The 56180-nt window shown below is 60.4% G+C and carries 54 protein-coding genes and 2 pseudogenes (2 of these 56 cut by a window edge); 25 read left to right on the top strand and 31 right to left on the bottom strand.

The genetic code is table 11. The features are described 5' to 3' along the window. Window positions 1-75: the 5' portion of a glycine zipper 2TM domain-containing protein gene (locus ACYQ1A_RS10575; protein ID WP_062224233.1), read on the bottom strand. It extends 132 nt beyond the left edge of the window; only the first 75 of its 207 coding nucleotides appear in the window; it begins with the start codon at window positions 73-75; its stop codon lies off the left edge, out of view. Window positions 76-304: 229 nt separating this feature from the next. Here ACYQ1A_RS10575 and ACYQ1A_RS10570 point away from each other — a divergent pair, with 229 nt between their 5' ends. Continuing rightward, complete coding sequence (locus ACYQ1A_RS10570) at window positions 305-976, top strand: peptidoglycan DD-metalloendopeptidase family protein (RefSeq protein ID WP_499361993.1); 672 nt, start codon at window positions 305-307, stop codon at window positions 974-976. Window positions 977-1012: 36 nt separating this feature from the next. Here ACYQ1A_RS10570 and ACYQ1A_RS10565 read toward each other — a convergent pair whose 3' ends face one another. From ACYQ1A_RS10565 to moaA, 3 genes are all read right to left on the bottom strand, one after another. After that, entirely contained in the window at window positions 1013-2329 is a 1317-nt protein-coding gene (locus tag ACYQ1A_RS10565; protein WP_499361992.1) for an NCS2 family permease, read from the bottom strand. Between the two features lie 100 nt (window positions 2330-2429). Continuing rightward, window positions 2430-2936: a molybdopterin-guanine dinucleotide biosynthesis protein B gene (mobB, locus tag ACYQ1A_RS10560; protein ID WP_499361991.1), complete on the bottom strand. Its 507-nt coding sequence runs from the start codon at window positions 2934-2936 to the stop codon at window positions 2430-2432. After that, on the bottom strand, window positions 2937-3944 hold the full coding sequence (gene moaA, locus ACYQ1A_RS10555) for a GTP 3',8-cyclase MoaA (RefSeq protein WP_062225220.1): 1008 nt from the start codon (window positions 3942-3944) through the stop codon (window positions 2937-2939). Window positions 3945-4109: 165 nt separating this feature from the next. On the opposite strand from moaA, the gene ACYQ1A_RS10550 reads away from it, so the two are divergent. The 6 genes from ACYQ1A_RS10550 to ACYQ1A_RS10525 all read left to right on the top strand — a co-directional run bounded on the left by ACYQ1A_RS10550 (window position 4110) and on the right by ACYQ1A_RS10525 (window position 8298). After that, entirely contained in the window at window positions 4110-4727 is a 618-nt protein-coding gene (locus ACYQ1A_RS10550; protein ID WP_062225221.1) for a putative pterin-binding protein, read from the top strand. Between the two features lie 97 nt (window positions 4728-4824). Then, window positions 4825-5070 (top strand): hypothetical protein, encoded by a 246-nt coding sequence (locus tag ACYQ1A_RS10545; protein ID WP_499361990.1) that lies wholly within the window; start codon window positions 4825-4827, stop codon window positions 5068-5070. After that, window positions 5067-5783: a metal ABC transporter ATP-binding protein gene (locus tag ACYQ1A_RS10540; protein WP_499361989.1), complete on the top strand. Its 717-nt coding sequence runs from the start codon at window positions 5067-5069 to the stop codon at window positions 5781-5783. The genes ACYQ1A_RS10545 and ACYQ1A_RS10540 overlap by 4 nt, the downstream gene beginning before the upstream one ends. After that, complete coding sequence (locus tag ACYQ1A_RS10535; RefSeq protein WP_499361988.1) at window positions 5780-6649, top strand: metal ABC transporter permease; 870 nt, start codon at window positions 5780-5782, stop codon at window positions 6647-6649. The genes ACYQ1A_RS10540 and ACYQ1A_RS10535 overlap by 4 nt, the downstream gene beginning before the upstream one ends. A gap of 43 nt (window positions 6650-6692) precedes the next feature. Next, entirely contained in the window at window positions 6693-7574 is an 882-nt protein-coding gene (locus tag ACYQ1A_RS10530; protein WP_499361987.1) for a metal ABC transporter solute-binding protein, Zn/Mn family, read from the top strand. A 280-nt stretch (window positions 7575-7854) separates the two neighbouring features. Next, window positions 7855-8298 carry a DUF2846 domain-containing protein gene (locus ACYQ1A_RS10525; RefSeq protein WP_499361986.1) on the top strand — a complete coding sequence of 148 codons (444 nt, stop codon included), beginning with the start codon at window positions 7855-7857 and terminating at the stop codon, window positions 8296-8298. A gap of 76 nt (window positions 8299-8374) precedes the next feature. On the opposite strand, the gene ACYQ1A_RS10520 is transcribed toward ACYQ1A_RS10525, so the two are convergent. Then, the gene (locus ACYQ1A_RS10520) at window positions 8375-9409 is read right to left on the bottom strand and encodes a CDP-6-deoxy-delta-3,4-glucoseen reductase (protein ID WP_499361985.1); all 1035 of its coding nucleotides are present in this window, start codon (window positions 9407-9409) and stop codon (window positions 8375-8377) included. A gap of 102 nt (window positions 9410-9511) precedes the next feature. Here ACYQ1A_RS10520 and ACYQ1A_RS10515 point away from each other — a divergent pair, with 102 nt between their 5' ends. Further along, window positions 9512-10414 (top strand): NAD-dependent epimerase/dehydratase family protein, encoded by a 903-nt coding sequence (locus ACYQ1A_RS10515; RefSeq protein WP_499361984.1) that lies wholly within the window; start codon window positions 9512-9514, stop codon window positions 10412-10414. A gap of 79 nt (window positions 10415-10493) precedes the next feature. Further along, entirely contained in the window at window positions 10494-11519 is a 1026-nt protein-coding gene (adhP, locus tag ACYQ1A_RS10510) for an alcohol dehydrogenase AdhP (protein ID WP_499361983.1), read from the top strand. Window positions 11520-11624: 105 nt separating this feature from the next. Here the strand turns inward: adhP and ACYQ1A_RS10505 are convergent, their stop codons facing one another. From ACYQ1A_RS10505 to queA, 10 genes are all read right to left on the bottom strand, one after another. Next, window positions 11625-12386, bottom strand: coding sequence for a flagellar brake protein (locus ACYQ1A_RS10505; protein ID WP_499361982.1), 762 nt, complete (start codon window positions 12384-12386; stop codon window positions 11625-11627). 6 nt (window positions 12387-12392) lie between these two features. Beyond that, the gene (locus ACYQ1A_RS10500; RefSeq protein ID WP_499361981.1) at window positions 12393-12986 is read right to left on the bottom strand and encodes an SCO family protein; all 594 of its coding nucleotides are present in this window, start codon (window positions 12984-12986) and stop codon (window positions 12393-12395) included. A gap of 57 nt (window positions 12987-13043) precedes the next feature. Then, the gene (bioD, locus tag ACYQ1A_RS10495; protein ID WP_499361980.1) at window positions 13044-13739 is read right to left on the bottom strand and encodes a dethiobiotin synthase; all 696 of its coding nucleotides are present in this window, start codon (window positions 13737-13739) and stop codon (window positions 13044-13046) included. Further along, window positions 13736-14623: a malonyl-ACP O-methyltransferase BioC gene (gene bioC, locus ACYQ1A_RS10490; protein WP_062222797.1), complete on the bottom strand. Its 888-nt coding sequence runs from the start codon at window positions 14621-14623 to the stop codon at window positions 13736-13738. The genes bioD and bioC overlap by 4 nt, the downstream gene beginning before the upstream one ends. Continuing rightward, window positions 14620-15255: a DedA family protein gene (locus ACYQ1A_RS10485; protein ID WP_499361979.1), complete on the bottom strand. Its 636-nt coding sequence runs from the start codon at window positions 15253-15255 to the stop codon at window positions 14620-14622. The genes bioC and ACYQ1A_RS10485 overlap by 4 nt, the downstream gene beginning before the upstream one ends. 117 nt (window positions 15256-15372) lie before the next feature. Next, window positions 15373-16308, bottom strand: coding sequence for a protein translocase subunit SecF (gene secF / locus ACYQ1A_RS10480; RefSeq protein WP_499362028.1), 936 nt, complete (start codon window positions 16306-16308; stop codon window positions 15373-15375). Between the two features lie 19 nt (window positions 16309-16327). Next, window positions 16328-18151 (bottom strand): protein translocase subunit SecD, encoded by a 1824-nt coding sequence (secD, locus tag ACYQ1A_RS10475; RefSeq protein WP_499361978.1) that lies wholly within the window; start codon window positions 18149-18151, stop codon window positions 16328-16330. Window positions 18152-18203: 52 nt separating this feature from the next. Further along, window positions 18204-18548 (bottom strand): preprotein translocase subunit YajC, encoded by a 345-nt coding sequence (gene yajC / locus ACYQ1A_RS10470; protein WP_499361977.1) that lies wholly within the window; start codon window positions 18546-18548, stop codon window positions 18204-18206. 185 nt (window positions 18549-18733) lie between these two features. Then, the gene (gene tgt, locus ACYQ1A_RS10465; RefSeq protein WP_499361976.1) at window positions 18734-19867 is read right to left on the bottom strand and encodes a tRNA guanosine(34) transglycosylase Tgt; all 1134 of its coding nucleotides are present in this window, start codon (window positions 19865-19867) and stop codon (window positions 18734-18736) included. Between the two features lie 91 nt (window positions 19868-19958). Further along, the gene (gene queA, locus ACYQ1A_RS10460) at window positions 19959-20984 is read right to left on the bottom strand and encodes a tRNA preQ1(34) S-adenosylmethionine ribosyltransferase-isomerase QueA (RefSeq protein WP_499361975.1); all 1026 of its coding nucleotides are present in this window, start codon (window positions 20982-20984) and stop codon (window positions 19959-19961) included. Window positions 20985-21190: 206 nt separating this feature from the next. On the opposite strand from queA, the gene aroQ reads away from it, so the two are divergent. From aroQ to prmA, 4 genes are all read left to right on the top strand, one after another. Beyond that, the gene (gene aroQ, locus ACYQ1A_RS10455) at window positions 21191-21646 is read left to right on the top strand and encodes a type II 3-dehydroquinate dehydratase (protein WP_499361974.1); all 456 of its coding nucleotides are present in this window, start codon (window positions 21191-21193) and stop codon (window positions 21644-21646) included. Between the two features lie 54 nt (window positions 21647-21700). Continuing rightward, window positions 21701-22156 (top strand): acetyl-CoA carboxylase biotin carboxyl carrier protein, encoded by a 456-nt coding sequence (accB, locus tag ACYQ1A_RS10450; RefSeq protein ID WP_053937343.1) that lies wholly within the window; start codon window positions 21701-21703, stop codon window positions 22154-22156. 79 nt (window positions 22157-22235) lie between these two features. Further along, complete coding sequence (accC, locus tag ACYQ1A_RS10445; RefSeq protein ID WP_499361973.1) at window positions 22236-23615, top strand: acetyl-CoA carboxylase biotin carboxylase subunit; 1380 nt, start codon at window positions 22236-22238, stop codon at window positions 23613-23615. Between the two features lie 152 nt (window positions 23616-23767). Next, window positions 23768-24664, top strand: coding sequence for a 50S ribosomal protein L11 methyltransferase (prmA, locus tag ACYQ1A_RS10440; protein ID WP_499361972.1), 897 nt, complete (start codon window positions 23768-23770; stop codon window positions 24662-24664). Window positions 24665-25283: 619 nt separating this feature from the next. Here the strand turns inward: prmA and ACYQ1A_RS10435 are convergent. Further along, window positions 25284-26552: an MATE family efflux transporter gene (locus ACYQ1A_RS10435; protein WP_499361971.1), complete on the bottom strand. Its 1269-nt coding sequence runs from the start codon at window positions 26550-26552 to the stop codon at window positions 25284-25286. A 186-nt stretch (window positions 26553-26738) separates the two neighbouring features. Between ACYQ1A_RS10435 and ACYQ1A_RS10430 the strand changes: the two genes are divergently transcribed. The 5 genes from ACYQ1A_RS10430 to eptB all read left to right on the top strand — a co-directional run bounded on the left by ACYQ1A_RS10430 (window position 26739) and on the right by eptB (window position 32353). Further along, complete coding sequence (locus ACYQ1A_RS10430; RefSeq protein WP_499361970.1) at window positions 26739-28106, top strand: DUF3426 domain-containing protein; 1368 nt, start codon at window positions 26739-26741, stop codon at window positions 28104-28106. A 77-nt stretch (window positions 28107-28183) separates the two neighbouring features. Further along, the gene (tpx, locus tag ACYQ1A_RS10425) at window positions 28184-28717 is read left to right on the top strand and encodes a thiol peroxidase (protein WP_062225144.1); all 534 of its coding nucleotides are present in this window, start codon (window positions 28184-28186) and stop codon (window positions 28715-28717) included. A 245-nt stretch (window positions 28718-28962) separates the two neighbouring features. After that, complete coding sequence (tpx, locus tag ACYQ1A_RS10420; RefSeq protein ID WP_062225143.1) at window positions 28963-29463, top strand: thiol peroxidase; 501 nt, start codon at window positions 28963-28965, stop codon at window positions 29461-29463. A 199-nt stretch (window positions 29464-29662) separates the two neighbouring features. Next, window positions 29663-30592 carry a HupA family protein gene (locus ACYQ1A_RS10415; protein ID WP_062225142.1) on the top strand — a complete coding sequence of 310 codons (930 nt, stop codon included), beginning with the start codon at window positions 29663-29665 and terminating at the stop codon, window positions 30590-30592. Between the two features lie 93 nt (window positions 30593-30685). Continuing rightward, window positions 30686-32353, top strand: coding sequence for a kdo(2)-lipid A phosphoethanolamine 7''-transferase (eptB, locus tag ACYQ1A_RS10410; RefSeq protein WP_499361969.1), 1668 nt, complete (start codon window positions 30686-30688; stop codon window positions 32351-32353). Here eptB and kdpE read toward each other — a convergent pair. Genes kdpE through ACYQ1A_RS10380 form a run of 6 tightly spaced genes read right to left on the bottom strand, consistent with a single transcriptional unit; the run spans window position 32350 to window position 40261 of the window. After that, the gene (gene kdpE, locus ACYQ1A_RS10405; RefSeq protein ID WP_499361968.1) at window positions 32350-33048 is read right to left on the bottom strand and encodes a two-component system response regulator KdpE; all 699 of its coding nucleotides are present in this window, start codon (window positions 33046-33048) and stop codon (window positions 32350-32352) included. The two genes, eptB and kdpE, sit on opposite strands and share 4 nt — an antisense overlap. Beyond that, window positions 33045-35660 carry a DUF4118 domain-containing protein gene (locus tag ACYQ1A_RS10400; RefSeq protein WP_499361967.1) on the bottom strand — a complete coding sequence of 872 codons (2616 nt, stop codon included), beginning with the start codon at window positions 35658-35660 and terminating at the stop codon, window positions 33045-33047. Before ACYQ1A_RS10400 ends, kdpE begins: the two co-directional genes overlap by 4 nt. 17 nt (window positions 35661-35677) lie before the next feature. Beyond that, a complete protein-coding gene (kdpC, locus tag ACYQ1A_RS10395) occupies window positions 35678-36247 on the bottom strand; it encodes a potassium-transporting ATPase subunit KdpC (RefSeq protein ID WP_499361966.1) in 570 nt (189 codons plus the stop codon). A 2-nt stretch (window positions 36248-36249) separates the two neighbouring features. Continuing rightward, window positions 36250-38379: a potassium-transporting ATPase subunit KdpB gene (gene kdpB, locus ACYQ1A_RS10390; protein ID WP_499361965.1), complete on the bottom strand. Its 2130-nt coding sequence runs from the start codon at window positions 38377-38379 to the stop codon at window positions 36250-36252. After that, on the bottom strand, window positions 38376-40172 hold the full coding sequence (gene kdpA, locus ACYQ1A_RS10385; RefSeq protein ID WP_499361964.1) for a potassium-transporting ATPase subunit KdpA: 1797 nt from the start codon (window positions 40170-40172) through the stop codon (window positions 38376-38378). The genes kdpB and kdpA overlap by 4 nt, the downstream gene beginning before the upstream one ends. Beyond that, window positions 40169-40261: a potassium-transporting ATPase subunit F gene (locus tag ACYQ1A_RS10380; protein ID WP_083458869.1), complete on the bottom strand. Its 93-nt coding sequence runs from the start codon at window positions 40259-40261 to the stop codon at window positions 40169-40171. Before ACYQ1A_RS10380 ends, kdpA begins: the two co-directional genes overlap by 4 nt. A gap of 297 nt (window positions 40262-40558) precedes the next feature. On the opposite strand from ACYQ1A_RS10380, the gene ACYQ1A_RS10375 reads away from it, so the two are divergent. Both ACYQ1A_RS10375 and ACYQ1A_RS10370 read left to right on the top strand, forming a co-directional pair. Beyond that, window positions 40559-41053: a PTS sugar transporter subunit IIA gene (locus ACYQ1A_RS10375; RefSeq protein WP_499361963.1), complete on the top strand. Its 495-nt coding sequence runs from the start codon at window positions 40559-40561 to the stop codon at window positions 41051-41053. Next, window positions 41050-41256, top strand: coding sequence for a hypothetical protein (locus ACYQ1A_RS10370; protein ID WP_499361962.1), 207 nt, complete (start codon window positions 41050-41052; stop codon window positions 41254-41256). Before ACYQ1A_RS10375 ends, ACYQ1A_RS10370 begins: the two co-directional genes overlap by 4 nt. A gap of 60 nt (window positions 41257-41316) precedes the next feature. On the opposite strand, the pseudogene ACYQ1A_RS10365 reads toward ACYQ1A_RS10370, so the two are convergent. From ACYQ1A_RS10365 to ACYQ1A_RS10355, 3 genes and pseudogenes are all read right to left on the bottom strand, one after another. Further along, window positions 41317-41421, bottom strand: a pseudogene (locus ACYQ1A_RS10365) (PEP-CTERM sorting domain-containing protein); the annotation flags it as partial. A gap of 75 nt (window positions 41422-41496) precedes the next feature. Further along, window positions 41497-42717: pseudogene (locus ACYQ1A_RS10360) on the bottom strand (esterase-like activity of phytase family protein); the annotation flags it as partial. Window positions 42718-43603: 886 nt separating this feature from the next. After that, window positions 43604-44134, bottom strand: a complete 531-nt coding sequence (locus ACYQ1A_RS10355) for a gamma carbonic anhydrase family protein (protein WP_062225435.1) — start codon at window positions 44132-44134, stop codon at window positions 43604-43606. Between the two features lie 98 nt (window positions 44135-44232). On the opposite strand from ACYQ1A_RS10355, the gene ACYQ1A_RS10350 reads away from it, so the two are divergent. Next, window positions 44233-46260, top strand: a complete 2028-nt coding sequence (locus tag ACYQ1A_RS10350) for a M3 family metallopeptidase (protein ID WP_499361961.1) — start codon at window positions 44233-44235, stop codon at window positions 46258-46260. A 225-nt stretch (window positions 46261-46485) separates the two neighbouring features. Next, window positions 46486-48261, top strand: a complete 1776-nt coding sequence (locus tag ACYQ1A_RS10345) for a M30 family zinc metallopeptidase (RefSeq protein WP_499361960.1) — start codon at window positions 46486-46488, stop codon at window positions 48259-48261. Between the two features lie 92 nt (window positions 48262-48353). On the opposite strand, the gene ACYQ1A_RS10340 is transcribed toward ACYQ1A_RS10345, so the two are convergent. From ACYQ1A_RS10340 to fur, 3 genes are read right to left on the bottom strand one after another with little or no spacing between them, the layout of a single operon-like run. Next, window positions 48354-49082 carry an arginyltransferase gene (locus tag ACYQ1A_RS10340; protein WP_499361959.1) on the bottom strand — a complete coding sequence of 243 codons (729 nt, stop codon included), beginning with the start codon at window positions 49080-49082 and terminating at the stop codon, window positions 48354-48356. After that, window positions 49079-49783, bottom strand: a complete 705-nt coding sequence (aat, locus tag ACYQ1A_RS10335) for a leucyl/phenylalanyl-tRNA--protein transferase (RefSeq protein ID WP_499361958.1) — start codon at window positions 49781-49783, stop codon at window positions 49079-49081. Before aat ends, ACYQ1A_RS10340 begins: the two co-directional genes overlap by 4 nt. A gap of 12 nt (window positions 49784-49795) precedes the next feature. Then, complete coding sequence (gene fur / locus ACYQ1A_RS10330; protein WP_499361957.1) at window positions 49796-50221, bottom strand: ferric iron uptake transcriptional regulator; 426 nt, start codon at window positions 50219-50221, stop codon at window positions 49796-49798. 184 nt (window positions 50222-50405) lie between these two features. On the opposite strand from fur, the gene ACYQ1A_RS10325 reads away from it, so the two are divergent. Together ACYQ1A_RS10325 and dapB are read left to right on the top strand one after the other, a co-directional pair. Further along, window positions 50406-50870 (top strand): outer membrane protein assembly factor BamE, encoded by a 465-nt coding sequence (locus ACYQ1A_RS10325; RefSeq protein ID WP_499361956.1) that lies wholly within the window; start codon window positions 50406-50408, stop codon window positions 50868-50870. Window positions 50871-50941: 71 nt separating this feature from the next. Continuing rightward, window positions 50942-51742: a 4-hydroxy-tetrahydrodipicolinate reductase gene (dapB, locus tag ACYQ1A_RS10320; protein ID WP_062225313.1), complete on the top strand. Its 801-nt coding sequence runs from the start codon at window positions 50942-50944 to the stop codon at window positions 51740-51742. A 99-nt stretch (window positions 51743-51841) separates the two neighbouring features. Here the strand turns inward: dapB and ACYQ1A_RS10315 are convergent, their stop codons facing one another. The 3 genes from ACYQ1A_RS10315 to trpS form a co-directional block, all read right to left on the bottom strand. After that, complete coding sequence (locus tag ACYQ1A_RS10315) at window positions 51842-53344, bottom strand: ATP-binding protein (RefSeq protein ID WP_499361955.1); 1503 nt, start codon at window positions 53342-53344, stop codon at window positions 51842-51844. A gap of 206 nt (window positions 53345-53550) precedes the next feature. Further along, a complete protein-coding gene (locus ACYQ1A_RS10310; protein ID WP_499361954.1) occupies window positions 53551-54726 on the bottom strand; it encodes a BaiN/RdsA family NAD(P)/FAD-dependent oxidoreductase in 1176 nt (391 codons plus the stop codon). Between the two features lie 93 nt (window positions 54727-54819). Next, window positions 54820-55842, bottom strand: coding sequence for a tryptophan--tRNA ligase (gene trpS / locus ACYQ1A_RS10305; protein WP_499361953.1), 1023 nt, complete (start codon window positions 55840-55842; stop codon window positions 54820-54822). Window positions 55843-55977: 135 nt separating this feature from the next. On the opposite strand from trpS, the gene ACYQ1A_RS10300 reads away from it, so the two are divergent. Then, window positions 55978-56180 carry the start of a DUF924 family protein gene (locus tag ACYQ1A_RS10300; protein ID WP_499361952.1) on the top strand. The gene runs 451 nt beyond the window's last position, so only the first 203 of its 654 coding nucleotides appear in the window; the start codon lies at window positions 55978-55980; its stop codon lies beyond the right edge, outside the window.

Raw genomic sequence — 56180 nt, 5'->3', positions numbered from 1 at the left:
GTCCATGTCGGCGCAGCCGGTCAATGCGGCAGCGAGTGTGGCGATAAGGGCAGCGGTACGTAGCATGGTGGTCATGATGTTCTCCGGGATGTGATTAGAGGTGTATTGCCATACCAGTAAGACGACGCGGCCAGCGGCCGGTTGCGGCGCAAAGTCCGCATTGCACGTGGGGCCAGTGCGCGAAAAAATGTCAGCGTTGACCTGCGTCAGCCGAAGTCCTCGCCAACAAAAACCACCTTGCTGACTGCCACCGCGGCCCAGCGCGTTTTACAATGGCCGCCACCGCCATAAGAGCCCGAACCCCGTGACGCGCCGCCTGCTTACTACCCTCAGCCTGATCACGCTACTTGCCGCGTGCTCCAGCAATCCCGCCACAGACACCCCACCTGCCGGTTATTACCGGGTGCAGAAGGGCGACACGCTGTACCGCATTGCGGTCAACAACGGCCAGAGTGTCAACAATCTGGTGCGCTGGAACAATCTGAAAGATGCGACCAGTCTGGAGGTGGGCCAGGTATTGCGCGTCACGCCAAAGAACGGCGACCGCCCTGCCCCCACCAGCACGCGGCGTCCGGCTAGCCCAGCTGCCAGCGAGACCACGGCGCCGGCCGAAGTCGCGCCCAAAATCAGCCTGATCTGGCCCGCCAAAGGTCAGGTGCTGAAATCGGGCGACCGGAATAACGGCATCGATATCACGGGCAATCGCGGAGACGCGGTGTTGGCCGCCGCGTCGGGCAAAGTGGTGTACGCCGGGGAAGGCATCCGCGGTTACGGCAAATTGCTGGTGATCAAGCACAGCGAGGTTTATCTGACCGCCTACGCGCACAACGATGCACTGGCGGTAAAGGAAGGCGACGACGTTAAACAGGGCCAGCGCATCGCCAGCATGGGCGACAGCGGCGCTGACCGCGTCGCGCTGCATTTTGAATTGCGCTACAAGGGCAAAGCCATTGATCCGACCAGCGCCCTGCCTTGAGCGCTGGACCGGCGGGGGCAGGATTAACGCCCGCGCTTAGTGCGCATCCAACCCGAACTTGATCACAAACAACAGCGCCACCACCACCACGCACCACGGCAATTCGCGATAGCGGCCCGTGCCCAGCTTCATCACCGCATAGGCGATAAATCCGGCGGCGATGCCTTCGGTGATGGAGAAGCAGAACGGCATCATCACCGCCGTGGCAAAGGCCGGCACCGCCTCTGTCAAATCATCCCACCGCACTTTGGTCAGTTCGGACGTCATCAGCACGCCCACGTAGATCAGCGCGCCTGCTGCCGCATAGGCAGGCACCATCGCCGCCAGCGGGGCAAAGAATACCGCCAGAACAAACAGCAAACCCACGGTCAGCGCCGTCAATCCGGTACGGCCCCCGACCGCCACGCCAGCCGAGCTTTCGATATAGGTGGAAATGGCCGACGTCCCCATAAACGCACCCAGCACCGACACGCTGCTATCCACCAGCAAAGCCTGCTTCATCCGCGGAAAACGCCCGCTGGCATCGCTGAGTCCGGCACGGCCGGTAACGCCGATCAAGGTGCCGGATGAATCAAACAAGCTGACCAGCAAGAAGGCAAAAATCACACTCGCCAGCGGCCATTGCAAGGCGCCGCGCAAATCAAGCTGACCCAGGATGGGGGCCAGGCTGGGCGGACTGGCCACCAGTCCAACGTAATGCACATTGCCCAAAGCCCAGCCCAGACCGGTGGTGACCGCCATCGCAATCAAGACCGAGGCATGGATGCCGCGCGCGGCCAGAATGGCGATCAGAAAGAAACCGGTGGCGCCCAGCAGGCAAGGCAGCGAGGTCAGATTGCCCACCGTCACCATGGTGACCGGGTTGGCCACCACGATGCCCGCGTTATGCAAGCCCATCAGCGCAATCATCAAGCCGATGCCCGCACCGATGCCGACACGCAAACCATGGGGAATGCTGGCAATCAGCCAGTACCGCACCCGTAGCACGGTCAGGATAAAAAAGCCGACCGCGCCCCAGAAGATGGTCGCCATGCCGGTCTGCCACGTCAGATGCATGCCCCCGACCACCACAAAGGCAAAGAAGGCATTCAGGCCCATGGCGGGTGCCAGCGCAATCGGCAGATTGGCCACCAGACCCATCGCGATACTCCCCACCGCCGCGATCAGGCAGGTGGCCACGAATACCGCCTGCTGGTCCATGCCGGCATTGGCGAGAATCTGCGGATTAACAAAAATGATGTAGACCATGGTCAGAAAAGTAGTCAGACCGGCCAGCAATTCGGTACGCACGGTGGTGCCGTGGGCACGCAACTGGAACACGCGTTCCAGCACAGATGGAGGAGTTGGGGACATGAATCACCAGAATCAAAACAAGGGGAAGGCCAGAGCGCGGCAAGCATAACAAAGCCCGGGCCGCGCGTGGTCCTTGCACAATTACCGCTGCGGCGCGGCTTTACTGAGGATAGTCGATGGCGTGCTGCAGAATGAAATCAGCGATGGCGCTGATCTGCTCCAGCCCGAATTGTGGAATAGACGGCGGCACCGGCGGGGTGTCTTCGGTGGCCAGCACGATGATGTCGTCAAACTGCAAAAAACGCGGCGGCTTGCCATTGGCCTCACGCCAGACTTCCAGCTTGGGGAAGGGGCTGCTGCGAAAACCTTCCAGCAGCGTTAGATCAGCGGGTGCCAGCCGCGCCAGTTGCGCGGCCAGATCGGGCTCGGCTTCGTCGCGTAGCTCATGCACGATGGCATAGCGATACGGCGACACCACCATCACCTCGCCCGCGCCGGCGGCGCGAAAGCGCGCGCTGTCCTTGTCCGGCGGTTCCAGCTCGATATCGTGATGCGAATGCTTGATGGCGTTAACGCGCAAGCCACGGCCGGCAATTTCGGCGATCAGTTTTTCCAGTAGCGTGGTCTTGCCACTGCCCGAGGTGCCCACCAGCCCGAATACACGCATCTAACCGCCTGTTTGCGACATAAAACGAATGATCTTGCCCGGTTCTTCGCGGAACTCATGCCGCTCGGGCTTTAACTCGATGGCGACGCGGATGGCGGCTTCGAGTTCGGCATCGCTGGCGCCATCACGTAACAGCGGGCGGAATTCAAAGCGCTCTTCCTGCCCCAGACACATATATAGCGTGCCATCGACCGCCAGCCGCACCCGGTTACAGGTGGCGCAGAAATGCTGCGAAATCGGCGTAATAAATCCGATGCGGCCGCGGCCGTCGCCGGTGGTCCAGTAGCGCGCCGGGCCTCCGCCCAGTTCCAGCGTTTCCGGGCGCATATCAAAGCGCTGCACCAGTTGCTCGCGCACCGGGCCCAGATCGAGATACTGCGCGTTGCGACCGGTCGAGCCCATCGGCATCGCCTCAATCAGGCGCAGGATAAATCCGTGTTCCATGGCAAATTCGGCCATACGTTCGATCTCATGATCGTTGACGCCCTTCATTGCCACCATATTCAACTTGATCGGCGCAAAGCCCTCGGCCCGCGCGGCATGGATGCCCGCCATCACCGCGCCAAACGTATCGCGCCCGGTAATGTGTGCGTTACAGGCGCCGTCCAGGGTATCCAGACTGATGTTCAAACGATCAACCCCGGCCTGGCGCAAGGCCCGCGCATGCTTGACCAGTTGCGTTGCATTGGTGGAAAGCGATAGATCATGCAGCCCCGGCAGCGCCTTTAACTGGCGCGCTAGCTCCGGCAGACCACGGCGCAACAGAGGCTCGCCCCCGGTCAGCCGGATGCGCCCAACGCCCAGGCGGGCAAACGCGCCGATCAAGCGTTCGATTTCGGCAAAGGTCAGCCAGTCGGCCGGTTCTTCAAAGCCGTTAAAGCCTTTGGGCATGCAATAAGAACAGCGCAGATCACAGCGATCAGTGACCGAAAGGCGCACGTAGTCCACCCGTCGACCAAAGCGATCAACGAGAGCAGGACGAAGCGGATGCGGTGCGGGTGCGTTCATGGTGAGCGATATTGTAGGCCGTAACTCTTACTTCGGCATCAGCCGCTATTTTTACAGGGCCAGCAGTCGGCGACCAGGGGCGGAACGCCTGGATCGCTGTCAGATCATGGGCAACCGGCAGCCGCTCTGGCACACTGTTGCACCCCGCAACTCACGGTTGAAACAATGAATAAACGTACGTTTCTGCTGCGTGGCGCCGCGTTGCTGAGCACGGTGCCGTTGACCGCGCTGGCGCAAAGCAAAGCCCACAGCAAACCGCGTAAACCCGCGCCAGCGCCAGTCGGTGGCCCGGCCGTACTGACCGTGAGCGGTGCCATCAGCCGCAGCAACCGCGGCGCCGTCGACCCGGCGCTCGATCCGCTTTTCAATAAACTGGCCATTCATTTCGACAAAGCCTGGACGCTGTCCTGGCCCGAACTGGCCGCCATGCCCGCCAACGACATCCACACCACGCTGGCGTGGGACGGCAAAGTGCATAGCCTGCGCGGCCCGTATCTGGCGCAATTGCTGGCGACGGCCGGTGCCGCCACCCGCGATGGCACCAAGGTCTTGTTGCGCGGGCTGGATGGCACCAGCGCCAGCATCAGCCTGGGCGACTTGCGCAAATATCGCTATATCGTGGCGACGCATATGGACGGCCAGCCGCTGGCGCTGGGTGGATTCGGCCCGCTGTGGGCAATCTTTGCCGCCGACCAGTTTCCCGAAGTCATGGCCAGGCCGCTGGCCGAACGCTATCTGAATTGCCCCTACGCCTTGTTTCATATCGAAGTGCAAACCGGCTAGGCCTGCGGGAGCGGGTGCCCGAGGCCCTCAAAAGCATCTTGTCGACCCTCGGCATGTTCGCCATAATGCAACACTGTTGCAAATAATGAATCTGCCGATGTCCGCTCCCGCTCCACAGGCGCCCGCCGCGCCCCATGCTCATGATGCTGCCCCCCATGCCGGGCACAGCCACGCGCATGGTCCCGACCATAACCACGCAAGCCACACCCATGGCCCACGCCAGAAGGCGGCGCGCCCTCCTCTGGCGGCGCGGCTGTTTGCCGCCGGGGCTGCGCAACGCTTGCTGATCGCCATCGTGCCATTGGCCCTGGTCTGGGCGCTAACCTGGTGGGCGCTGCAATGATCCGGCTGGACGATGTCACCGTTTGCTATCGCAAACACCCGGCCGTGCACCATCTGACCGGCTCCTTTACTGCGGGTGGGCTGACTGCGGTGGTGGGCCCCAATGGCGCCGGCAAAACCACCTTGCTGAAAGCGGTGACGCGGCAGCAGCCGTTAACCACGGGCACCATTACGGTCGATGGCGATATCGCTTATCTGCCGCAACTGGCTGAGCTGGATAGGCAGTTTCCGCTGACCGTCAGCGAGCTGGTACTGGCTGGCGCGTGGAAACGCCGGGGCGGCCTGCGCGCCCTGGCCGGAGAAGAGACCGCACGCGCCGACGAGGCGCTGCAACGGGTCGGCCTGAGCGGGTTTGGTCAACGCACCATCGCCACGCTGTCCGGCGGCCAGTTACAACGTGCGCGCTTTGCCCGGCTGCTGGTGCAGGACACGCCCATCATCCTGCTGGACGAGCCCTTTAATAACGTCGACACCCGTACCCGCGACACCTTGCTGACCATCCTCGCGCACTGGCGGGCACAGCAACGTACCGTCGCGGTGGTGGTGCACGATATGGGCCTGGCTCACGAACATTTTCCTGAGACGCTTTTGCTGGCGCATGAAGTCATCGCCTGGGGCGACACCGCCAGCACGCTGTCTGAAGACAATCTACAACGCGCTCAACAAATGACCGAATACTGGCAAAACGACGCCCCCTGGTGTGCCCGCCCATGACCTTGCATGAAATGTTTCTGGCGCCGGTCACTGACTACGCCTTTATGCGCCGTGCCCTTGCCGGTTGCATCGCTCTGGCCACCGGCTGCGCGCCGATGGGTGTGATGCTGGTGTTGCGCCGCATGAGTTTGATGGGCGACGCCTTGTCGCATGCCGTGCTGCCTGGCGCCGCCATCGGCTTTATCTTTGGCGGCTTTGCGCTGCCATGGCTGGCGGGCGGCGGCATTGTCGCGGGCTTGCTGGTGGCCCTGCTGGCGGGCCTGGCCAGCCGCTTTACCAGCCTGAATGAAGACGCCAGCTTTGCCGGCTTCTATCTGGTTTCACTCGCCATCGGTGTGGTGCTGGTCTCGCGTTACGGCAGCAATGTCGATCTGATCCATTTGCTGTTTGGTTCCGTGCTGGCGATTGATAACGCTGCCCTGTACATGCTGGCAAGCATCGCCACGCTGACCTTGCTGTGGCTGGCCATCAACTATCGCGGCGTGATTCTGGAATGCGTCGATCCGGGTTATCTGGCCGTCACCGGTGGGCGCGGCAGTCGTTATCACCTCGGTTTGCTGGTGCTGACCGTGCTTAACCTGGTGGCCGGGTTTCAGGCCATGGGCACCTTGATGGCCGTCGGCATGATGATGTTGCCCGCCACCATCGCCCGTTTGTGGGCGGATACGCTGGCCGGATTGTTATGGTCGGCCTGGCTGGCCGGGCTGGCCGCCAGCGTGGTCGGGCTGCTGCTGTCGTATCACCTGAATTTGCCATCCGGCCCTGCGATCGTGCTGGTGGCTGGCGTGTTGTATCTGCTGTCATTGTGGCTGGCGCCGCACGGCTGGCTGGGCCGCCGCGCCAGCAAGACCCACTTGCAGCATTAAATGCGCGACTACTGCTTACTTGTCACCCTCAGGAAGTCTTGCCATGCGTCGCTTTGTTGTCGCCTTCAGTGTATTGCTGGGCGCGCTCGCCCTGCCCGCACATGCCGCTTTGCCGGTTGCGGCCAGTTTTAGTGTGTTGGGCGATCTGGTTAAACAGGTCGGTGGGGATCGGGTCGACGTCGTCACCCTGGTTGGCCCGGACGAAGATGCCCACGTGTTCCAGCCCACGCCCGGCAATATCGCCAGCGTGGCACGGACGCGCCTGTTCTTTGTGAATGGTCTGGGCCTGGAGGGCTGGCTGACGCGCCTGCAGCAAGCCGCTAGCTACAAAGGCACGGTGGTCACGGTCAGCACCGGCGTGGTGCCGCTGACCATGAGCGAAGAAGGCAAAACCATCACTGATCCGCATATCTGGCAAGACCCGGCGCAGGTCAAACTGATGGTCAACAACATCGCCGCCGCCCTGGTCAAAGCCGATCCGGCCGGTGCCAGTGCTTATCAGCAACGGGCCGATGCGTATCAAAAACAACTGGATGAACTGGCTGCGTGGGCGACCACGCAGTTCAATACCGTACCGCAAGCAAAGCGCGTGATCCTGACCTCGCATGATGCGTTCGGCTATCTGGGTAAGCGTTTCGGTATCAAGATCCTGTCGCCGCAAGGCGTTTCCACCGACGCGGAACCGAGCGCCAAAGACGTGGGCAAGCTGATCGATGAGATCAAGAAAAGCGGCATCCATGCCGTGTTTATGGAAAACATCAGCAATCCGAAGATGGTGCAGCAAATTGGCAGCGAAACCGGCAGCCCGCTGGGCGAGCAGTTGTACTCGGACGCCCTGTCCAAAGACCCGCGCGCCAATCATTACCTGACGATGTATCGCCACAATGTGACGTCGCTGGTGGCTGGGATGAAGTTGAATCGATAGCACGGCCCGACCCGCGCCCCCCAAACCGGTGCCTGCTGCAGACACCGGTTTTTTTATTGCCGCAAGGGCAAGATTTCTAAATACAACACTATTGCTGCAGCAAAGTTATGGGGCAGCTTTCAGCGTTGCCAGCTGTTATTGGTAGTGTAAAAATCCCGCCGCTTACTCCGGACCAAAGATACAAAAAGACATATCAAGAAAAAATGCCACGACCGCATCGGAGTCCGGGGGGCATATCCAGATACAAATAACGAGTCAAGATCGTTCAAGGGGAACAGGGATGTACGCAAAAAAATTGTTGGTGCTTGCAAGCACGGTATCGCTGCTGGCGGGTTGTGCCGCTGTACCGATGGGTGACCCGGCGCAAGATGCGTCGTTGAAGAAATTTAACGCGCCGCAGGACAAAGCAGCGCTTTACGTGTATCGCAACGAGACCTTTGGTGCCGCGGTGAAGATGGGCGTCGTGCTCGACGGCAAGATGATCGGTGATACCGCAGCCCACACCTATCTTTATAAAGAGGTCGATCCAGGCCACCACACCGTAGTTTCCAAATCGGAAGAAGATTCGGAAGTCAACTTTGATGCCGTCGCGGGCCACGTTTATTACGTCTGGCAAGAAATCAAAATGGGACTGTGGCAACCCAATAGCAAATTGCATCTGGTCGAAGCCAAAGAAGGCCAGGCCGGCGTGACGGAATCAAAACTGGTGGTCGGCGCGCATTAATCTACTGCACGGCTGATGCCGAAAAAAATGCCCGCGCATTGCACGGGCATTTTTTATTCAGCGTGTGGTCACCGCATCAAACCTTGGGCTTGCCCAGATCCTTCGAGCTGAAAAACGCGTCTGAATAAAACTCGTCTTCCGGCAAACCGCGCGATACAAAATGCGTATAAGCCGCCTCCACCATCACTGGCGCGCCGCAGGCATATACCTGCCAGCCCGACAGATTGGTAAAGTCCTCCATCACCGCCTCGTGCACCAGGCCAGTCCGGCCTTGCCATTGGTCTTCGGGCTGCGGATCGCTCAGCACCGGGATAAACGTAAAATGCGCCAATTGCTGCTGCCATTCGCTCGGCAAATGCGGCATATACAAATCCTGCAGACTGCGGCAGCCCCAATACAGAATCATTTCGCGCTGGATGCCTTTGTTAATGGCGTGCTCGATAATGCCTTTGATCGGGGCAAAGCCGGTGCCGGTAGCGATAAAGATGATGGGTTTATCGCTGTCTTCCCGCAGAAAGAAAGAACCGAGCGGGCCGGTAAAGCGCATGATTTCGCGCTCTTTCATTTCATTCCAGACGTAATCAGAAAATTCGCCGCCGGGCATACAACGAATATGCAATTGCAGATATTCGCTTTCATGCGGTGCATTAGCGATCGAAAAACTGCGCTTCTTGCCGCCTTTGGTATGCAGGTCAATATATTGGCCCGCCAGAAACTGCATGCGTTCGGTGGTGGGCAATTTGAGCGATAGCACCGCAACATCGTGCGAGATCTTGTCAATCTGCTGCACGCGGCAAGGCAAGGTCTTGATCTGGATGTCCTTGGTGGCGGCCACTTCGCGGCATTCGACCGTAATGTCGCCCTTGGGCACCGCGCAGCAATACAACGCCAGACCGCGCTCGCGCTCCATATGCGGTAACGCCGATTCGGCGTAGCCATCGGGATAATCGACATCGCCGCTGATGATCTGGCCTTTGCAGGCGCCACAGGCACCGTTCTTGCAGCCATAGGGCATGTTGAAACCGGCGGCCATGGCGGCGTCGAGGATGGTCTGATCATCCTGCAGGGTAATTTGCTGGCCGGAAGGCTGAATGGTAAGTTGCTTGGACATCTTTTCCGTCTTCGATAAATAACCGTGTCAGGCCGTCACTTGCAGCGATCCCCTCGTCTCACTCTCCGCCCCCGCCTGTTGATCATAGGCTGCGGCGACGTCGTGCAACGCGCACTACCCTGGTTACTGGCGCGGTTTGAGGTGTATGCGCTGGTGCGGCGTCCGGAACAAGCGGCGTTGTTACGTGCTGCGGGCGTCCACGTGGTGGCGGGCGACCTGGATCAACCCGCCACCTTGCGGCGGCTGGCGGGATTGGCCAGTTGGCTGATCCACAGCGCGCCACCGGCAGGCGATGCCAGTCTGGACCTGCGCACCCGCCATCTGGTTCAGGCATTGACGCGGCCACCCCGACGTCAGGCGCAAAAAGCCGCGACGGGGCCACAAAAGCGGGCAATTTTAACACAGCCCCCCGCGCGCGCCGTCTACATCAGCACGACCGGAGTTTATGGTGATGCGGGCGGTCGATGGCTCAGCGAATCCAGCCCGGTGCAGGCGGGCTCGGCACGCGCACAACGGCGCGTGGACGCCGAAACAGTGCTGCGCGCGTGGGCGCGGCGACGCCAGATCAGGCTGGGTATTTTGCGCGCGCCGGGCATTTATGCGGCGGGCCGGCTGCCGCTGGCCCGCGTGCAGCGCAGCGAGCCCGCCTTGCGTGCCGAAGAAGACAGCTGGTCCAACCACATTCACGCCGATGATCTGGCCCGTGCGCTGGGGCTGGCTTTGTTCCGCGCGCGGCCGCTACGCAGCTACAACGTGGTGGACGATCAGCCGCTGCGCATGGCCGACTGGTTTGATCGGGTGGCCGACCATGCCGGCCTGCCACGCCCGCCCCGCATCAGCCGGGCGCAGGCGCAACAGGTGCTGTCGCCCGCGCTGCTGTCTTACCTGAATGAATCGCGTCGCTTGCGCAATACGCGGCTCAAGCGCGAGTTGCGGATCGGCTTGCGCTGGCCGGATGTCGATCAGTTTTTACGGAACATTCCTGAATCTGCGCTGGATCAATAAGCCGCATCTGATACCGCGCTAACGTTCTTGCTGTTTTGTCGCCCGTCCCCGGGTGCATACGCAATACAGGAGAACCGTCATGACTACTGCATCACGTGCTGCTGTTGTTCGCGCCTTTGGCCAACCGCTTGAAATTACCACTGTTCAGATTCCCGACCCCGGTCCCGGCCAGATCTTGATCCGTCTGGTTGCGTGCGGGGTGTGCCATACCGATTTGCACGCCGCGCATGGCGACTGGCCGGTCAAGCCTAATCCCCCGTTTATTCCCGGTCATGAAGGGCTGGGTGTGGTGGTCAAAGTCGGCGCTGGCGTGAACCGCGTCAAAGAAGGCGACCTGGTGGGCTCGCCATGGCTGCATGAGGCGTGTGGCTGCTGCGAATATTGCGTCACAGGTTGGGAAACACTGTGCGCCGAGCAAACCAACACCGGCTACTCGGTTAACGGCGGGTTCTCCGAATACATGCTGGCGCCGGCCGATTATGTGGCGCATATCCCCGCTGGCCTCGATCCGCTGGCTGTAGCGCCTATCCTGTGCGCCGGTGTTACCACTTATAAAGGCCTGAAAGAAACCGATACCAAACCTGGTGACTGGGTGGCCATTTCCGGTATCGGCGGTCTGGGCCACGTGGCAGTGCAGTACGCCAGAGCAATGGGTTTGCGCGTCGTGGCGATTGATGGCGATGAAGAAAAACTACAACTCGCACGCGACCTGGGCGCCGAACTGGCCTTCAATTACAAATCCGCCGATATGGTGGCGCAGGTTCAGGCGCAAACCGGTGGCGGCGTGCATGGTGCGTTGGTCACGGCGGTATCGCCGGCTGCCTTCAAGCAAGGCATCGATCTGCTGCGTCGTGGCGGAACGATTGCCCTGGTCGGCTTGCCCCCGGGCACGTTTGAAACGCCGATCTTCGATGTCGTGCTGAAACGCATTACCGTGCGCGGTTCGATCGTCGGAACGCGCGAAGACCTGCGTGAAGCGCTCGAATTTGCCGCAGCCGGCAAGATCAAGACGCACTACAGCAAGGCCAGACTGGAAGACATCAACCAGATCTTCCAGGACATGGAAGCAGGCAAATTGCTCGGCCGCGTGGTGCTGGAGTTTTAACTCAGGCCGGCCGCCAGGCACGCGATAAAAAGACCGGGCGGGCATACCAACGATGGCATGCCCGCCCGGCTTTTTAAATGCAGCAACACAATCCCTAAAAGCTGATCAGCCCGTCAGCGCTTTGCGCTCACGCTCCAGTTGCGCCATCAAGCGTTGCAAGGTGGCCTCGCCCGCCCGGCTGGTATTCACAAACTTGAAGCCGACCAGATAAATCTCCTGGCCCGAGCCTCGCACCGTCACCCGTTTGGAGCGCATTTCCAGATCAACTTGCAGCATGCCATTCGGGCCCAGTTCCAGTTGCGCCCGCTCCAGCACCATCCCGGGCACCAGCGGCAGCGCCACTTGCGGCAAAGCCCAGGCACCGATGCCGCCCAAAGACAGATCATGCAGTTCAAGCCCTACCCGCTTGCCCTCTGGCAAGGTGACTTCGCAAATATAGGGTCGGGTCAGCGGCGTCTCGATCCGGAAAAACTCGCGTCGCTGCAGCTTGATCAAATCCGTCGGAAACGCCGCGGCAAACGCCGGGGAGCCATCAAATCGGGTCGGGCGAATCTTGCTCAGCACAAACTGGATTTTTACGCCGTCGGGCGTGCCCACAATGATATTGCGATCGGAGTTGAGGAGCGCTTTGTTGGTTTCTTCGTGACCACCCACGTCGAGCACGAGCTCGCGCTTGGGGACATCCACCGCCAGCAGGCGCGAGAGCATCAGTTGGCGGCCGTGCGCAAAATAAATCGTGACGTTATCGCCGCGCAGCACCAGTTGGCGCAATACAGCGCCAATCTCCAGCGGATTGGTCAGCTGGTAGGGGCCGATATCTTCGCCTTCAGCAACCGGCGTTTGGGGGTGTTCTAGCGGCTCGCTCATGCAAGCTCATTCCTCGATCAATAGCTTCAGGTCGGCGACCAATGTAGCCACAGGCGCGCCGTAGTTTTCCAGCACGCGCAGATGTCCTTGTTTGTCCAGCAGATAGCTGCCGGCACTGTGGTCCAGCGTATAGCCTGGCCCCTCACCCTGTTTCTGATAGACCACCTTGTACTGCTTTGCGACCTCGGCAATCTGCGCATCGCTGCCGGTCAAGCCGATAAAGGCCGGATTGAAGGCGGGCACATATTGCGCCAACAGCGCCGGAGTATCGCGTGCCGGGTCCAGGGTCACAAACAACACCTGGACGTCTTTGGCCTGGTCGCCGAGTTTTTTCATGACAGCCGCATATTCTGCCATGGTGGTGGGGCAGACATCCGGACAATGCGTATAGCCAAAAAACAGCGCCACTACTTTGCCTCTGTCGTCAGCCAACCGATGCGCTTTGGCGCGATGGTCTTGCAGCACAAAGTCGCCGCCAAAACTGGCCCCGGTCAGATCCGTGCCCTGGAACACCGGTTTGCTGCATGCCGTCAGCAGCAGCAAGGCCAGCAGCAGCAAGGGCCGCAAGGCCGTGCGCAAAGGTCTAAAGCAGGTATTCATGTGTATCCTGGCAAGATGGGCGACAGTGTGCGCCGCCTAAAATTCTTACGCAAGCATTCAGACTAGCGAGCGCACGGTTTCGTCCGACAGCCGCTGCGTCAATGCCTGCGGACTGTGGCGTATTTCACCCAGTAAGGGTGCGGCGATGCGTTGTTGCAAGGTAGCCAGATTCTCCGGGTAACGTGACATGGCCGGATCCACCTGGTTGGCAATCCATCCCGCCAGCGGCACCCCTTGCGCCGCAATCGCTTGCACCGTCAGCAAAGCATGGTTGATACAACCCAGGCGCATCCCGACCACCAGAATCACCGGAAAACCCAAGGCGCTGGCCAGATCCGCCATGCTGGCCGTTTCGTTAAGAGGCGCCAACCAACCGCCTGCGCCTTCCACCAACATCACGTCCGACTGCGCCGCGATCTGCTGCGCACAATCGAGCAAATGCGACAACGAGACCTCGATCCCGGCATCGCGTGCCGCGAGATGTGGCGAGATGGGCGGCAAAAAGCGGTACGGATTGGTCAGCGTCGCGGGCAAGTTCAAATTACTGGCCTCGGCATGGGCCGCGACGTCCGCGTTCCACCAGTATTCATTCCCCTGAGCGTCTAGCCGCACTTCGCAACCGGACGCCACCGGCTTCATCGCCGCCGTGGCATAGCCATTGGCCACAAAGGCGCGCAGCAATTGCGCCGTCGCCACGGTTTTGCCTACTTCGGTATCGGTGCCGGTAATAAACCAGCCGCGCGCGGCGCTCACGCCTGGCCTCGCGGACGGAATTCAATCACCTGGCTGCCATCAGCGCGTTTTTGCGGCGGCGCAATTTCGGGCTTCCATGCATGACCATAGACCACCTCATAGGTGGCTGGCAGCTCGCCATCGCGGCGGAAGCGTTCGTACGACGCCACCATGCGTTGCCATGTCGACTTGCCCATCAGGCCACTGCGGCGGCCCAGCGTCGCGTTCTGCGCACCAATCCCCTTGAGATCAGCCAACAGCGGCTTGAGTTCAGGATAGGTCAAGGTGATGTATTCCATATCCATGACCGGCGTGGCAAAGCCGCTGTTGACCAGCGCATCGCCCAGATCGTGCATATCGATAAAGTGATTGACGTGGGTGGCGCCGTCGACATCGGCAAAGGCGGCACGCAACTCTTTGAGCGTATCCGGGCCCAGCGTGGAAAACATCAGCAAGCCGCCTGGCTTGAGTACACGCAGGAATTCCTTGAATGCCGCGTCAGGGGTGTTGCACCACTGCAGCGCCAGATTGGACCAGATCAGGTCCACCGATGCCGTGGCCAGTGGCAGTGCTTCGATATCGCCACACAGCTGCAGCGGCTTGCGCCGGTCAAACAGCGCTTTCAGGCCACTGCGCTGGTCACGCGCCACGCGCAACATGCCGGGCGCCAGGTCCAGTTCAAGCAGTCGGCTTTGCGGATAACGCTCACGCAGCATGGCGCTGGCGTAGCCGGTGCCACAGCCTGCATCGAGCACGCGCTCGGGTTGCACCCGGATGTATTGCAAACGTTCGCCCATGCGCTGGGCGATTTCGCGCTGCAGAAAAGCCGCCGCATCGTAAGTGGTGGCGGCTTTATCGAATGCAGCACGGACTGCAGTCTTGTCGGTGTAAAACGCTTCGGTCATGCCTTACCTAATTTATGACGTGCTACTTGCAGCATCATCGGCACGAACGAGAGTGCCACGATGCTGATGATCATGATGGACAGATTCTGTTTGATAAACGTGATGTTGCCAAAGAAATAACCCAGCGCCACCAGTCCACCCACCCATGCCACGGTGCCCGCCACGCTAAAGGCCAGGAAACGCAGATAGTTCATATGGCCCACGCCCGCCACAAACGGTGCGAACGTCCGCACGATGGGCACAAAGCGCGCCAGCGTAACGGTCTTGCCGCCATGGCGTTCATAAAATTCATGGGTGCGGTTCAGATAATCGCGGCGGAAGATTTTTGAGTTGGGGTTGCTGAACAGTTTTTCACCCAGCAGGCGGCCGATCAGGTAGTTGGTACTGTCGCCAAGAATAGCCGCGGCCATCAGCGTGGTGGCCAGCACAAACGGGTCCATGCCGCCCAGTGCGGCCACGGCACCGCCCACAAACAGCAGCGAGTCGCCCGGCAAGAACGGTAGAACCACCAGACCGGTTTCGCAGAAGATGACGCCAAACAACAAAGCGTAAACACCGGTACCGTATTGCTGCACCAGTTGGGCCAGGTAAACGTCGAGGTGCAGAAAGATGTCGATGGGACTGAATTCCATGATTTGACTCCGTAATGACGTAAAAAACGCCGGCGATGGCCGCCGGCGTCGGTAACATCTATTTGCCCCACGATCCTTAGTGCAGACCTGGCGGGAGCAAATAATGCAGAGCAAAAATCAGACCACGGCTTCTTGTTTCACTTTGACCGGTTTGATCATGTTTTCGCGCGTTACCCCAAACATCAGTAGAAGCGGCGACGCAACGAGCACTGACGAATAGATACCGAACAGAATACCAATTGTAAGCGCCGTGGCAAACCCATGTAATGCAGGACCACCAAAAATAAGCATGGAAAGCACCATCACTTCGGTCGAACCGTGGGTAATGATGGTCCGGCTCATGGTGGCGGTAATGGCGTTGTCGATGATGGCGGGCACTTCACGACCGCGCATTTGCGGCTTGCGGAAGTTCTCGCGAATCCGGTCAAACACCACCACCGATTCGTTGACGGAGTAGCCCAGCACAGCCAGCACCGCAGCCAGCACCGTCAGCGTGAACTCCCATTGAAAGAACGCAAAGAAGCCCAGGATGATGACCACGTCATGCATGTTGGCGAGGATGGCCGATACCGCAAAGCGCCATTCAAAGCGCACTGCCAGATAGGCAACAATACCCACGCAAACCAGCACCAACGCGGTAATCCCGTGCGACACCAGTTCATCGCCCACCGACGGGCCGATAAACTCGACGCGGCGCATTTGCACATCGGGGCGATCTTTCTTCAGCGTGGCCAGTACGGCATCGGAAATCTGCGCCGCGGTGTGCAGCCGGGTGGCAGGCAGACGCACCATCACGTCCCGCGTGGTGCCCAGCGCTTGTACTTGCGGGTCGCCGTATTTCATGGCGCTGACCGAATCACGAATCTGGTTCAGATCCGCGCTTTGGCCGTATTGCAGCTCCATCACCGTACCACCGGTGAATTCCACACCGAAGTTCAGACCCTTGTAACCCAGGAAGAACACCGCCACCAGAAAGGTGACCAGCGAAATCGCCGTGGTGAGCTTGCCATAGCTCATAAACGGGATATCGCGTTTTACATGAAAGAACTCGATCATTTTCAGCTCCCCTCGCTTACACGGCCAGCGAGGACAAACGGCGGCGATAGCCGTAAATCAGATTGATCAGGCCGCGCGAAACAAATACGGCGCTGTACATGGAGGTCACGATGCCGATGCAATGCACCCAGGCAAAACCGCGCACGGCACCTGAGCCAAAGATCAGCAGGGCCAGACCGGCAATCAGGGTGGTGACGTTCGAATCCAGAATGGTGGCAAACGCATGGGCGTAGCCGTTCTGGATGGACATATGCGGCGTCATGCCATTGCGCATTTCTTCACGCACCCGCTCGTTGATCAGCACGTTGGAGTCGATGGCCATACCCAGCGTCAGCGCGATTGCCGCGATGCCCGGCAGCGTCAGGCTTACGCCCAGCATCGACAGCAAGGCCAGCAAGAACAACAGGTTGCACGCCAGCGAGATGGCAGACACCACGCCGAACACGCGGTAGTAAATCATCATGAATACGGCGACGGCGAGGAAACCATACAGCGTGGAGTGGAAGCCTTTTTCGATATTGTCTTTACCCAGGCTCGGGCCGATGGTGCGTTCTTCCACAATATTCATCGGCGCAGCCAGCGAACCAGCGCGCAACAGCAGCGCGGTGTCATTGGCTTCTTGCGAAGTCATCGCGCCAGAAATCTGCACACGGCCGCCAGTAATCTCGCTGTTGATGGTCGGCGCGGTAACGACTTCGCCCTTACCCTTCTCCACCAGGATCATGGCCATGCGCTTGCCGACGTTTTCACGGGTCAGCGTGCCAAAGATTGAAGAGCCGGCCGAATCCAGATTCAAATGCACAGCGGGTTGGCTGTGGTCATCAAAGCCTGCTTGCGCATCGTTGATGTTATCGCCCGTCAGTTCCACGTCTTTTTTGACCAGGATCACGCCATTGCCACGGCTGCCTTGTTCCGGCAACAGCTCGGTGCCTTCGGGCGGATTGCCTTTGAGCGCAGCGTCGATATGACTCGGGTCGCTATCCACCATGCGCACTTCCAGCGTCGCGGTACGGCCCAGAATATCTTTGGCCTTGGCCGTGTCCTGCACGCCCGGCAGTTCGACCACGATGCGGCCTTCGCCTTGCTGCTGGATCACCGGCTCGCTCACGCCGAGTTCATTCACCCGGTTGTGCAGCGTAGTAATGTTCTGTTTAACCGCATCGGACTTCAGTTGTTGCAGACCTTGCGGGGTAAAAGTCACCGTTACCGTGTAGTTGTCGGCCGCTTTCGATTGTTCCAGGGCCAGGGCCGGCAGCGCCGTACGCAGCGCGTTGGCGGCGTCATCGACCGTTTGCGCATCACGCAATTGCACCACCACCGAATCACGCACCCGGCTGATTTTGCCGTAGCGGATCTTGCGATCGCGCAGTTCGCGCTTGATATCGCCAGCGGTCTTGTCCAGTTGCTTGCCCAGCGCCGCATTCATGTCGACTTCCAACAAGAAATGCACGCCGCCGCGCAAATCCAGGCCCAGCGACATCGGCTTGGCGTGCAGCGAGATCAGCCATTGCGGCGTCTGCGGCAACAGGTTCAGCGCCACCGAATAGTCATCGCCCACCGCAGCTTGCACGGCGTCTTTGGCTTTGAGTTGCGCGTCGGTGTCCTTGAAGCGGTATTTGACCGAATTGGCATCAGCAATCGTGGCTTCGGGGGTCAGGCCAGCCTGTTTGATCGCGGCCAGCGCACGCGCTTGCAACGCATCATCCACCTTGGCGGACGAGCGCGCGGTCGAGATCTGCACCGCCGGGCTTTCGCCAAACAGGTTGGGCAGCGTGTAGAGCACGGCCACCACGAGGGAGACCACGATCAGAAAGTATTTCCACAACGGATAACGGTTCATGTTCAGAGCCGGTAAGACAAGCGGCAGTCTTGCTGCCGCTCATCGGGGTTACTTATTTGTTGTTTTTGATGGTGCCTTTTTCCAGGCGCTGCGTGATTGCACCGCGCTGGACCAGCACTTCAACACCGTCAGCCAGTTCGATGGTCAGAAACTGGTCGGTCGTTTTGGTGATACGGCCCACGAGGCCGCCGGTGGTCACCACTTCTTCGCCCTTCTGCAGTGCTTGCAGCATGGCCTGGGTTTCTTTAGCGCGTTTTTGCTGCGGACGGATCAACAGAAAATAGAACAGCACGAAGATCACGATCATCGGCAGGAACGACATCAGGCTGCCCAGAGGGCCAGCAGGTGCGGCGGCTGCGTCAGCGGCAAACGCGCTAGGAATCAGCGAAAACGACATAGTGGTGAGTCTTCCGTATTTGTAAATTAAATAAAGCGGTACGCGAAAGCCGCCCATTCTAGCCCGCGACCTGAGGTAAATCCATCACGGGTAGCCGCCCGTATCAGGAATGGTGCACCGGGGGCCGGATGAGCGGCGCGTGTCAGACGTTTGCCCCGGGCAATCAGTTCCCGTTGCGGCCGGGCTTATTCGGTGCCGCGGGCCCGATCGCTGTGGAACTTCGCCACAAACGCCGGGAAGGCATCCGCTTCGATCGCGTCACGCATCTCGGCCATCAGGATCTGGTAGTAGCGCAGGTTATGGATGGTATTGAGCTGAGCGCCAAGGATTTCGCCAGCGCGGAACAAATGGTGCAGATAGCCGCGGCTGAAATTGCGGCAGGCGTAGCAATCGCAGGTTTCGTCGAGCGGACGGGTATCGGTGCGATGGCGCGCGTTCTTGATCTTGATATCGCCGTAACGGGTAAACAGCATGCCGTTGCGCGCATTACGCGTCGGCATGACGCAGTCGAACATATCGATGCCCTGGCTTACGCCGTACACCAGATCTTCCGGCGTACCCACGCCCATCAAATAACGCGGTTTGTGTACCGGTAACCGTGGGGCGGTGTGCGCCAGCACGCGATAGAACTCTTCACGCGGCTCGCCCACCGACAAACCGCCGATGGCCATGCCATGAAAGCCGATCTCATCCAGCCCGGCCAGCGATTCATTGCGCAGGTCTTCATACATACCGCCCTGCACGATGCCGAACAGCGCATTCGGGTTTTCCAGCCGATCAAACTCGTCGCGCGAACGGCGGGCCCAGCGGGCCGACATCCGCATCGAATCCGCGGCTTCCTGGCGCGTGGCCGGGTACGGCGTGCATTCATCAAAAATCATTACGACATCGGAATTGAGCGCGCGCTGGATGCGCATCGATTCTTCCGGCGTCAAAAACAGCTTGTCGCCATTGACCGGGCTCTGGAACTTGACGCCTTCTTCGGTGATCTTGCGCAACTCGCCAAGGCTGAATACCTGAAAGCCACCGCTATCGGTCAGGATGGGTTTGTCCCAGCCCATAAAGGCATGCAGGCCGCCGTACTGGCCGATGATGTCGACGCCCGGGCGCAACCACAGGTGGAAGGTGTTTCCGAGGATGATCTGGGCTTCGATCTCGTTCAAATCGCGCGGCGTCATCGCCTTGACCGTGCCATAGGTGCCCACCGGCATGAATACCGGCGTTTGCACCACGCCGTGGTTAAGCGTGACCTGGCCGCGCCGCGCGCCGCCACTGGTGGCCTTCAGCTCAAAATCGAGGCCGTTAAAGGTTGTTGCCATTGCTGTATTGCTCCTTGCTACCGGAAAACAGTCCGATGCATGTGGGTGAAAATGCGGAGGGATGGTGCCCGACTACTTGCCGTTAGCGTGTTCAGTTGCTTTGCTTTTCCAGCAACATCGCATCGCCATAACTAAAGAAGCGATATTCCGCCGCCACTGCGTGCGCATAGGCCGCGCGCATGGTGTCGAAGCCGGCAAAGGCCGCCACCAGCATCAACAGGGTGGATTTGGGCAGATGGAAATTGGTCACCAGGCGGTCGACCACTTTGAACTGGTAGCCGGGGGTAATGAAAATATCGGTATCGCCCTGCGGCTCGCCTAAAAATGCTTGCTGGCTGGCGGCCTCTAGCGCACGCAAAGAAGTGGTACCGACGGCGATGATGCGGCCGCCTTCCGCGCGCACGCGTTTTAATAGAGCGACGGTTTCGGGCGCGATGCTGTAACGCTCATGATGCATTTTGTGCTCGGCCACGTTCTCGACCCGGACCGGCTGAAACGTGCCGGCACCAACGTGCAAGGTCAAAAACGCGGTGTGCACGCCCAGCTGCCGCACCTGTTGCAGCAACTCATCGGTAAAGTGCAGGCCGGCAGTGGGTGCGGCGACGGCGCCGGGATCACGGGCATAGACGGTTTGATAGCGCTTGGCATCTTCGTCGTCCGGTACATGCGTGATATAGGGCGGCAGCGGCAACTGGCCCGCTTGCTCAAGAATATCGAACACCGGCGTTTCTGCTGCGAACTGCAGCAAGAACAACTCGCCCTGGCGTTCGACCATGGTGGCGACGTGGTCACCATTAAAGATGATACGGCTGCCCGGCTTGGGCGATTTGCTGGCGCGGATATGTGCCAGTGCATGATGGGCATCGATCACGCGCTCAACCAGCGCCTCGACCTGGCCGCCACTCTCTTTCTGGCCAAACAAACGCGCCTTGATCACGCGCGTGTCGTTAAACACCAGCACATCGCCTGCCCGCAGATAGTGCACAAGATCGGCGAACATGCGGTCTTCGAGTGTGGCGCCGGCCACATGCAACAAGCGGCTGCCACCGCGCACTTCAGGCGGAAATTGCGCGATCAGATGCTCGGGCAAGTGGTAATCAAAGTCAGATAACTGCATAAGGTGCTTCTAATCCAGCAATTTTCAAATGGCGCGAGTATACCAGCGTCACCCGCGCGCAGCCCGCGCCGGTGTTGATTCAAACACCCTTTCAAACGAGCGTTTTAGCGCGAAAATGCCGGTAATTTCGCCGAATTTACTAGACAAGGTGGGGTTGCCTCGGCAAACTCCCGCCGATGACAGGGAACACTCGATCCGGGGAGACCATGACGCACAGCCGTAAAGTACTGGTTTTGCACGGCCCCAACCTCAACCTGCTGGGCGTGCGTGAACCGCAACATTACGGTGCGGACACACTGGCCAGCATCAATGCCCGCCTGAGCGAACAAGCTCAAGCCGCAGGGGCTACCCTGGAGGCGTTTCAGTCCAACCGCGAATTCGAGCTGATCGAACGCATCCACGCCACGCTGGACGACGGCACAGATTACATCATCATCAATCCGGCAGCCTATACCCACACCAGTGTCGCCCTACGCGATGCGCTGGCTGCTGTGAAAAAACCGTTTGTTGAAGTGCATTTATCCAATGTGCATGCGCGGGAAGCGTTCCGGCATCACTCGTTCTTTTCTGATCTCGCCGTCGGCGTGATCTGTGGTCTGGGCGCCCGGGGCTATGAATATGCTCTGGCCTTCGTCTTGTCCCAGCCCGTCAAGACGCCCTGAGACGGCGTCGCTTCATTCCAAAACACGTTCTAAATCAAAGAAGGGTTGCCATCAATGGACTTGCGCAAACTCAAAAAGCTGATCGACCTCGTTGAAGAGTCGGGCATTGCCGAACTCGAAGTGACCGAGGGCGAAGAAAAAGTACGCATCACACGCGTTACCCAGTCGGTACAACCGACGTACATCGCATCAGCCGCACCGCAGTTAATGCAACAGCCCGCCGCCGCCATCGCGGCGCCGGTTGCCACCTTGCCGGCCGCTGCGCCCGCACTGGAAGGCACCGTGGTTAAATCGCCGATGGTGGGCACGTACTATCGTGCACCGAGCCCTGGCGCCAAAAACTTTGTCGAAATCGGTCAGCAAGTGAATGTCGGCGATACGCTGTGCATCATCGAAGCGATGAAACTGCTCAACGAAATCGAAGCCGAAACCAGCGGTGTGATCAAAGCCATCCTGGTTGAGAACGGCCAGCCGGTTGAATTTGGCGAACCGCTGTTTGTCATTGGGTAATTCTGTGAGTGTGAGGCATGAGGTGCAAGGCAGACGCCGGCATCCCGCGCCAGACCCTCACGTCTCACGGAGTTGAGCCATGTTTAATAAGATTTTGATCGCCAATCGCGGCGAAATTGCGCTGCGCGTGCTGCGCGCCTGCCGTGAAATGGGCATCAAGACCGTGGTCGTGCATTCCGAGATCGACCGCGAAGCCAAGTACGTCAAGCTGGCCGATGAATCGGTCTGCATCGGGCCGAACCCGTCGGCACTCAGCTATCTGAATATTCCGTCGCTGATCGCCGCGGCCGAAGTAACCGAAGCCGAAGCCATCCACCCCGGCTACGGTTTTCTGTCTGAAAACGCCGACTTTGCCCAACGCGTGGAAGAATCGGGCTTTGTCTTTATCGGCCCGACCCCGGAATCGATACGCCTGATGGGCGACAAGGTTTCGGCCAAAAACGCCATGAAGGCCGCCGGCGTGCCATGCGTGCCCGGCTCGGACGGCGCACTGCCCGACGACGACGCCTCGGTGCTCAAGCTGGGCCGCGAAGTGGGTTACCCCGTTATCATCAAAGCCGCTGGCGGTGGTGGTGGCCGGGGTATGCGCGTGGTGCATGCTGAAGAAGAATTGCTGCGCTCGGTTGAGATGACCAAGAGCGAAGCGCAATCCGCGTTCGGTAACCCCGTGGTTTACATGGAGAAATTCCTGCAAAACCCGCGGCACATCGAAATCCAGGTACTGGCCGACCAACATGGTCACGCCATCTATCTGGGCGAGCGCGATTGCTCCATGCAGCGTCGTCACCAGAAAGTGATCGAAGAAGCACCGGCGCCCGGCATTACCGATGCGCAACGCAAACGCGTGGGTGAAGCCTGCGCCGAAGCGTGTCGCAAGATTGGTTATCGCGGTGCGGGCACTTTCGAGTTCCTGTTTGAAAATGGCGAGTTCTATTTCATTGAAATGAACACGCGCGTGCAGGTGGAACATCCGGTCACCGAATTGATCACCGGCATCGACATCGTGCAGGAACAGATCCGGGTGGCTGCGGGCGAACAACTGCGTTACACGCAGAAGGACGTCAAGCTCAAAGGCCACGCCATGGAATGCCGGATCAACGCCGAAGACCCGCTCAAGTTTGTACCGAGCCCGGGCCGCATTACCAGCTACCATGCGCCCGGTGGCCCTGGCGTACGCGTGGATTCGCACGTGTACCAAGGCTATTTTGTGCCGCCCAACTATGACTCGATGATCGGCAAGATCATTACTTATGGCGACACGCGCGAGCAGGCCATGGCCCGCATGCGCATTGCGCTGTCAGAAACGGTGGTGCAAGGCATCCACACCAACATTCCGCTGCACCAGCAATTGTTGCTCGACGCCGAATTTATCAAAGGCGGCACCAGCATCCATTATCTGGAGCACAAGATGCCGGAAATCCGCGCGCTGGTTGAGGCGCAAACCGCCCAGAACGCTTAAGCGCGCTGGTGGTGACTCGCAACGGGGCCCTGTGGCCCCGTTTTGTTTTTTCTACTCTCCATTTGCTGCGGCATCCGCAACTGCATCTAACGCCATGCTTTTCTTAAGCAATGCTGCGATGCGAGAATGGTCATTTGGCTCTGAGGTCGCACATGCCTTGGCAAGAACTTCGTATTGAAACTGATTCCAACCGTGCCGAAGCATTGTCTGACGCCTTGTTCGATCTGAGCGCGCTTGCTGTCTCGATCGAAGACGCCGCTGCCGGCACCGCCGACGAGAAGCCGATCTTTGGCGAACCCGGCGAACCGGTGGATCAGATGTGGGACCACAGCGTGGTAGTGGCCCTGTTTGATGAAGGTATGGCGCCTGAATTTATCGTCGCCGCAGCCGCCAACGCCATCGGGCTGGCCCAGCCGAAATTCAGCGTGTCCATGGTGGAAGATCAGGATTGGGTGCGCCTGACCCAATCACAATTCGAGCCGATCCGTATTTCTGATCGGCTGTGGATTACGCCGACGTGGCACGAAGCGCCGTCCGGCAACGCCATCAATATCGCGCTCGACCCCGGTCTGGCCTTTGGCACCGGCAGCCATCCCACCACACGTTTGTGCCTGAAATGGCTGGATCGCAATATCGTCGGCGGCGAAACCGTGCTGGATTATGGTTGTGGCTCGGGCATCCTGGCGATTGCCGCGCGCAAGCTGGGCGCCGGTGCCACCGATGGCGTGGATATCGACGCGCAAGCGATGATCGCCTCGCGCCAGAACGCCGAACAAAACGGCGTGCAGGTTGATTTCTATCTGCCCGATGCCGCACCGCATCGTGAGTACGATGTGGTGATCGCCAATATCCTGACCAATCCGCTGAAGACCCTCGCACCGTTGCTGGCCGGCCGTGTGCATGCTGGCGGGCATATCGCGCTGTCGGGCATTCTGGAAGAACAGGCGGATGAAGTGATGGCGATCTACGGCGTGTGGTTCAACTTCTTGCCGCCCGCTGCGGAAGAAGGCTGGGTGTGTCTGTCCGGCACCCGCAAAGCCACCGAATAACGGCATGGGGTGGGTCTAGCGGGAGGATTCCCAAGTATCTCGGATCCTCGCAATTGGCTTTGGATGGTGGGTCTTGACCCACCCTATCGCCGCAGCGATTTCAGCAGGCGGCAATGCGACGGATTACCGCATCGGGTGGGTCTCGACCCACCATCCAGAGCCATCAAGAAGAACGCGAAATGGGTAGGTCTCACCCGCAGGTTTGGCGGGCCCCGCTGGTCTAGCTGGTCTAGCTGGTCTAGCTGGTCTAGCGGGAGGATTTCCAAGTATCGTGGTTCTGCGCAATTGGCTTTGGATGGTGGGTCTAGACCCACCCTATCGCCGCAGCGCTTTCAGCAGGCGGCAATGCGACGGATTACCGCATAGGGTGGGTCTCGCCCCACCATCCAGAGCCATCAAGAAGAACGCGAAATGGGTAGGTTTCACCCGCAGGTTTGGCGGGCCCCGCTGGTCTAGCTGGTCTAGCTGGTCTAGCTGGTCTAGCTGGTCTAGCTGGTCTAGCTGGTCTAGCTGGTCTAGCTGGTCTAGCTGGTCTAGCTGGTCTAGCTGGTCTAGCGGGAGGATTCCCAAGTATCGCGGTTCTGCGCAATCGGCTTTGGATGGTGGGTCTGGACCCACCCTATTGCTGCAGCGTTCTCAATAAGCGGGGTAGTTGCGTGGCCAGCGTTACGCCGCGCAGCGCCATAAACAGCATCAGCGCCAGCCATACCCCATGGTTGCCCCACAGCGGCGGCAAGGTCAGCATGCCCAGCGCCAGCGCGGCCACGCAAAGCGCCATGCAGCGCATCAGCGTATGCGTGCGCGTCGCGCCGATAAACACGCCATCCAGCATGAATCCCCACACCGAAATCACCGGCGTGAGCACGGCCCAAGGCAGATAACGCAGCGTCATCGCGCGCACCGCAGTCTGGTCGGTCAGCAGATTGATGATGCCCGCCCCGGCCAGGGCGTACAGCGCGCTGAAGATCAGCGCCAACACCAAAGCCCACAGCACGCTCAAGCGGATAGCCGCCACCAGACGCGAGCGGTCCCGTGCGCCGATGGCCTCGCCGGTCAGCGCTTCCACCGCATGCGCCAGGCCGTCCAGCCCATATGCCATAAACGTCTGGAAATTAAGCAGCAAAGCATTCGCCGCCAGCGTAATCTCGCCCGCTTTGGCGCCCGCGTGCGCAAACCAGCCAAATGCGCCCAGCAGCAGCATCGTGCGCAAAAACAGATCGCGGTTTAACGCCGCCAATCTGCGCCACGCCGCTCCATCGCGCCACAGCGCTGCGCGCAAGGCGGGGGCAATGCCGCGCGGGCGTTGCTGCCACAACAGCATGAGTCCACTCACACAGCCCAGCGCATCGGCAATGGCGGTCGCGGCGCCGATGCCCGCTACGCCCAGACCGCTGCCACGCACCAAGGCAAATACCGCCGCCACATTGGCCAGATTGATCAATAACTGCAGCGCCAGCGCCAACCGCACCTGCTGCACGCCGATCAGATAACCCAGCACCACATAGTTAGCCAGCGCCAGCGGGGCGGACCAGATGCGCGCGTGCACATAAGCGCGCGCTGCGTCCTGCACCGCCGCGGAACCGCCCAGCAAATGCAGCGCCAACGTCAGCAAGGGGCCGCGCAGCGCAATCACCATCACGCCGAGGCCCAGCGCCAGCAACAAGGCGCGCACCACCGCATCGCGTAACGCCAGCGTGTCGCCCGCACCGTGGGCCTGCGCCACCAGGCCGGTGGTGCCCATGCGCAAAAAGCCAAAACCCCACAGCACAAAATTGAAAAACACGCCGCCCAAAGCCACGCCGCCCAGCGCCGCCAGTTGCGGCAAATGCCCGGCCATGGCGGTATCGACGGCGGCCAGCAGCGGCTGCGTCAGATTGGCCAGGGCCATGGGTAATGCCAGCCCCAAAACGCGGCGATGTGTAACGGGCGGCAGGCTGGAAGCGGTCAGCTGGATCGTCATGGCCGCGATGATCGCATAGCTGACTCAGGTGCTGGCCCTGGCGTGCGCGTTGGCGTTGCAATCACACTGCGGGTTAATGACCGGCGGCCCGTTTACCGGCTAGAATCGCGCACTATGAATCACGTCACGCGCTGCCCCAACTGCCGCACCGCCTTCAAGGTCTCCGACACGCAACTCGCCGCTCATGGCGGCAAAGTGCGCTGCGGCAAATGCGCATTCGTCTTTAATGCACGTGACTGCCTCGAAGAAGCGCCGGCACCTGCGCCAGTGGTGGCGGAAGCTGCGCCCGCCATCACCATGCCAGCGCCGGCAGCGCTTGCCATCCCGGCCCCGGCGCCCGCTCCAGTATTTGCGCCGGAGCCAGAACCCGCGCCGGTGTTCGTCCCCGAAGCCGAGCCTGCCTTGGCGCCGCCAGCGGAACCCACCGTCGAGCCTGATTTCGCGGCAGCCGCGCCAGCACCCCAAATCGCGCTCGAAGCCACGCCGCAAGCCGAACCCGCCGACGAAGCCGAACCTTTTCCGGACAAAGCCGAACGCTTTGATCTGCGCACTGAAAGCCTCAGTCCCGATCACGCGCCCGCTGAGGCCGCCGATGACGCGCATCTGGATGAATTCAACGCCGCCATCGAAGCGGCCTACCGCGATGCGCTCGATCAGATGCCGGCCCACGCCGAACTACTGGCAGCCAGCACATCCGCGCCCCCGTCGCACAGCAATGCCGAAGCGGATGGGCAGCCCGAATCTGCGGCGCGCCCCGGCGCTGACCAGGCCGCCGAAGAATCCGTCAGTGACTGGTTGCAGCATGCCTATGTGCCTGCCGTGGCGGCGATGGCGGCCGAAGCCGAGGCGCTGGACCACGATCCGGCCACCGCCCCCGAGGCCGTGGCCACGGTGCTGGTGCATGGCCAGCCTGCTGCTGCGCTTGCGGCGCCGGCGACTAACCAGTACCAACCCATCCACACCGCCGAAGATGACGCGCTGCTGGCCTTGCCCGTACAACGCTCGCCACTGCGCTTTTTGTTAGTCCCGTTGGTGTTGTTATTGCTGGCCGCCTTGTTGCTGCAACTCGGCTTGCGTTATCGCAATACCATCAGCACCGATTTCCCCTGGCTGCGGGCGCCGCTGGTGAGCGTGTGTAGCGTGCTCGGTTGCGCCATGCCCTTGCCGCGCGATGCCAATCTGCTGCGCAATGAATATTCCGAACTGGTGTTTGTGCCGGATCGGCCGGATCTGATCCAGCTATCGGCCTCGCTGCGCAATCTGGCGCCGTACGACCAGGCCTTGCCTGCGCTGGAATTGACGCTGACCAATGCCGCGGATGAAGTGGTGGCAAAGAAAGTGTTCAAGGCCAGCGAATATCTGGCCGCCAATGAAAAGAAACGCAGCGCAGTGGGCGTCAACGATGAGCTGCATGTGTTTCTGCAACTCGATGCCGGCGCGCTGCATTCCACCGGTTATACGCTGAACTGGTTCTATCCCTAGCCGCCCGCCCGGCTTGTAATTGCGCGACGGCATACCATACTGGAAGGCACATAAGACCCGCCCCAAGGAGGCCCGTCATGGCGACCGTTATGCTCAATGGCACACCCATCAGCGTGGGTGGTCGTTTTCCCCGCGTTGGTGATCCGGCTCACAGCTTCATGCTGGTCGATACCAATCTGCAAGATGTCCCGCTCTCCCGCTTTTACGGTCGCCGCAAAGTCATCGGCGTCATCCCCAGCATTGATGCCTCGATCGGCCTGACCATCGCGCGCCGGCTCGAAGGCGTGGCGTCGGCGCTCGATAACACCGTGGTGCTGGTGGTGTCGGTGGATACGCCGTACGCCTTGTCGCGCATCATCCAGCAAGAAGGTTTTCACCGTGTCCAGCTGTTATCCACGCTGCGCGGCCGTGATTTTCATAAGGACTACGGCGTCATGATCACCGACGTGCCGCTGTCCGGCTTGATGACCACCGCGCTGATCGGACTGGATGTAAACGACAATGTGGTGCATGCCGAACTGGTCTCTGATCTGAACAAAGAACCCGATTACGAAGCGCTGGCCGCAGCCTTGATTCCGCCGGTGCCGCAGAACCCCAGCCTGGTGGTCTGAGACGCTGGGGCATGACAGGGCGTGAGCTCGTACATTTGATCATGCATTTGTCATAGATTGGGCGCTTGAAATAACCTGGGCTGGCCGCACGTAAGTGCCGCCAGCCCGGATTTGGTTGTGGGTCCGCCCACGCTGAACTGAGGCTGGCGCAGAGCGCTGCTCAAAAAAAGGCGCCAACAAAATCTACAAAGGACGGCGGCCCCACCGGGGTCGCCCACAGAATTCCAACTCCAGGAGAACGTTAGATGTCTCAAGTGACTCTCGGCGGCAACGCCATTCCGGTTGACGGCGCTTTCCCGGCCAAAGGCGATGCGGCCAAACCGTTTACGCTGGTGGGCAAAGACCTGGCCGACGTGTCGCTGGCCAGCTTTGCCGGCAAGAACAAAGTGCTGAATATCTTCCCGAGCATCGATACCCCGACCTGCGCGACATCGGTCCGTCGTTTCAACGAAGCCGCCTCGAAACTGGAAAACACCGTGGTGCTGTGCATCTCGGCCGATCTGCCGTTTGCGCAAGCGCGTTTCTGTGGCGCCGAAGGCCTGGCCAATGTGGTTACGCTGTCGGCCATGCGCGGCCGTGAATTCCTTAACGATTATGGCGTGGCCATTGCGGGTGGTCCGCTCAAGGGCGTGGCAGCACGTGCTGTGGTCGTGGTCGATGCCAACGACCAGGTGCTGTATTCCGAGCTGGTGCCCGAAATCAAGAACGAGCCGGACTACGATTCCGCTCTGGCCGCGCTCAAGTAACAGCTCGACCTTACGCAAAATCAACGACGCGCCACCGGCAACGGGGCGCGTCGTTTTGTTTGTATTGCCCCGGCCGCGACCACCTGGCCAGGTGCGCCAGGACTTTGAGACTCGTCTTATTCGCCAATTTTCTCGGCTCCGGACAATAAGCACTCCGCTCGGCATACGCCCAGCGATCACTTATTCCGAGGGCCATACCGTGCAACGTTCTACCCTGTCTTATCTGATTGTGCCGTTCGCCTGCGCTGTGCTCAGCGCTTGTGGCGGCGGTGACGAACGCATCGGCAAGCATGTCGAGCTACCCGATTCCGGGCCCACCCCGGTCGCCCAAACCGCCGTGCTGGGCGATATGACGATCGGCGACGCCGAAATCTACGCCGACATCCCTTACAACAATATTTTCACCACCCCCGACTCCACCACCACGCTGACCAACACGCAAAAGCTGCATACCGAAATGCGCCGCCACAATGGCCTGGGGCCACTGGTGTGGACTTCGCCGATCAGCCTGGGCACCAAGGTCGTCTCCGCGCCGGAGATCGTTTTGCGCATGGGAGCCGAACGTATGGACTACCGCCTGCTGAATCCAACCGCCTATGCCTCGCTGCAACACATCCTGTGGGAATACACCGATGGCAGTGCACAGATGGGCATGTCTACCGCCGGTTATGAAACCCCCAACTGGCGCACCGCCTTCGCGGGCAAAACCGGCACCGTGGCCTATGTCGGCGAGGCCTACCAGGTGGTCATTGATGACAGCGGCAACAGCACCGCGGCGCCGCACACCGATTTGCACCAGATCTACACCAGCAATGTCAGCGCCGTTTACGACTACGCCACCAACACCATGACGGTCAGCCTTGGCGCCGCACCGCGTCTGCTGGATGCCGGCCGCAGCACACTCAATGTGGATCCCAAGCAGTTCGGCATCGAGGCGAAGCTGCTGATGCAGCCGGATGACAACAACTACGGCAAGCAAGAACACGTGCCGGAATTCCATTCCGCCGAAGGCATGTTCTTTGGCCCGGACGGCAAGGAATTTGGCGGCGTTATCCACAAGACCGTGCTGGATACCAACGGCCTGCGCCGGACATTGATGACCTCATTCGCCTTGCGGCAGAGCAAATAATTTCAGTCGCAACCGCATCATCAGAACAATCTGATTCTGCACCCCGCCCCACCAATGCAATAGTCGCCGCTCTTCAAGTCTGGAGTACGGCGCATGCAACGGTGGGGCAATTTATCCAGTACGGCTTTATGCATGCTGCTGGCGTTATATATCGGCGCTGTGCTCAATCTGCCGATGGCGTGGCAGCGCCTGGGCAGCATGGCGGCGCTCCGGCAGCCGTGGCAGCGCGTGGGCCTGATGTTGCTGGAGCTGGGCGCGCTGGTGCTGTTCAACTTTGTGTTGCTGCGGCTGTTCTCGCTGGCGGGACGCCGCGTCTTCAAGCTGCTGGCCACCGTGGTGGTGCTGATCTCGGTGGCGGCCGCCTGGTATATCCAGCAATTCAAGCTGGTGATCGGCTACGGCGTGGTGGCCTCGGTGCTGACCACGGACATTGATCTGTCGGTTGAAATACTCAGTCTGGAATTTGGCGCCTGCTTGCTGGCGTTCGGCGTGCTGCCCCTGGCCTTGATTGCACTGAACCGTTCGCGCGCCACGCTATTGCAGCAGAGCCGGCACAAACAATCCGCTTTGCGCGCCTGGGCGCAACTTCTGCTGGCGGTACTGCTGCTCGCGTTGCCGTTGCGCGCGCTGAATGCCTGGCAAAAGCAGGCCGAGCGCGCTGCCAATACCGATCTACCCGATTACGCCGGCACACTGGCCTATAGCTATCTGCCCATCAACTGGTTAAGCGCCACCGCCTTGTTCAGCTATATGACGCTGCAAGAGCGCTACAACGGCCCGGCCCTGTTCAACCCGGCCAGCGCATTTAACTACCAGCCTCCCGCCGATATCGACCAGCTCTACCTGGTGTTTATCATCGGCGAAACCACGCGTTGGGATCATATGCAGTTGTTGGGCTATCCACGCGCCACCACGCCCCTGCTGGCCGCCGAGCCCAATCTGGTGGCGCTGCGTGGCGTAGCGTGCGATACCGCCACCAAGCTGTCGCTACGTTGTATGTTCGTGCGCCCTGGCGGTGCCGCCGACAATGCGCAGCGTACCTTGCAGGAAAAGAATATTTTTGCCGTGCTGCACGACCTGGGCTTTAGCTCGGAATTGTTCGCCATGCAAAGTGAGGTCTGGTTCTACAACCAGGTCGAGCCTGAGCAGTACCTGTATCGCGAAATGATCGCCGCCGAGCCGCGCAACAAAGGCAAGCCGATTGATGACGCCTCCTTGCTGCCGGAACTGTCCGCTTCGCTGGCGCGCCATGCGCAGGGCAAACACCTGGTGGTACTGCACACCAAGGGCTCGCATTATCAGTACTCGCAACGCTATCCGCGTGCCTTTGCCCGCTACACGCCGGAATGCCTGGCCAGTGAAGCGCGCTGCAGCCTGGGGCAATTGCGCAACGCCTTCGACAACAGCGTGCTTTACACCGACCACATCATCTCCCGCGTGATTGATCAGTTGCGCGGCAAACGTGCACTGATGTTTTATGCCGCCGACCATGGCGAATCGATCAGCGAAAACGCCCATCTGCACGCCACGCCGCGCCAGATTGCCCCGCCCGAGCAATTGCGCGTGCCCCTGCTGGTGTGGGCCTCGGAGCCGTTCTTGCAACAGCCCGCCCATGCCGCCGATTTTGCGCGCCTGCGTAGCCTGGCGGGGTCGGTACAGCCGCATCAGGATTTGTTCGATTCGGTGCTGGGTTGTCTGGGCTATCGCTCCGCCGACGGCGGCATCGACGCCACGCGCAACTGGTGCGCCCCGGTCCGCTAGATCACCAGCCGGTAACCCACGCCCGACTCGGTGAGCAAATGCGCCGGTCGGGCCGGGTCGGCCTCCAGCTTTTGCCGCAAATGGCCCATATAGATGCGCAGATAGTGGCTGTGCTCTACATAGGCCGGGCCCCAGACTTCAAGCAATAACTGGCGGTGCGTCAGCACTTTGCCCGCGTGGCGGATCAGCGTGGCCAGCAGCCGGTATTCCGTCGGCGTCAAATGCACCGGCTGCCCCGCGCGCGTTACCGTGCGCGCCACCAGATCGACGCTGACATCGCCCAGCGTTTGTGCCGCCGTGCCGCCCTGGCTATCGCGTGCATGCCGCCGCAATAACACCCGCACCCGCGCCATCAATTCATTGGTGCCGAAGGGCTTGGTCAGATAATCATCCGCCCCCGCGTCCAGCGCGTTGACCTTGTCCGCTTCCTGGCTGCGCGCCGACAACACCAGAATGGGCACGGCGCTAAAGCCGCGGATTTCACGGATCAAATCCACGCCGTCGCCATCGGGTAAGCCGAGGTCAAGAATAATCAGATCGGGTTGGCGCGTACCGGCCTCCACCAGGCCCTGGCGTGCCGTGGCGGCATGCCACAGTTGCAGGCCGGCCGCTTCTGCCGTCATCGTCACAAAACGGGCGATTTGCGGTTCGTCTTCGATCAGCACCAGCGTCGGCGCATTAGGCAGGGCGGTCATGGCAGCGGGCTTTCCAGATCAGCTAAGGGAGGGAGTTCGCGCCGGGGCAGCACAACGCGAAAGGTGGCGCCATGCCCGGAATGCGCGCTGATCGTACCACCGTGCGCCTCGACGATGGCGCGGCATAAGGCCAGCCCCAGGCCGACGCCGGTGGTGTTGGATTCGCTCTGGCCGCGCACAAATTTCTGGAATAGCGCGTCTTCTTGCCCGGGCGGCAAACCGGGGCCATGGTCGACCACCTCCAATATCATTTGCCCCGGCGCGGCCTGCGCGCGGATCTGGATCAAGGTGCCAAACGGCGTGTATTTGATGGCGTTGTCGATCAGATTGACCAGCACGCGCTCCATCAGCACCGCGTCGCACTCCACCAGCGGCAAATCGGGTGGCACGGCCAGCTCAACCGGATGTTGTTCCAGCCGCAGTTCCAATGCTCGCAAGCTGGCGCCGACCAGCTCTTCCACCGATTGCCAATCCATGCGCAATTGCACTTCACCCGCCTGCAACCGCGCCATATCCAGCAAGTTGTTGACCAGATCGCTCATGCGGCGAATTTCGCCGGTGAGTTGTTGTGCGATGGCGCGGGCAGGCGGCGCGGCGTAGGGGCTTTCGGTCAGCGTGCTGGCCAGGCCCAGCAGCACGGTGATCGGTGTGCGCAAATCGTGCGAAATCGCCGCCAGCAGATGATTGCGCAGGCGTTCGCCTTCCATGCTGACCAAGGCGTTCTGCGCCACTTCAACAAAATGCACGCGCTCCAGCGCCAGCCCGATTTGCGCCGCGCAAGTCTGCAGAAAACGATGTTCCTCGGTATCGATTTCGGCCTCGGCGCGCAGGGCCAGCACGCCGCGCACCCGCATCGGCGCGGTCAGCGGCAGATAAAACGCCTGCGCTGCGGGCAAGGTATCGGTGCCACGCCCCGCTTCGGCGCCGTGGCGATAGACCCAATCGGCCACCGCCAGATCGAGCGCCATACCACCGCCCTGCTCCAGCTTTTCATCCAGCGTCGGCACAGCCAGCCCGACCTGGCCGTTAAAGCGCGGGGCCAGATGCGCCAGCGCGATTTCGGTGACCTGCTCGCGCATCAAGGCACCGGCCAGCGCGCGCGCCAACGCATACAAAGCGGCGGTGCGGCGTTCACGGCCGCTGGCGGCGTCGGCCTGAAAACGCAGCCGCGCCGACAGCTGGCTTAAGGTCAGCGCCACGGTCAACATCACCGCAAAGGTCAGCAGATATTGGGTATCGGCCACCGTGAACGACAGCCGGGGCGGCACAAAGAAATAATCAAACGCCGCCACCGATAACAAGGACGCCAATGCCCCAGCCAGGCGGCCAAAGCGCACCGACACAAACAGCACCGCCAGCAGATACAACATGATGACGTTGGCCAGATCGAATACCCGGCTCAGTTGCGCTGCCAGTACCGTGCTGAGGCCCGCTGCCCCCAGCGCCCACGCCACCCCGCTCCAGCGGCGGCGGAGCTGACGTTGCAGTTGCCATGGGGATGCCACCGGCGCATCGACGGCCACGGTTTGCACCGCCAGTTGCGGCGCAAAGCCGACCACACGCGCGGCCATATTCGGGCGCCACCAGCGTGCCGGCGGCTGCCCCAGCAACAAGGTGCCGACCCCGCGATCGGCACACCACAGCGCCAGCGTTTGCGCGGTATCCATCCCGCTGAGCAAGGCGGTTTCCGCACCCAGAGTGCTGGCCAGTTGCAGATGTTGCTGCGCGCTGGCGTGGGCCCGGGCGTTGCGCAACAGCGCGGGTGTTTCAACCACGATGGCAAACCAGGCCGTCTTGAGCCGCGCCGCCAGCCTGGCCGCATGGCGCACCAGCAATTCGCCCGCCGGACCGGGCGGCACCGCCACCGCCAGCGTGTCACCGGCCGCTACTCCGACCGCAGGCGTACGGCGCAAATCGGCGTCGACGCGGTCGGCGGTGCGGCGCAAAGCCAGTTCGCGCAAAGCGATCAGATTGCCTTTGCGAAAAAAATGCTCGCGCGCGCGCTCGGCCGCGTCGGCCAGATATACCTTGCCTTCGCGCAACCGTTGCAGCAGTTCATCGGGCGGCAGATCGACCAGCGCGACTTCGGTGGCGGCATCAAACACATGGTCGGGCACGGTCTCGCGCACACGCACGCCGGTCAGGCTGCCCACCACATCGTTCAGACTTTCCAGATGCTGCACGTTGATAGTGGTGTAAACGTCGATGCCCGCCGCCAGCAGTTCTTCCACATCCTGCCAACGCCGCGCATGGCGGCTGCCGGGTACATTGCTGTGCGCCAGCTCGTCCACCAATATCAATTGCGGCGCGCGCGCCAGCGCCGCATCCAGATCGAACTCGGTCACCGCGTGCCCGCGCCAGTGCAAGGTGGCGCGCGGCAACACGTCCAGCCCGTCCAGCAAGGCGGCGGTCTCGACGCGGCCGTGCGTTTCCACCAGACCAACCAGCACATCGACGCCATCGGCGCGCTGCCGTTGCGCTTGTTGCAGCATGGCAAAGGTTTTGCCGACGCCCGCGTTGGCGCCAAAAAAAATCTTCAGCCGCCCACGCTCGGGCGTTTCGGCGCGCAATTGCGCCAACAACTGGTCGGGATCAGGGCGTGATGCTTGCACGCGGTTTCCTTGTCAGATCAGGATGCAGCCAGGTCGAGATTGAGTTCGAGCACATTCACCACCGGCTCGCCAAACAGCAACGGGGTGTCAGTATGCCGTCTAACCCGTGCGATGACCTCCTCCTCTGGCAGGCCGCGCGCCTGCGCCACGCGGTGGACCTGATACAAGGCCGCAGCCGGTGAAATATGCGGGTCCAGCCCGCTGGCCGACGCGGTCACCAGGTCCGCCGGTACCGCGCCATACTGCCCCGGCTGGATGGCCTTGAGCGCAGCAATGCGGGCTTTCACCGCATCCTGCAAGGCCGGGTTAAGCGGGCCCAGATTGCTACCCGATGAGGCCAGGCCATTGTCGGGCATGGGCCCGGTGGCGGAGGGTCGGCTCCAGAACAACGCCGCGCCTTCAAAATGCTGGCCGATCAGGCTGGACCCCACCACCTGGCCATTGCGTTCTATCAGACTGCCGTTGGCCTGGGCGGGCATCAGCGCTTGCGCCACACCCGCCACTACCAGCGGATACGCCACCCCGGTCAGCAGCGTCAGCAAGGCAAACAAGGTGACTGCCGGACGTACCATTTTTAACGTGCTCATATTCAGATCCCCTGTAGCCAGCCGGTGGCGCCCAGCGCCATATCGATCAGTTTGATGCCCACAAACGGCACCAGAATGCCGCCCACGCCGTATACCAGCAGATTGCGCCGCAGCAGCGTGGCCGCGCCCAGCGCACGATACCGCACGCCTTTTAGCGCCAGCGGAATCAAGGCCATGATGATCAGCGCATTAAAGATCACCGCCGACAGAATCGCCGTGGCCGGGCTGGTTAAATGCATCACGTCCAACGCTTTCAGCTGCGGATACGTCACCGCAAACGCGGCCGGGATAATGGCGAAATACTTGGCCACATCATTGGCCACGCTAAAGGTGGTGAGCGCGCCGCGCGTCATCAGCATCTGTTTGCCGATTTCGACAATCTCGATCAGCTTGGTTGGATTGCTGTCCAGATCGACCATATTGCCGGCCTCTTTGGCCGCCTGCGTGCCCGAGTTCATTGCTACCGCCACATCGGCTTGCGCCAGCGCGGGCGCGTCGTTGGTGCCGTCACCGGTCATGGCCACCAGCCGGCCCGCGTGCTGGTGCTCGCGGATCAGCGCCAGCTTGTCTTCCGGCCGCGCTTCGGCCAGAAAGTCATCCACGCCCGCTTCGGCCGCAATCGCGGCTGCGGTCAGGCGGTTATCGCCGGTGATCATGATGGTTTTGATGCCCATCTGGCGCAGCTCGGCAAAGCGGGTTTTGATGCCGCCTTTGACGATGTCTTTCAACTCCACCACGCCCAGCACGCGCGCGCCTTCGGCCACCACCAGCGGCGTGCTGCCACGGCGCGCGGCGTCGTCCACGCTTTGCGTAACCGCATCCGAAAACACCCCGCCTTGCGCCAGCACGTATTGCTTGATGGCGCTGGCGGCGCCTTTGCGAATCTGGCGCGTGGCGGCTTTGGTATCGACCGCCACATCGCCCTCTTCCGCCATTGCTGCGGCTACACCGCCAATATCCACACCCGACATGCGGGTTTGCGCGGTAAACGGGATAAACACGGCGTCATGCAAAGGACGGCTGCGCAAATCGAACAATTGCTTGGCCAGTACCACAATCGAACGGCCTTCCGGCGTTTCGTCGGCCAGCGATGCCAGTTGCGCGGCATCAGCCAGTTGCTGCTCGCTGATACCGGGGGCCGGGATAAACGCGGCGGCCTGGCGGTTGCCCAGCGTGATGGTGCCGGTCTTGTCCAGCAGCAGCACATCGACGTCGCCGGCCGCTTCCACCGCGCGGCCCGAAGTGGCGATCACATTCGCCTGCATCATGCGGCTCATACCCGCCACACCAATCGCCGACAACAAGCCGCCGATCGTGGTTGGAATCAGACACACCAGCAGCGCCACCAATACGGTGATGCTGACCGGCGCACCGGCCCCAGCGGCGGCCACGCTGTAGATCGAGAACGGCAACAGCGAGGCGCACACCACCAGAAACGTCAGCGTCAGCGCCACCAGCAAAATGGTCAGCGCCACTTCGTTCGGCGTTTTTTTGCGCTTGGCGTTTTCCACCATCGCAATCATGCGGTCGAGAAACGCTTCGCCCGGATTGGCCGTCACGCGCACCACCAGCCAATCCGACAGCACGCGCGTGCCACCAGTCAGCGCCGAAAAATCACCACCCGATTCGCGGATTACGGGGGCCGATTCGCCGGTAATGGCCGATTCATCTACCGAGGCCACGCCATCCAGCACTTCGCCATCGGCGGGCACGATATCGCCCGCTTCCACCAGCACCAGATCGTCCTTGCGCAGCGAGGCCGAATCCAGCACCTGCACTTTGGCGCTACGGCTGGGGCTAGCCAGTTTTTTGGCCACCACATTCTTGCGCGTGGCGCGCAATGCGGCGGCTTGCGCCTTGCCGCGCCCTTCGGCCAGCGCCTCGGCAAAGTTGGCAAACAACACGGTAAACCACAGCCACGCGCTGATACTCCAGATCAGCCCAGCTGGCGCTTCGCCATGGCCCAGGCTGGCCTGCACGCCCAGCACCGTGGTCAGCACACTGCCCACCCACACCACAAACATCACCGGATTACGCCACTGTGCGGTGGGTGACAGTTTGCGTAATGCGTCCACCAAGGCGGGCACGGCCAGCGTGCGATCAAATAACGCCAGATTTTTAGAGTGACTCATCGCGCCACCTCCCCAAACAACTGCAAGTGTTCAACAATCGGGCCCAGCGCCAGCGCCGGGATATACGTCAGCGCGCCCACGATCACCACGGTGCCAATCAGCAAGGCAGTAAACAGCGGACCGTGCGTGGGCAAGGTGCCGGCGGTGACGGCCAGACGCGGTTTGCTGGCCAGGCGGCCGGCAATCGCCAGCACCGGCACGATGACGGTAAAGCGCCCCACCCACATCGCAATCGCCAGCATCAGGTTGTAATACGGCGTGTTGGCGCTCAAACCGGCAAAGGCGGAGCCGTTGTTATTGGCGGCCGAGGTAAACGCATACAACACCTCAGAAAACCCATGCGCGCCCGGGTTGGCCATGCCAGCTTTGCCCACGTCCAGCATCACGCTTAATGCCGTGCCGCCCAGCACCAGCATCGGCGTGGCCAGGATGGCAAAGGCCACCATTTTCATTTCGAAGGCGTCGATTTTTTTGCCGAGGTATTCCGGTGTGCGGCCTATCATCAAACCCGACAGAAACACCGCCAGAATCGCGTAGATCAGCATGCCGTAAAGGCCCGCGCCCACGCCGCCAAACACCACTTCACCCAGCTTCATCAGCCACATCGGCACCAGCCCACCCAACGGCATCAGCGAGTCATGCATGGTGTTGACCGCGCCGCACGAGGCCGCCGTGGTAATCACGGTAAACAAGGCAGAGGCAGCCAGACCAAAGCGCGTTTCCTTGCCTTCCAGATTGCCGGCGTGGCCATCCATGCCCAGATGCACCAACAGCGGATTGGCATGGCTTTCGGCCCAGTATTCGACGCCAACCATGGCGACAAACAACAAGGTCATCGCCGCGATTATCGTTGCGCCCTGACGCCAATCGCCCACCCAGCGCCCGAACATGAACACCAGCGCGGCCGGAATCAGAAAAATCGCCAGCATTTGCAGAAAATTGGCCAGCGGCGTCGGGTTCTCATACGGGTGCGCCGAGTTAGCGTTAAAGAAGCCGCCGCCATTGGTGCCCAGCATCTTGATGGCTTCTTGCGACGCCACCGGGCCCATCGGCAAGGTTTGCGTGCTGGCTTTAACGGTCTCCAGCACCGGGTTGCCTTTGGCATCTTTCAGCGGCTGGCCATCCGCGCCGGTTTTGGGCTGCTGATACACCACGGCCTCGGTCAATTGCGCGGTCTGGTTGGGCTTGAAGTTCTGGATTACGCCCTGGCTGACCAGCGCCAGCGCCAGCACAATCGACAGCGGCAGCAGCAACCACGTGGTGGCGCGATGCAGATCCAGCCAGGCATTGCCCACGCCACTGGCTTTGCGCCGTACAAAACCACGAATCAGCGCGCACACCACGGCAATCCCGGTCGCGGCCGAAACAAAGTTCTGCACCGCCAACGCCAGCATCTGCGTCAGATTGCTCATGGTCGATTCACCGGCATAGCCCTGCCAGTTGGTATTGGTCAGAAACGAAATCGCGGTATTGAACGAGGAATCGGGCGAGATGGCGCCCAGTTGCTGCGGGTTGAGCGGCAGCACGCCTTGCAGCCGCTGCAGTGCATAGACAAAGAAGGTGCCGACCACATGGAACAACAACAGCGCCATGGCGTAACGCCACCAGCTCATGTCTTCGTCCGCATCACTGCCCAGCACGCGGCACACCGCGCGATCAATGCGACCAATCCAGCCATGGCGCGCGGCCAGGCTGCCGTCCAGCAAGCTGGCCAGATAGCGGCTTAGCGGCCACGCCAGCGCGGCCAATAGCAATAAGTACAGACCAGTCTGAAACACGATGGACGAGTTCATGCCACGTCCTCCGCGTTAAACAGCGCGTACACCAGATACGCCAACAGCAAAACGAACAAGGCCGCGGCCAGCAAATAGAGCCAGTTCATTGGCGTGCCTCCAGGTAATGGCACAACGCCATCACCCCCCAGACCGCCGCGCAGAACACGGCGATCAACCCCAGATATACAGCGTCCATGTGCTTATTCTCCAGAACCCTCCGCCCGGTCGAGATGCCGGGTCGGAGAACACGCTGGACTGTAGGCGTGGCCACATAAACATCGGGTAAAGGCTGGGTGGCGCGCTGTAAATGAAATATAAAAATGCCGGGCACACGCAGTTTTTACGGCTTTTTTATGCGCGCTTGTCCAGGCTGGGCGCATCTCGTTACGCAAGGAGAAACGCGTATGGCCACCCTGGCTGATCTGTGTCCGCTGCAGCACATCGTGCTGGATGCCCCCTTCAATGACCGCAACGCGCTGCTGGCGTTTTGCGCCGAACTGGCCGGGCCCGCCACCGGCGTGCGTGCCAGCGTATTGCTGCAGCAGTTGCAGGATCGCGAACGCATCGGCCCCACCAGCCTGGGCCGTGGCGTAGCGATACCGCATGCGCGCGTTGCCGGGCTGAATGCGCCGTACCTGCTGTTTGTGCGCAGCGCGCAAGCGCTCGATTGCGATGCGCCGGATGGCAAAGCGGTACGGGACTTTTTTGTGCTGCTGATGCCAGCCAGAACGGTGCAGCTGCATCTGCAAGTACTGGCCGATCTGGTGTCGGCCCTGCACGACCGGCATTTCCGCCATGCGCTGCAGGCAGCGGGCACTGCCCAGGCCATCCAGCAGTTGCTGAGCAGCATGCCGGTGCGCACGCTAGCGCAACGCCAGCAACAGGAGGCACGCGCATGATAGGCCTTCCGCTTGGCAGCTATGCCCTGTTCACCCCAGCCCACGCGCAAGCCCTGGCCCCCTCCGCCCCCGCAATGGCGCGCGGCGACGCACCCACACGGAGCCGCCGTTTCTGGCGCGACACCATGAATTATCTGCATGAGCCGGACGCCATTCTGGGCGCGGATGGCTGGGTGCATCGGCGCCAGGTGGTGCGGTTTTAAAACCACCCCAATAAAAAACGGCGCGGACCGTGCCGCGCCGTGTTCGCCATCTGGCCTTGCTTATTGCCGCGCTTTGCGTTTGCGCGCGGCCACCAGACCGACCAGCCCCAGGCCCATCAAGGCATAGGTTTCCGGTTCTGGCACGGCGGCCAGTTGCTGCGCCACATAGCCGGGCAGGTCGGCGTTGGTAAAGCCGAAGACGTAGAAATTGCTGTTGGCGTCAGTCAGAAAATCATTGTCGTTGGTGACCACCAGCGTGTGCAGCGTTTGGCCGTTGAGGGTGACGTCATCGCCAAAGGCCAGCCCTTCAATCTTGGCCGGAAAGCTGCTGCCGGCCAAACCGTATTTGGGGTCCAGCAGATCGAGGAACAGCGACTGGCTGACCGGGGTCAGGCTGCTTGGCAGTGTTACGTCGCCGCTGACATCGGTTGCGCCCGTGATATCCACGCGCACCAGCTTTTTGGTGGCGGCATCGGTGCCGCCGTTGCCATCGCGCTCATCCACCAGAAACTCATGGTCGTTGATGGCGATGATGTCGCTGATGGTGTTTTTCTTGTTGGCCAGCGTGTAGACGTACTCATGCGTCGCGCCGGTAGCCACGTCGATGGTGACGATGCGGGTCTGGGTGCCTTTGGTGCCGCCATCCTGGATCAGCGGGCTTTGCATTACGCCCACCAGCGTCTTGCCATCGGGCGTAATGGCGAGGCCCTCCATGCCCTTGTTGGCCACCCGGCCGGTAGTGTTGCCGCTAATTTCGGTATTGCCCACCGGGCTGAGATGGGCCACGTCGTAGTAGGCCGGCAGCGTGTAGGTTTTGATGCGCTGGCCGCTGGCTTTATCAAATTGATAAACATACGGGCCGTACTCATCCGAGATAAACACCGACTTACCGTCATTGGAAACGCGAATGCTTTCCGGATCCAGCCGCGCATTGTTCGGGCTGCCCGACAGTTGAGTCGGGTCAAAGCCATCTGAGCGACCGGTAAAGTAATTGATGCCAGGCGTATTTTGCGACGGCGCCCCGCTCCCCACACCCAAGCCCGCACCGCTGCCATAAACCAGCGGCGTGCTGCTGCTCAACAAGGTGGTTTTGGTGAGCGTGGGCGTCAGCGTAAACGGCAGATTGCCGCTGCTGCTGGGGCTGAGGGTGAGCTTGAAGGTCTGGAAGCGGTCGATATAGCTGGTGGTGTCATCCAGCGCCGAATTATAAGAAACCGCATTCGGGCCCCGATCCGGCGTCGCCACAAACGTGCCATTGCCGGCATAGGCGATGCCCGAACCAAAACCACCCAGCAGATTATTGGGCGCGCCGTTCTCCAGCGTATTGGTCAGACCGGAAAGGTCGCTGCTGTTGCCCGCAATGCTGGCGGTGGCCAGCAACTCGATACTGGCTTGCGCGGGGGCAACAACAGCGGCAGCCGTAGCGGCCAATAAGGTGAAAGCGATGGTTTTGAGCTTCATGGCAGAGTCCAGGCGAAGGTTTTGGGGCGAAGGCGTGCGGTAAAACGACGCGATTCTGCCGCGTGGACAGTGACCGTTTTATTACGAAGTCAGGATGGTGTTATTTATCAGAAAGTATTGATATACGAATGCATGCGTTGGGATACGCGATTGATACGTCGAGTGCTATAGGCGCAGGCTTCCGCGCCGCACACGGGCGCTCAAGGTGGGAAAGTTAAAAACATCCGGCGCATCATTCTTGGGAATGGCTTTGGATGGTGGGTCTAGACCCACCGTATGAGCAGTGGTTTGCCAAAAGCGACGCAATCAGCTGGCGAGTAAAAACATCCAGCGAATCATTCTTGGGATTGGCTTTGGATGGTGGGTCTAGACCCACCGTATGAGCAGTGGTTTGCCAAAAGTGACGCGATCAGCTGGCGAGTAAAAACATCCAGCGAATCATTCTTGGGGATGGCTTTGGATGGTGGGTCTAGACCCACCGTATGAGCAGTGGTTTGCGCAGAAGTGACGCGATCAGCTTGCGCTGCAGCCGTTCACTGTCACGGCTCAGCATCCACGCCCACCCGATGTTGCGCAGCAACGAGGCAACCCCGCGTGCAAAACCCCAACCATTTCCTGAGCGGGCGAAGGTAGGCGACGCGCAGCGGCTCCGACTGAGCCTCGCGTTCGCGGAGCGGCAGCTACAAAACCCGGTTATGCAGACGGTTAGTTTCGGCTTTTGACCTTATCCCTTCTGCGCAGCTTTACCGCGCGGAGGGTCGCCTTTCTTTTGGTTACTTTTCTTTGGCGAAGCAAAGAAAAGTGACGTGCTCCCGGGCACCCCCGGGTATCAAAACATGCGCCGCAGGCTCAAGCGGTAAAACCCCCTCGCCCCCCAACCCCCGCCCTATCCCGCCAAATACTTCCCCATCAACCGCACATAATGCCCCGCCGAATAAGCAAAATGCGCCAGCTCCCCCTCCGTCAACGGCCGCACTTCCTTCGCCGGCCGCCCCATATATAAATACCCCGACCGCAACACCTTGCCCGGCGGCACCAACGACCCCGCCCCCAACATCACGCGGTCTTCGATCACCACGCGGTCCAGCACAATGCTGCCCATGCCGATCAGACACTCATTGCCGATCGTGCAGCCATGCAACATCACCCCATGCCCCACCGTCACCCGATCGCCAATCACCAAGGGCGCGCCGTCCGGATCATCGGGCCGCCGATGCGTGGTATGCAGCACGCTGCAATCCTGAATATTGCTGTCCGCGCCTATGCGGATGAAATTGACATCGCCGCGGATGACCGCGCCTGGCCACACCGAGCTGTTGGCGCCCAGCGTCACCTCGCCGATCACCTGCGCGCTGGCATGCACCCACGCGCCTTGCGCCAGTTGCGGCCAGACAGATTCAAATGCTTCGATCGCCATGTTTTGCTCGCTTGAAAATCGCCGCTTGCGCGGTCATGTATTTAAACCGATGATCCAGCCCGACCGGGCTGCACGCCCAATTCTAACCGAGAGCACCTATGACCCAAGCCAACCCGTTGCTCGATTTCTCGGGCCTGCCGCGTTATGCCGAAATCCGCCCCGAACATGTAACGCCCGCGCTGGACGAGTTGCTGGCCCGCGCCGATGCCGCAATCAAGGCCGCCGAAACGCTGACCAATCCGACCTGGGATACCTTTGTGTTGCCGGCCGAAGAAGCGCTGGAACAACTGGGCCGCGCCTGGGGCACCGTGGCGCATCTGGAAAGCGTGGTCAACACGCCGGAACTGCGCGAAGCCTACAACAGCAATATCCCGCGCATGTCCAACTTCTTTACCGATCTGGGCCAGAACGAAGCCTTGTATGCGCATTACAAGGCACTGGCCGAGAGCGCCGAATTTGCCGCTTACAGCGACGAACGCAAAATGGTGTTGTCGCATGCGATTCGCGGCTTCCGCCTGTCTGGCGCCGAACTGGCCCCGGCGCAGAAAGCGCAATACAAAGAAATTGCAGAAAAACTGTCCGATCTGACCACGCGCTTTTCGCAAAACGTGCTCGATGCCACGGACGAATTTGCGCTGTATATCGATGACGCGGCCGAGCTGGATGGCGTGCCCGCCGATAACCTGGCCGCCGCGCGCGCCGCTGCCGAAGCCGATGGCAAGCCGGGCTACAAGCTGACGCTGAAAATGCCGAGCTATTTTCCGGTGATGCAATACGCCAACAACCGGGCCCTGCGTGAAAAGATTTATCACGCCTACGCCACCCGCGCCGCCGAGTTTGGCAAAACCGAGTGGAACAACACCCCGCTGATCGACGAAATCCACAATCTGCGCCAGCAAGCCGCCGCGCTGTTGGGCTTTGAGAGCTACGCCGCCGAATCGCTGGAAACCAAGATGGCCACCTCGCCGGCTGAAGTACTGGCGTTCTTGCGTGACCTGGGCCAGCGCGCGCGGCCGTATATGCAGGCGGATCGCGCCGAATTGTCGGCATATGCCAAAGACACGCTCGGCATTGACGATATGCAGCCGTGGGATCAGGCCTTTGCCGCAGAAAAGCTGCGCGAGCAGCGCTATGCGTTCTCCGAGCAAGAAGTAAAACAGTACTTTACCGAGCCGACGGTGATTTCCGGCTTGTTCCACCTGGTGGAAACGCTGTACGGCTTGCAGTTTGTACCGGCCGAAGCACCGGTGTGGCACAAAGACGTGCGCTATTACGAGTTGCGTAACAAAGACGGCAGCCTGGTCGGTGGCCTGTATATGGATATGTATGCGCGCGAAGGCAAGCAAGGCGGCGCGTGGATGAATGAAGTGCGTAGCCGCCATGCCTTGCCCGATGGCGGCATCCAGACGCCGGTGGCGCTCATCGTATGTAACTTTGCCGAAGGCGTGGACGGCAAGCCCGCGCTGCTGCCGCACGATGATGTCATCACGCTGTTCCATGAAACCGGCCACGCGCTGCATCATTTGCTGACCGAAGTGAACGAGCGCGATGTATCCGGCATCAATGGCGTGGAGTGGGATGCGGTCGAGCTGCCCAGCCAGTTTATGGAAAACTTCTGCTGGGAATGGCAGTTGCTGCCGCAGTTGACGCGCCACGTTGATACCGGCGAACCGTTGCCGCGCGAATTGTTCGACAAGATGCTGGCGGCCAAGAACTTTATGTCGGGTTCGCAAATGATCCGCCAGGTCGTGTTCTCGATTTTTGATATGGAATTGCACGTCGACACCACCGGCCCGCAAGCGCTGCAGCGCTACTTCCAGTTGCTGGAAGAATTTGATGCGCCGCGTGTGCCGGAATATCACCGCTTTCCCAACAGCTTTAGCCATATCTTTGCTGGTGGCTACTCGGCTGGTTATTACAGCTACAAGTGGGCCGAAGTGTTATCGGCCGATGCCTATGCCGCGTTTGAAGAAACCGGCGTGTTGAATGCTGAAACCGGCGCACGCTTCCGCAAGGAAATCCTCGCGCGCGGCGGTAGCCGTCCGGCGCTGGATTCGTTTATTGCGTTCCGCGGACGCGCGCCCAGCAACGATGCATTGTTGCGGCATAACGGCTTGCAAGGCTAAGTCAGCGCTTGCGCGCAAACGTGAAGGGGTGAGCCATGCTCACCCTTTTTTTATGCATGCGGCGGCGGCCGTTGTAGCGCACTTCACCCGACGCGTACCGTTTTGTCGGCGAAACAGCCCCCTGCCAGGCCATTGAGACATTTCTGATATAGGATTCAAAGCGACCCGCCCCCTTACACGCAAAAGAGGCGGGCAACTCTGACACAGGGCGCTAAGGACACAGCAATGGCGGCAGGCAAGCACGCACTACCGGGTTGGATCACGCTGGGCATGGTGCTGGCATTAAGCGCCTGCGGTGGCGGCGGCGGTAGCAATGTGGTGCCCTCCCCGACGCCCGCAGCCACGCCGACGCCCACCCCTGGTGTCACGCCCACCCCCTTGCCCACTGCGCCGCCATCGGCCCATGTCAGCCTGAATGTCGATTGCAGCGGCAGCAATTGCGGCGCGGTCGATGCCCAGACTGCCGCCACGGGCCTGAGCGGCACGTGGAGTTATGACAACACCGGCAGCGCCGCCGTACTGGTCGACATCAATATCGCCAACACCGCGGGCCGCAGCGGCACGCTGGTGGTGAGCAACACCGGCACTGATTATCTAAGCCTGTACAACATTCCAATCCAGACTGCGCAGCTTGCCAGCGCACGGCAGCGACGCGCCGCGGCGACCAAACTGCCGCCAGTGAATCAGATTCCAGCCAGCATCCGCCATTTTGTGCCGCCCACGGTCACCGCCGCGCAACAAAAAGCGGCGCTCAAACCGCGCCAGCACGTGACTTATGCCGTGGGTGCCAGCCGCAGTTGGTACGACGCCGACAACGCGCTGCATGCCACCACGCTGCAGCAAACCTGGACCACGGCCGATGGGCGCGTCGTGAATATCTGGGTGGAGAACAGCGAGTACGCCCCAGACAAAATCCTCGCCAGTGACGTAGCTGCGCTAGGCAATGCCTTTGCCAATGGCACCAGCAATCCGGCGAACCCGGCAACGTCGATCTATTCGATGGTCACCAGTCTGGCGGGCCTGCCTTGGGGCAGTGTTCCGGGAGGCAAGGCCAATATGCTGATCAGCGCCGACCAGAGCGGCACACTGCAGCCGATTGATATCGTCATTATCAACATCACGCCCGATAACGCGGCATTTGGCACCGTCGGCTATTTTTATGAGCGCAACAATTATCTGAACAGCGCCTCCAGCTACAGCAACGAATCGCTGTCGTTCTATCTGGATTCGGAAACCATATACAAAGCGCGCGACGCTTCACGCTATGTCACCACCGGTCTTGATTACGAGTTAAGTACGCTGGCGCATGAATTCACCCACATGATCAACTTCTATCAGCGCAATGTGCTGAAAGACCCTGGCTACGATTATGTGAACTGGCTGGATGAAATGGCAGCCATGGGCATGGAGGACATCGTCGATACGCAGATCAATCCGGCCTACAACGCGGTGCGCGATCTGCGCTTTGCCAACTGGCTGAACGCGGGGGGCTACAACTGCAGCTTTGATGTGTTTAACGATGATGTCGATGCCACCTGCTTTAGCTACAGCACGGGCGGCGCCTTGATGGGTTATCTGATCCGGCAATACGGCGTGGTCAATTTCTATCAGCATCTGCTGCAGAATTTTTCCAGCAGCGACAGTCTGACCTTGCTCGACAACACGATACGGGATGCGGCTGCAGCGGTCCCCGGCACGCCCACCACACTGGCCAGCGCGCTGCGCCACTGGCATGCCTCGGTGGCGCTGTTCGGCGCCACGCCGCCCAATGGCTATGGCTATCCGCAACGCGTAGAAACGGTGGCGGGCAACACCTTTACCCTGCCGTCGCTGCCGGGCAGCAATTACACCAGCGACCGCGATGCCGCGTTGCCCAGCAGCGAACCCTCGTGGCTGGTGGGGCATGGCATGTTTCCCACGCTGCGCCGCAATCTGGGCAATTCCTGGAGCGAAAGCGTGGCCGTGCCCGCCGGTGCCAGTCTGACCGTGGTGCTGCCTTAAGGGTGCGCAAGCGCCACCAGCCCAGGCCGCATGCCGTTGCCACTGCGCAGAATGGTGGCACGCCACACCCTGTGCGCCGTGGTTAAGCAGCGTTATTCCGTCTGTAGTTTCAGCGGCTGCCACTCGCCATTAACCAGGCCTTCGATCGGGTGGTAGCGCGTTTTGTAGGCCATCTTGCGGCATTCCTCGATCCAGTAACCGAGGTAGAGATAAGGCAGCCCCAGCTGTTTGGCCAGGCCGATCTGCCACAGGATGTTGAACACGCCAAAGCTGGCGCCGACGATATCCGGGTCGTAGAAGGTGTAGACCGAGGACAAGCCATCATCCAGCTGATCAATCAGGCTGACCATGCGCACCTGGCCTTCTTCGCGGAATTCGGCCAGAAAGCTGGCGACGTTGCTTTTGAGTATGAAATTCTCGTATTGCTCGCGATTGTCCTGATCCATGCCGCCGCCCGCATGGCGCACCAACTGGTAACGCTGATAAAGCTGGAAATGGGCTTCGGAATACTCCAGCCCCAGCAAACGCGTCTTCAGATTGGCATGGTGTTTTTGCGTGCGCCGTTGCGTACGATTAGGCTCGAATTCGGCGACCGGAATCCGTACCGGCACGCAGGCCTGACAGTGATCACAATGCGGGCGATAAACAAACTGACCGCTGCGGCGAAACCCGTGCAACACCAACTGGCTATAGGTGCGAGCATCAATCAGTTCTGACGGCACAGCCACCTGCGAGCGCGCCATGCGCTCGGGCAGATAGCTGCAGGGATAAGACGTGGTGGCATAAAACTGCAACTGGAGCGTGTGTCCGCGGGGATTCATGGGGCTCCCGGGTTCTCATCGTTATAGTGCCAGCGGCCCGGCTTGCGGGTTTGCCTGACCAGCTGGCTCAAATCGGCCGTGAACGTGGCTCTGGGCACTTCTGCTGCGCCAAAGCGGGCCAGATGCGCGGTATGCATCTGGCAATCGATCAGGCCGAATCCCTGTTGCTGCAAATAGCGGACCAGATGCACAAACGCGATTTTGGACGCATCCGGTCGAATGGCGAACATGGATTCACCATAGAACATATTGCCGATGGCCACCCCGTACAGCCCGCCTGCGAGCTGACCATCGATATAGCATTCGGCGCTGTGGGCATAGCCTGCGGCGTGCAGATCGGTGTACGCGGCGATCATCTCGTCGCTGATCCAGGTCTGGTCGGTGTCGCGCCGGGGCGCCGCACAACCGCGCATCACGCCGGCAAAGTCAGTATCAAACGCCACCCGATAGGGCCGGTTACGGATGACTTTGCCCAGCGAGGTGGGCACATGCAGGTCAGCCGGGCGTAGCACCATGCGCGGATCGGGGCTCCACCACAACAGCGGCTCCCCGGGCATGGTCCACGGAAAAATCCCGAGGTGATAGGCCGCCAGTAAACGCTCACGCGACAAATCACCGCCCGCCGCCAGCAAGCCATTCGGTTCACGCGTGGCATGGCTGAGCGGTGGAAAACGCGGTGTGTCATCGAGCCAGGCGATCATGGCGCGCCGGGATCAAGCTTTTTTTATGATTTTGCAATCGGCGCACAGACCATACAGATACATCTCGTGATCCTGGATTTCAAAGCCGTGGCGCGCGGCAATGGCGTCCTGGCGCTGCTCGATTTCGGGGTCGAAAAACTCTTCGACCTTGCCGCATTTCATGCAGACCAGGTGGTCATGGTGGCCGCCCTGGTTCATCTCGAACACGGCTTTGCCGCTTTCAAAATGATGGCGGACCAGAATACCGGCTTGCTCAAACTGCGTGAGCACGCGATAAACGGTGGCCAGGCCGATGTCGATATTCTCGGTTAACAAAATGCGATACACGTCTTCCGCCGTCAGGTGGCGTTGGGCGCTGGTCTCAAAAAGATTCAGTATGCGCAGGCGGGGGCCGGTGGCTTTCAGCCCCATGCCCTTCAGTTCAGCGGCAGAACTCATGGCTAATCCCGTCTGTTGGTCAAAGTAAGATCAAGGCGATCCGGAGGTATCAAGTGCGGGCGGAAGATACATTCCGCAACTTGCTGCCGCATCTGCTCCGGGCGGCAAGATCGGGTTATGATATAGCGTTTTCCGGGCGGCCAATACCGCCCTCACTTTTTCCTCGACGTGAATCACCTGACGCATGCAAACCAAACATTCCTTTATTGCAATCTGCGCTGCGGCGCTGCTGGCGGGTTGTAGCGTCGGCAACGCGCTCACTCCGTACAAGTTGCAGATTCCCCAGGGCAACGAAATCACCGCTGATCAGGTGGCCCAACTCAAACAAGGCATGACGCGCCAGCAAGTGCGCTACGTGCTGGGCACGCCGCTGCTGACCGATGCCTTCCACGGCAATCGCTGGGATTACATCTACAGCGAAGCCAAGGGCGGCACCATGCATCTGGAACGCAAGTTCACGCTCGAATTTGATGGCGACAAGCTCAAGAGCTGGGCGGGCGACACCCTGCCCGCCTCGCGCCTGATCAAGCTGGGCGACACGGCCAGCGCCCCGATCGCGCTGGAAGACCCGGTGGCCGCCAACGCCGCGGTGTCGAGCAACCCGATTGCCCAGGTCGCCTCGGACAGCGCCAGCGCCCCGAAGAAATAATCCGGGCCGCTCTGGCCCTCGCAACACCCCACGCCACGGCTCTGCCCGTGGCGTTTTAACGGAAACTGCTCATGTCTGTGAAAATAGCCATTACCGGCGCCACCGGGCGCATGGGTCGCATGTTGATCGAAGCCGTCAGCCAGAGCGACGACTGTGTGCTGGCCGTGGCGCTGGCCCGCCCCGGCAATCCAGCCATAGGCCAGGACGCCACCGCCTTTCTTGGCAAAACCTCGGGCGTGTTGATCAGCGACGACATCAAGCAGCTGGCCAACGCCGATGTGCTGATCGACTTTACCAAGCCCGATGGCGTGCTCAAACATCTGGCGGTATGTTGCGCTAGCGGCACGCGCGTCATTGTCGGCGCCACCGGCTTTGATGACGCCGGCAAAGCTGCCATCGCCGACGCCGCCAAAGACATCGGCATCGTCTACGCGCAGAACATGAGCGTGGGCGTTAACCTGGTGTTCAAGTTGCTGGATGTGGCGGCCAAAGTGCTGGCCACCGGCTATGACATCGAAATCGTCGAAATGCACCATCGCATGAAAGTGGACGCGCCATCGGGCACAGCCTTGCGCATGGGCGAAGTGGTGGCCGGCGCACTGGGCCGCGATCTGAAAGACGTGGCCGTGTACGACCGCGAAGGCATCACCGGCGAGCGCGACCCGTCCAGCATTGGCTTTGCCACGCTGCGCGGCGGCGACGTGGTGGGCGATCACACCGTGGTGTTTGCCGGCATGGGCGAACGTGTGGAAGTCACGCACAAAGCCTCCAGCCGCATGATCTACGCCAGCGGCTCGCTGCGTGCGGCACGCTTCTTGATGCAGCAAAGCAGCGGCTTGTTTGATATGCAGGACGTGCTGGGCCTGAAGTAAGCGCTCGGCGGAGCTGGATAAAAAAAACGGTGGCTCGAGGCCACCGTTTTTTTATTGCCAAACGCAGCGGATCAGCGCATCAGGCAAACTCGCCGACCGTTAGAACAAGGCAGAAAAATCGGTCAGGTCCTTCACTGTATAGCCTCTCGCATTCAGGTCAGCACGCTCCCTCATTGAGAAAACTGGAGAGAAGACCGCCAACTCCTTGCTCCATGTCTGCATATGCTGATGATCACGCGCAGCCAGAAATGCCTCTACATGGCGTTGGAACTCTGCAAGCGACTCATTTGTATGCGCTGACGCGGCGCGCTTGCAAGACCCGAACCTGACCCGCTTATTGGGTTCATCCAATGCAACCAGATCAATTTCGATGTTGCGGCTTGCGTCTTTAGGTCGATTCCAGTAACCCAATTGCACGCTCGATAGCTCAAAATCGCCTTTGCCTTTGCGAGAACACTCTTGATGCAACCTGCGCACAAGTCGCTCAAATGCAAAACCTTCCAGGATACGTTGGCGCGGCCTTGCTTGTTCTAACGCTTTTTCTATTGGCTTCATCCGTGCAGCTTCTCGAGCCGGCTTTGCCACCGCCAGCCAGGCTTGAAGGAAGTTATCGGCGATGTAGTAACGCGCGTTCCTGCTTTTGCCATCCGAAAACACGGGATTCAATCGCGATATCATTTCGTAACTCGATACCAGTTTCGCAAGATAGCCACCAATTTGCGTTTTCTCTTCCGGCGGCCCCACTCCGGCGAGCAATTCACCATTGTTGCAACCCGGATGTTCCGCGAGGAAGGTCAGCAACGAAACCGAGCGACCGCGCAGTTCGCGTAAAAACCAGGTGTCCGCTTCTTCGGATAGCGGGCTTGAGCTGCGCAAGAACATTCTGGTCAGTAATTCGTCCGCAAACGTCTCCGGGCTTGCCAGAAAGAGGTCTTGCTCAAAAGCATCGTGATAGAACTTCGGCACGCCCTCAAAGAAAGTCCATAACGTGAGCCACTGCGATGGCAGTTGCAGGTTTTGATTGCGAAAGACATCCATCAGATCTGCGAAATCCCAATGCTCAAGCTTGATACGCTGAGTCAACCTGCCGTAGAGCGGCGCGCCTTTATCTTCCAGCAGCTGGTTCATATCGGCGTGCAACGAGCCGAGGACAAACAGCCCGCCTTGATGAATTCCGGAATCACGTAATTTGTCGACTTCTGCTTGCAAAAAGGAGTTGAAGCTCTTCAATGCGGCCCGAGTGAAATACTGAAATTCGTCAATCACCACGACCATACCAAGACGGCACAATTGGCCAATAGTGCGAGCCATCGAAGGGAAATCAACGACCTCCCTTGCAAGTTGTTGCACCTCGGGGCGATCACAGTCGTTTAGCGCCCGTTGAAAGGTAGTGGCGACATCTCGTTCGTCTGAATCTGGCACCTGCATGTAAAGCAGACGGTCGGCGAGGGCCGGATCCTCTTTGGCGAGCTGGGATAGAAGCGAGGTCTTACCGATACGTCGGCGTCCTTCGATGCGGCAAAAAAACCATCTGCCCGCATCCAGGATGCGACGTAGCTCTGCCAATGGCTCGCCCCTTCCGTAAAAATGCCATTGCGCCATGGATAAGCCGTTAGATAAAAAAAGTTATCATAAACAAAAAACCGGGATATGTTTTTGATAAAAAACAAATTTTTTTCAACAAGATCGCTGGTTTGGCTACCCCGGAAAACCTGGTTTTATCAACTGTTCTCTCGTCTTCATCGAGGTAGCAAAAAAATGCCGCAAGAAAGTGCGGCATTGCAGTCAGTACAAAACCTTGAAGCAACTCAAGCAAAACTGCCCGCCGCAAAGCCCGACGACCACGCCCACTGAAAGTTATAGCCGCCCAGCCAACCGGTCACATCCACCACTTCGCCGATAAAAAACAGCCCCGGCACCGCTTTCGCCATCATGGTTTTGGAATCGAGCTGGCGTGTATCCACGCCGCCGCGCGTCACTTCAGCTTTTTTGTAGCCCACGGTGCCAGATGGAATGATTTGCCAGTGCTGAATGCGTTCGATCAGCGCGCTCAGTTGTTTGGGGGTGTATTGCTTTAGCGGTGCATTCGGGCCCAGGCTGTTGACCAGCACGGTGGCAAAGCTGCGCGGCAGCACTTCGGCCAGCACGGTGACCAGATGCGCTTCGCGGCTGGCGTTGGCGAAGTGTTCTTGCAGATCGACGTCAGGCAGCAGATTGATGCTGATCGGCTGGCCCGCTTGCCAGTACGACGAGATTTGCAGGATGGCCGGGCCGGATACGCCGCGATGGGTAAACAGAATGGCCTCGCGGAATTTGCCTTTGCCGCTACGTACTTCGGCCGGGTCGATGGCGACGCCCGCCAGTTCGGTCCACAAATCCTGCGGCTGAAACGTCAACGGCACCAGCGCGGCGGTGGTCGGCACGATGCCCAAGCCAAATTGTTTGGCCAGCTCGTAACCCCAAGCCGTAGCGCCGATTTGTGGAATGGACAAGCCGCCGCTGGCAACGATCAGCGACTGGCATTGCCAGGTTTCTTTGCCGGTCTGCACCACAAAGCCACCGCCCTCCAGCGCCGTCACCGCTTCAATTGCGGTTTCCATGCGCCAGATGGCGCCACCGGCGTCGACCTCGGCTTTGAGCATATCGATGATGGCTTGCGAACCGTCATCGCAAAACAGCTGGCCGAGGGTTTTCTCGTGATAACCCAGGCCGTAGCGTTCCACCAGCTTGATAAAGTCGTGCTGGGTATAGCGCGCCAGCGCCGATTTCACATAGTGCGGGTTCTCGGACAAATAACATTCCGGCCGCGCATCCAGATTGGTGAAATTGCAGCGGCCGCCGCCCGAGATGCGGATTTTCTCGGCCAGTTTGGCCGCATGGTCCAACAGCACCACGCTGCGGCCACGCTGGCCCGCCGTGGCCGCCGCCATCATCCCGGCCGCCCCGGCGCCCACCACCACTACATCGACTTGCTTTACTGACATCGTTGTCCTCGCTTTTACCAGCGGGATTGTACAGGTCAGTGGCTTGTGTGGTTTTGCCATGCCGGGTGCGGCGCGCAGCCGGCATCGGGCGGCTTAAAAGTAGACGATGCCCATGGCGCGTTTTACCGCATCCAATGTTGCGGCGGTTTGCTCGCGCGCCTTATCCGTACCGGCACGCAATATGCCCATCACATGCTCCGGATCCGCCGCCAGTTGTTCGCGGCGCGCGCGGATCGGGGCCAGCAACGTTTGCAGGATTTCTTCCAGGCGGCGTTTGATCACCATATCGCCGAGGCCACCGCGACGGTAATGCGCTTTCAGTTCTTCAACGGCGGCGGTATCCGGGTCAAAGATATCCAGATAGGTAAACACCACATTGCCTTCCACCTGGCCCGGGTCAGCCACGCGCAGGTGGTTGGGGTCGGTGTACATCATCTTGACGGCCTTGGTGATGTCCTCGGCCGAAGCGCCCAGCGTCAGCGAGTTGCCTAGCGATTTGGACATCTTGGCCTTGCCGTCGATGCCGGGCAGACGCGCGCCGTTTTCCGGCACCAGCGCGCGGCATTCCACCAGAATCTCCTGGTTAACGCTGGCGTTGAACTTGCGCACCACTTCATTGGTTTGCTCGATCATCGGAATCTGATCGGCGCCCACCGGCACCACGGTGGCCTTGAAGGCGCTGATGTCGGCCGCTTGCGCCACCGGATACGTCATAAAGCCGGACGGAATATCGCGCTCAAAGCCGCGCAGTTTGATTTCGTCCTTGATGGTGGGGTTGCGCTCCAGGCGCGACACGGTCACCAGGTTCAGGTAGTACGAAAACAGCTCGGGCAGTTCCGGCACCAGGCTCTGGATAAAGATGGTGGATTTGGCCGGATCTATGCCCGCCGCCAGATAATCGAGCGCCACTTGCAGCACGTTATCGCGCACTTTGACGTAATTGCCCATGTTGTCGGTCAGCGCTTGCGCGTCGGCCAGCAGCAAATACTGGCGGCACACGTCTTGCAGCTTGATGCGGTTTTGCAAAGAACCGACGTAATGGCCAAGGTGCAGCGGGCCGGTGGTGCGGTCACCGGTCAGGATAATGTCTTGCGATGTAACGGCTTGCGTGCTCATGGGAGATCTCGGATAAAAATATTGGCCGCCCGGCGGGGCCAGGTAGTTTGGCGGCGGGCCGTCAGCCGGTCAAGCCGCCCGGTCAGGCCGTGCCGCGTGAGCTACAATCCGGGCCTGTTTGATGGAGAAATCACTATGGCCGACGCCCCTCTGATCCGCCGTGTTAGCCCCGAAGGCAAGGTCAAGTCCGGGCGCTTGCAGGCAAAGAGCCTCTACGCCACGCCCGAGGCGGTGCTGACCTTCTGGTTCGGCTGTCCCGATGACCCCGATTACGGCCAGAACAAAGCACGCTGGTGGACCGCCGATGACGCCTTCGACGCCGCGGTACGCCGTCATTT

The organism is Silvimonas sp. JCM 19000, from assembly GCF_054652575.1.
This window is presented reverse-complemented; position numbering and strand designations above follow the sequence as displayed.

What these genes read in the sequence shown, in the direction of transcription:
- ACYQ1A_RS10430 (WP_499361970.1), top strand. Translation starts at nt 26,739, where the DNA reads ATGAATCACGTCACGCGCTGCCCCAACTGCCGCACCGCCTTCAAGGTC.
- bioC (WP_062222797.1), bottom strand. Translation starts at nt 14,623, where the DNA reads ATGACCGAAGCGTTTTACACCGACAAGACTGCAGTCCGTGCTGCATTC.
- ACYQ1A_RS10315 (WP_499361955.1), bottom strand. Translation starts at nt 53,344, where the DNA reads ATGGCGCAATGGCATTTTTACGGAAGGGGCGAGCCATTGGCAGAGCTA.
- kdpC (WP_499361966.1), bottom strand. Translation starts at nt 36,247, where the DNA reads ATGAGCACGTTAAAAATGGTACGTCCGGCAGTCACCTTGTTTGCCTTG.
- ACYQ1A_RS10565 (WP_499361992.1), bottom strand. Translation starts at nt 2,329, where the DNA reads ATGTCCCCAACTCCTCCATCTGTGCTGGAACGCGTGTTCCAGTTGCGT.
- fur (WP_499361957.1), bottom strand. Translation starts at nt 50,221, where the DNA reads ATGAGTTCTGCCGCTGAACTGAAGGGCATGGGGCTGAAAGCCACCGGC.
- ACYQ1A_RS10485 (WP_499361979.1), bottom strand. Translation starts at nt 15,255, where the DNA reads ATGGAATTCAGTCCCATCGACATCTTTCTGCACCTCGACGTTTACCTG.
- ACYQ1A_RS10345 (WP_499361960.1), top strand. Translation starts at nt 46,486, where the DNA reads ATGGCGGCAGGCAAGCACGCACTACCGGGTTGGATCACGCTGGGCATG.
- ACYQ1A_RS10325 (WP_499361956.1), top strand. Translation starts at nt 50,406, where the DNA reads ATGCAAACCAAACATTCCTTTATTGCAATCTGCGCTGCGGCGCTGCTG.
- prmA (WP_499361972.1), top strand. Translation starts at nt 23,768, where the DNA reads ATGCCTTGGCAAGAACTTCGTATTGAAACTGATTCCAACCGTGCCGAA.
- ACYQ1A_RS10500 (WP_499361981.1), bottom strand. Translation starts at nt 12,986, where the DNA reads ATGAATACCTGCTTTAGACCTTTGCGCACGGCCTTGCGGCCCTTGCTG.
- ACYQ1A_RS10370 (WP_499361962.1), top strand. Translation starts at nt 41,050, where the DNA reads ATGATAGGCCTTCCGCTTGGCAGCTATGCCCTGTTCACCCCAGCCCAC.
- queA (WP_499361975.1), bottom strand. Translation starts at nt 20,984, where the DNA reads ATGCAGTTATCTGACTTTGATTACCACTTGCCCGAGCATCTGATCGCG.
- kdpB (WP_499361965.1), bottom strand. Translation starts at nt 38,379, where the DNA reads ATGAGTCACTCTAAAAATCTGGCGTTATTTGATCGCACGCTGGCCGTG.
- kdpA (WP_499361964.1), bottom strand. Translation starts at nt 40,172, where the DNA reads ATGAACTCGTCCATCGTGTTTCAGACTGGTCTGTACTTATTGCTATTG.
- kdpE (WP_499361968.1), bottom strand. Translation starts at nt 33,048, where the DNA reads ATGACCGCCCTGCCTAATGCGCCGACGCTGGTGCTGATCGAAGACGAA.
- aroQ (WP_499361974.1), top strand. Translation starts at nt 21,191, where the DNA reads ATGACGCACAGCCGTAAAGTACTGGTTTTGCACGGCCCCAACCTCAAC.
- tgt (WP_499361976.1), bottom strand. Translation starts at nt 19,867, where the DNA reads ATGGCAACAACCTTTAACGGCCTCGATTTTGAGCTGAAGGCCACCAGT.
- ACYQ1A_RS10310 (WP_499361954.1), bottom strand. Translation starts at nt 54,726, where the DNA reads ATGTCAGTAAAGCAAGTCGATGTAGTGGTGGTGGGCGCCGGGGCGGCC.
- ACYQ1A_RS10540 (WP_499361989.1), top strand. Translation starts at nt 5,067, where the DNA reads ATGATCCGGCTGGACGATGTCACCGTTTGCTATCGCAAACACCCGGCC.
- ACYQ1A_RS10355 (WP_062225435.1), bottom strand. Translation starts at nt 44,134, where the DNA reads ATGGCGATCGAAGCATTTGAATCTGTCTGGCCGCAACTGGCGCAAGGC.
- accB (WP_053937343.1), top strand. Translation starts at nt 21,701, where the DNA reads ATGGACTTGCGCAAACTCAAAAAGCTGATCGACCTCGTTGAAGAGTCG.
- eptB (WP_499361969.1), top strand. Translation starts at nt 30,686, where the DNA reads ATGCAACGGTGGGGCAATTTATCCAGTACGGCTTTATGCATGCTGCTG.
- ACYQ1A_RS10350 (WP_499361961.1), top strand. Translation starts at nt 44,233, where the DNA reads ATGACCCAAGCCAACCCGTTGCTCGATTTCTCGGGCCTGCCGCGTTAT.
- ACYQ1A_RS10535 (WP_499361988.1), top strand. Translation starts at nt 5,780, where the DNA reads ATGACCTTGCATGAAATGTTTCTGGCGCCGGTCACTGACTACGCCTTT.
- ACYQ1A_RS10530 (WP_499361987.1), top strand. Translation starts at nt 6,693, where the DNA reads ATGCGTCGCTTTGTTGTCGCCTTCAGTGTATTGCTGGGCGCGCTCGCC.
- ACYQ1A_RS10380 (WP_083458869.1), bottom strand. Translation starts at nt 40,261, where the DNA reads ATGAACTGGCTCTATTTGCTGGCCGCGGCCTTGTTCGTTTTGCTGTTG.
- tpx (WP_062225143.1), top strand. Translation starts at nt 28,963, where the DNA reads ATGTCTCAAGTGACTCTCGGCGGCAACGCCATTCCGGTTGACGGCGCT.
- ACYQ1A_RS10505 (WP_499361982.1), bottom strand. Translation starts at nt 12,386, where the DNA reads ATGAGCGAGCCGCTAGAACACCCCCAAACGCCGGTTGCTGAAGGCGAA.
- ACYQ1A_RS10375 (WP_499361963.1), top strand. Translation starts at nt 40,559, where the DNA reads ATGGCCACCCTGGCTGATCTGTGTCCGCTGCAGCACATCGTGCTGGAT.
- ACYQ1A_RS10525 (WP_499361986.1), top strand. Translation starts at nt 7,855, where the DNA reads ATGTACGCAAAAAAATTGTTGGTGCTTGCAAGCACGGTATCGCTGCTG.
- trpS (WP_499361953.1), bottom strand. Translation starts at nt 55,842, where the DNA reads ATGAGCACGCAAGCCGTTACATCGCAAGACATTATCCTGACCGGTGAC.
- ACYQ1A_RS10550 (WP_062225221.1), top strand. Translation starts at nt 4,110, where the DNA reads ATGAATAAACGTACGTTTCTGCTGCGTGGCGCCGCGTTGCTGAGCACG.
- secD (WP_499361978.1), bottom strand. Translation starts at nt 18,151, where the DNA reads ATGAACCGTTATCCGTTGTGGAAATACTTTCTGATCGTGGTCTCCCTC.
- adhP (WP_499361983.1), top strand. Translation starts at nt 10,494, where the DNA reads ATGACTACTGCATCACGTGCTGCTGTTGTTCGCGCCTTTGGCCAACCG.
- moaA (WP_062225220.1), bottom strand. Translation starts at nt 3,944, where the DNA reads ATGAACGCACCCGCACCGCATCCGCTTCGTCCTGCTCTCGTTGATCGC.
- ACYQ1A_RS10520 (WP_499361985.1), bottom strand. Translation starts at nt 9,409, where the DNA reads ATGTCCAAGCAACTTACCATTCAGCCTTCCGGCCAGCAAATTACCCTG.
- mobB (WP_499361991.1), bottom strand. Translation starts at nt 2,936, where the DNA reads ATGCGTGTATTCGGGCTGGTGGGCACCTCGGGCAGTGGCAAGACCACG.
- ACYQ1A_RS10340 (WP_499361959.1), bottom strand. Translation starts at nt 49,082, where the DNA reads ATGAATCCCCGCGGACACACGCTCCAGTTGCAGTTTTATGCCACCACG.
- accC (WP_499361973.1), top strand. Translation starts at nt 22,236, where the DNA reads ATGTTTAATAAGATTTTGATCGCCAATCGCGGCGAAATTGCGCTGCGC.
- tpx (WP_062225144.1), top strand. Translation starts at nt 28,184, where the DNA reads ATGGCGACCGTTATGCTCAATGGCACACCCATCAGCGTGGGTGGTCGT.
- yajC (WP_499361977.1), bottom strand. Translation starts at nt 18,548, where the DNA reads ATGTCGTTTTCGCTGATTCCTAGCGCGTTTGCCGCTGACGCAGCCGCC.
- aat (WP_499361958.1), bottom strand. Translation starts at nt 49,783, where the DNA reads ATGATCGCCTGGCTCGATGACACACCGCGTTTTCCACCGCTCAGCCAT.
- ACYQ1A_RS10435 (WP_499361971.1), bottom strand. Translation starts at nt 26,552, where the DNA reads ATGGCCCTGGCCAATCTGACGCAGCCGCTGCTGGCCGCCGTCGATACC.
- ACYQ1A_RS10545 (WP_499361990.1), top strand. Translation starts at nt 4,825, where the DNA reads ATGTCCGCTCCCGCTCCACAGGCGCCCGCCGCGCCCCATGCTCATGAT.
- dapB (WP_062225313.1), top strand. Translation starts at nt 50,942, where the DNA reads ATGTCTGTGAAAATAGCCATTACCGGCGCCACCGGGCGCATGGGTCGC.